Raw genomic sequence first — 57671 nt, 5'->3', positions numbered from 1 at the left:
TTCTTAACTGCTGAAAACTCATGATCATTTATAAATTTTTGATAAGCTAATTGATATAAATATTGTTTTGTAATTGATTCTATTCCTGGCTGTCCACTTGGTGTAATTCCGTATTCCAAATGTGCGTTATAATACTTTGCATCAAATATAATAAATTCATAATTACCATCATTTTGAAAGATGGATACTAAATCTGGTATTAAAGTATTTTTCGCCTCTTTACCTGTAATAGTCCATAAAGGCTTTTCAATTAAATCTATTAATTTTTTCTTTTTATCATAACCATCTTTTAAAAGCACTGGAAGATTCAAAGCGCCCAAACTATTTTCCAATTGATTGTTCATAATGTGTGCACAAATCTTTTCCCAAACCAAATTAAAACTATTAGTCCCAAGCAAAGATAAGCAATCAAGATCATAAAAGCTGCCTTTTTTGTCTATATAAGAATATATGGTCATTAAAAGCAATTGTTTTCTCGTGTTATACTGTAGACCTAGTTCTTTTTCAATTCTATATAAAATATAATCATCATCGCCAAAATCATCTAATTTCTCATCAGATAAATCTACTTCTGTGATTTCAAATAAATCAAGAAGATTGGCTTCCTTTAACTCTTGGGAAATCTTTGTTAGTATGCATTGATGAAGCCGAGTAAAATAATCAAACTCATTGGTAAGTCTTTTACGAGTGTGTAATTCCATATAATATGGTTTTTCATTTGATAAAATTGCAAATGATTCATTTATAGTTTTATCCCATAGAATTTCTCCTGTCCCATTGAATTCAACAATTTCTTCTGTAGTGTTGTAAATTCCATTTTCATAATAATCATTTAATAAAAACAAGATTACTGCCAAAAGATTAAATGAACTACTTTCATTGCTATCATTAAACATTTTTATAATCTGTTCGGAAGAATTGTATTTTTCAAGAACTTTTATTATTTGTTTTAACTCGTTAGTAGGATTCTTATTGCTTAATAGATACTTTGGATAACACTTAAGCACTCTACCTGCTATAACAATAACTCCAACAAAAGTAAATATATAAAAATATTCATTCTTGCCTACTTCAACACCAGATATCTCTATATCTTCATCTAGTAGTTCATTCATGTTCTTTTGTTTATCAGAAGCTTTTACCGCTTTTAAGACACCATATTCTTTTAATTTTCTAATCAATATAACGACTTCATTTTCATTACATTTCAAAATGCTACAAAGTTCCTTTTGAGTATAACGTATTTGTTCCCTTACAAATCCGGAGATCATGGAGATCATAGAAAAAGCCCCCTAATTATCTAAGTTGTCATTTTTAGGTTCAACATCTTCAATATCGCAATCTGATACAATAGCATGGTTGAATATTCCAACACCTTTTTGTTCAAATTCTTTGCAAATTTGAGAATATCTTGTGCTATCATTAGAGCACCCTTTAAATAGTTCTGATCGTTTTTGTTTGGCTGCATCCTCAAATAAGTACATAATCACTTTATTTTTAAATGCACTAATAAATTTTTCTCTATTAATTTCATCTCCTTGTTCAGGAATTATAATATCTTTAGAAAGAAAATATGGTCCTAATTGTTTATCTTCGTTTATTTTACAATGAGCAAGGAATTTATTAATAGCTTTTCTCAATTTGTTCCATTCAACTTTTTGTGTCTTATTATCAGAAAGCATAACATATTTTCCATGTAGAGCATGATCATTGTCATCAATTCCTAGATATGCGAAATCCCATCTTCTTTTAAATGCAGTATCCATTGGAAATACACCTTGATCAGCAATGTTCATAGTAGCCCATATAAACATATTATTTGGTATCTTTATAGACTCAAGCTTTGATTCTTCGACTCCTAGTTGTTCTGATAAATATCTTCTCATGTCATTAGTGGTTGCAATTTTATATTCACTTACACCATCGCTATCTCTATCCAATAGTTGAAAAATATCACCAAATACTGCAGCAACATTTGCTCGATTAATTTCTTCTATTAACAATACAAAAGGTCTAGGATTATCGGTCATCGCATTTTTTAAGGCTTTAACAAGAACTCTCATAAATGGACCAGGAACGTATTCGTATGAAATATCTTTTTTTCTAGATTCTGGTTTATATAAGTTTACATATTGTCTAATATCTTTTCCAATATTTCGTCCTACATTATTATCATTGGCAGCAGCATTTTTTAATCTTCTGGTAGTAAAGTCCTCATCTGTGTATAAGCCTAACAATACCGGTAATCTATTGAGTCCGCCAACCTTAAATTTATCAAACAATAAGTCATACTTTTCTTGAGCTGACTTAGTTCTGTCTCATAATACAGAAAGAATATATTTATCAGTAATCTCAAGATTTTCGAAAGAATCATCAACCATTACAGGCTTATATGTGCCAACAAAGTTTGCGTATGAATAGTCTGGATGAAAAGTTACTCTCTCATATTGATCTTCATTATTTTCTCCTAAAAGCTGTTGCAAGTCATTATTTAGAGTATAACTTTTACCAGTACCAGGTGCTCCAAAGATAATACGATTTCTAGGAATTAAACTATTATATGAAGTCAAAAATACATTTTCCATATCTTTTTTGTTTTTTTTATCTTGGCTCTGTTTATCCATTTCTAAAGATATGTCTTCGTTTGAAAGGCCTACCATCATATTATTCATTATATATTCTACAAATTCGTCTTTTGTGAATTTTCTATTTCCTAATATGTATTCTTTCTTCTTTTTATCATATAAAATATTCATATAATATCTCCAATTACAATTTTTGCATTGCATTTTCGACAATATTCTTTCAACAAACAGAATACAGTCCAATGTTAGCCATAAAATTACCTAATGAATCTATTTTTATTCTTAATTGATCATTTTTGGCGTGGTTTTCGGGAGTGTTCATAATTTTGTGTTTTAAATTTTATGGATTTTCTCAGATAGAAATCTAATCTAATTTTACATTATTTAAGCGATTAGGGAAAATAATTTCTAACTGTTTTTTAATTTTGTCTCAATTTTTTCTGTTAAATTAAAATTTTTAGAAAATATTTTGGCTTTTTTGGTATAATATATTTTTAATAAGAATAAATTTTGAATCAAAGGTGTAATTATGACAATTAAAGATCGAATAAAAAATAGTAAATGAGCAAACTTCATTCCTTTTAAATTGAAAAGGACACTAGTATTTGATAGTCTTGGTCAAAGAATCAATTCAACACCGGTAATTATTTTTCATGATAGAGAAGACAATTATTACTATTATATTAAAGCGCGTGATGCTCGTTTAACTGATTGAATGCTAAAAAAACGTATAGATGGTGAAGTTTTGATTTCAAAATCAAACAAACCTAATGCGTTATTTACAAATGATTTTTATTTAGACTGTTCGCAAATTTTTTACATCCACGGTAGTCAACTTGAGGAACTAACCAAAAAATACCCAGAGACAGAAATACTTGATTCAAAAGAACTACAATTTGATCAAGTAAAAAAAATATTTGACTACATTTATCAATGCCTGAAATTATACAAGCAACCTTTTATTGTAATTTCCAAAGTCTCTTATGATTCAAAAACCAGAAAAACTAAGTCTGAAGTTGAATATGCTAGTGATTGGCATTTAGAACATGACTATGACCGAGCAAGAAAGCAAACTAAAAAACCCCAAAAAATTAAAGAATTCGAAGAACTAAAAGATAAATTAAAAAAAGATAAAGATATTGTTGAATTAAAAAATCTTGAAATCGCCTTAAGCAAAGCTCGAAAAAAATATAACCAAGAAAAAATATATAATCCTTTGTTTGATTGAATTAATAAAAATAAATTTATACAACAAGGATTAAATTCATTAGAAATTATTCGGGAATATAGAAAACTTCCAAATCCAATAGTTCCTACTAATGTAGATGCTATAATTATTTATAATTCGCTGTTAGAAAACCGTGATTTAGCTTATCAATTAATAGATACTGATTATAAATTTATGCTTGATTGATTTAAAAAAAATGATTTGGATATAAGTATGGAATCATTTAGGCAATTTCGTGAATCAATGCAACAAGCATATGGTCTAACTGAAGTTTTTTATTATCATAAATTAGAGGATAAACTTGATAAAGAAATATCCAAACTAGTACAAAAACAAACCCAAAATCAAAAGCCATATAGAGATGAATTAACTTATCGAAAAAGATCACTAGTTGAAAGATTAAAAAAAGAAAAAGAAAGATTAAAAAAAGAACAACAAGAAGAATCTAAAAAAGATGTTCCAACATTCAAAATGAAAATGTAAAAAACAGAAAAATAAGGAACTTAGACACTTAATTGGTGGGATTTTTCACTAGTTTTTTGATCTAGCTTTGGAATTTATATTAAAAAAGCTAAGCAAACAAACAATATAAAAGCATTTATTCACTAATCCTGAGTTCTCCAACTCGATGGCAAAAATTCACTTTTTAGTCAATGTAAATATGCAAAAATACCCGGATTTACGGATATTTTTGAGACTAAAATCTTAATTTTATTATTTTAAATTAACCTTTTGTAAAAAAAAAAAAAAAAAATGTTTGGTCTAGAAAAAATTATGTTATAATAACCCTCACTAAGAATGAATTAATAAATTTTGTATTGAATTAAGGGGGGGATTACTTATGTTCTTTGGCTAAAAAATCAAAAAATGCGAATTTTCCGTCATATTTTTAAATATGATGCAATGCCTTAAATTTAACCGTTTAGAAATCTTCAAATTTAGGGCTTTTGTTTATTGTTCTTTCAAAACTTCATATATTTTTTTAAACTCAACCTAAATAAAAACGAGTTTTCTATTTAGGTTGAGTTTAAATAGCAGTTGTATTTTTTTATGTTTTTGTCGTTGTTTTGAACTAAAAAAGTAGTTTAAAAATTTCATAATTTTGCTTTTAAGTTAAAATTTTAGCTTTTTTAGTTTGTTTTATTTGATTAATAAGTAGATTTTGCATTCATGAGTGTTAAAAAAGTCCCCAAAAATAAACCAGGACAAAAAAATTAACAGTTTAATATTATTTTAACATCATAGCATATTGCTGTGGTGTTTTTCAATTTAAAATCGATTGAATTCTATAGTTGTTGTATTAAAATATATAATTTGCAATTATTTTTTTCAAATCTTCTAAAGTTATTTTACTGTAGTCTAACTCGTTTAAGCATTCACTTTTTATAATTGAAAATCATAAACTCGGACAAAAAGCCAACACCTTAGTGTTAATTTTTTTTGTCCTGGTTTAAAACCTGACAATTTTTTAGATTATCTCATCAAGCTGGGAAACTCAGAACTAATTTATTAAAAATATTTTAATTTGCATTGAAAATTTAGAATAAATCAGTCTTACTTTAATATTTCTAATTATTCATCAAATATTGAGTTGCGGTACTCATTAGTTTGCTTATTCATTTGAACATGAATTTCAACTCTTATTATATTTATTCGATCAAAATTATCAATAAAAACTGTTTTTAAGTCGTCAAAAGATTTTATTTCGTACTTTTTATTATTAAAATTAAAACTAAATGGCTTTAGTTTATTGAGTTTATCTTTTCTTTGTTTATACATATCTTTTTTAAAATCACTAAAAGATTTGTATTTATCACCGAAAATCATTTTTAAAACATGAGTATCACTACCTTTAAAAACACCTTCTGGCACATTAGTTTCTTTATTTGATTTGGCAGAAATATAAGGAATCATTCCGCCATAATAACCTTTTTCGGCAAGAAGTTCAAATGCAACCCTTCTAAAATTGAGTCCACCTGAGACTCCTTCTGTATTTTCAAGTATCCCAAAATATGGTCTAAAGAAATTTACTGTATAGTAATCATTATGTCCAAATGATCTGACTGAGTCTCCTGAAACATTCGCGCCAACAATATTTTTGTCAACTAAGTCATCAATTGAATTTATTGAATTAAATTCAGAACTTTCAACTCTAGATAAAATATCTTTTTTTGTAAAACCGCCACTTCCGAGTTGGATTTTTCTATAATCACTAGTGTCTGATGGCTTTTTTGCAATTATTGCCTCAGCTTCTGCTAAATCTAAAAGATAAATTATGTCAAAAAGATTTTTATAGTATTTTTCCAAATCAGCTAAATTACTAAATCTTTCTGGACTTGAATTACGGACTAGTTGCTGACCACCTCTGTATTTTTCAATAAAATTAAAGGCTAAATCTCCACCTTCGTCACTGTAAGGTGCCTGAAACATTCCTCGTGCAAAAGATTCAGCCCGATGACCAAATCGTTTTCCATATCCGTCAAGCAAAATATCATTATCAAAAGCATGAGTACTTTCATGTGAAAATATCGATTTTGCGTATTTTGTTAATATTTTTGTGCCATCAAAATACATAAGTTTTTTATTTCCACTCGGAACAAAAGCAGCATAATTCTTATTTCCTAATGATAATCAATGACCAACAGGCAAAGAATAAGCTTTAACGCCAGGTTCATTTTTTGGACCAAAAGTATCATAAACATCAACTATATGATTTTGCATAGTTTTTTTTGATTTTTCATTTAAAATTCGGTATAAAACATCATAGTAACCTTGAGCCGCCTCAGCAAATTCTCTGATTTGTGGTTTTAATGATTCGCTTGAAGAAAAATATTTGGAAAATAATCCCGAAATATTGCTATTTGTTGTAAAAATAAATCAAAGAGTATTTGGGTCTTTTACAGTCAAAAGTGGCAAAAGTTTATTAGCTTGTTCTTCTTGTTTGAATCTTTCGATCATTGTCTTATTTACTAATGTATCGGATTTACTTTCGACTTTTATAATATAAGCTTTTGTCAGTGAATCAAAATATTTGTCGATAGTTTGGTCTTCTTGCTTAAATAAATTATAATTATATTCAATAAAATCACCAACTGAATTTGGTTTTAAATATTTTGTAAAAACATCGCGATAACCATTTGCAGTTTTGTCAGCTTTTAGATTAATAAAGTCCAATTTTCCAATGTCTTTTAACAATGATAGGCTATCATTTGATTTTCCATAAATTCCTAGAGAGTACAATAATTTATCTTTAAAATCCCAAATTGAGTATCAACGGTACAAATAATTTAAACCAATATAGATAGAATTTTTTTCTTTTTCTAATTCTTTTTTATAAAATTCAGTAAATTTAGAGTCATTTAAATCAAAAATATCAATATTATTTGAAACTGAATTAATTATATTTTCCAAGTCATTTTTAACTTCAGTCTCATGTTGGTCAATAAAAAGTTGTTCTTTTATTGGACTATTGTCAACAAAATTATTTTGTGTATCAAAAATTGAATTATCAGATAAATTAATATTTTTTAAAAGACTTATTAAACCAGAAACTAATTCAGTTTTTTTATCAGATATTAAAGTATTTGGATGAACAATAAATTCAGAACCATTATTTCCAAAAGAAAAGTCAACGATTCCGCTATTATTTTCGTTGAAACTGTTTATATTGAATTCATCTTTTTGGCCATCGCCAAAGTAAATCTTTAGTTTGTTGACTTTTGATTTTTCGCTAGCAAGATTTTTTATTAAATTTTGATTTTCATAAAATTCAAATCCAAGTAAATTTTTTCTGTAAAGGTTAGAATTTTTACCCACTTTATGCGCATAATTCATAATTGTATAACGATCATAAAACGGCAAAAGTTTTGCAAAATTTGAATAAGCAATGCTAAAATCAGACTGATATCCTTTTAAATAGGAAAAATTTAAAGTTTTTAGCTTAATATTTTCATTATTTAAATTTTTCCATTTTTTTGCAGCCTCATTAAAAGTATTTTCATCAATTATATTGAGTCAAGGAAAACTTTCATTAACAGAATTATTAACAAAGTTTATATTTTTAAACAATTTTTCATAGTCAAAAAAATTTGATTCATAAAAGTTACCAAAAATTGGCTTTGCGTTGAAAAAATTTATCTTTGCATAAATATTTTCAACACTTCCAGTATCAGGGTGATCCTTGGTTCCATTTGTGGAAACCAAACCGATTAGTCCGCCAGAATTAGCAAATTCATCAGGACCATTATTTAAAACATTTCCTTCAATAACAATGTTTTTTAAGGATGAATTTTGGCCTAATTCGCCAACAATCCCGCCAAGTTTATCGGAATTTATTAATTTAGAGGTGATGTTTATATTTGCATAAGAATTCTCAATTGAACTTCCTCTTATTACTATTCCACTAAGTCCACCGGCAGATTGGGAAGAATAAACATTTCCATGAAAACTTGAGTTTTTGATAACTGAATTATTGTCCATTGCACCGATAATTCCGCCTACCATTTTTGGACCTATAACATCGCCAAAAAGATGGACGTTATTAACTGTTGAACCCGATGAAAAGTTTGCAATGGCGCCAATTTCGTTTTGAGAATTATTTAATGACTTAATTTTGAGATTTTTAAAATTAATATTTTGTATTATGGCATTATTTAAATTGTCAAAAAGCGGCTTTTTTAAATCGTAAATAGTAAAATTTTTGCCTTCTAGACTTTCTAAACTTCCAGAAAAATAAACATTTTCTAAATATGACTTGGAATTGAAGCCTATTTCTGTATTTTCTGCAGAAATATCATTTGCTAATTTAAAATTTCCAGATGGATTTGCGCGAATTTCACTAATTAATTGTTCAAATGAGGTGATTAAACCTGTTGCACTTTTAGTTTTAGGTACATAAATGTCAAAAGTAGAACTAACTGTTCCATTATTTAAAATATTTATGAAATTTTGGCTAAATTCACCAGCAAATTTATAATAATTGCCTTCATCTTCAACAGCTTTTACATTCAATCACACATTTTTTAGCAAATCTTCTAAATCTAATTTGATTTTATAGTTTTTTAAATCAGAATCTAAATTATCGACCGAAAGTAGCTTTATATATTTGCCTCGATTGTTAAAATGATATAAATTTGCAGAATTTATATTTTTAAATTCAATTTTTGATCCATTTATTTTTGAAGAAACATTATCAATTTCGGCTTGCTTGTTTACTAAAAAGGTTTTGTCTTCGAAAATAGAAGAAACATTAATAATTTGTTCTGTGCTTTCTTGATTTGGATTATTTTCTTGCTTTGGGATAACTTGTTCTTGGTTATCAGTTTCATTTTTAGCTTCATTTTTAGAATTTTGGGTCTTAGAAGCATCATTCTCAGCTTCATTTTTAGAATCTTTACTCTTAGAAGTATCAATCTTAGCTTCACTTTTAGAAGCATCATTTTTAGATTCTTCGTTCTTAGAAGTAGTAGGTTTTTTATCCACTTCACTTTTACAAGCTGTGATAATAAATATTGGTGATAATGATAGGAAAACTAAACTAGAACTAACTTTCTTTAGTAAAAGAAATTTTTTCATAATTTCCCCCACAAAAATTTAAATAATTATACATAATTGTAGCATAGATATTTGAGAATTAGAAATCTAATAAAATTTGTGACTATGTTGATTTTTATTGTTTTAACTCTAAAGAAAAAATAAAAAACTAGTTGTTTTAATTTTTTCTACTAATTTACTGTGAAACTCGGGACTAATTTATTAAAAATATTTTAATTTGCATTGCAAATTTAAAATAAATCAGTCTTACTTTAATATTTCTAATTAGTCGTTAAATATTGATTGTCGATACTCGTCGGTTTGTTTATTCATGGCAACATGAATTCTAACTCTTATTGTGTTTAAATCAGAATTATTTATAAAAACTTTTTTTAAATCATCAAAAGAATTTATTTCGTATTTTTGACTATTAAAATCAAAAGTAAATGGTTTTAATTTATTGAGTTTATCGTTTCTTTGTTTATACATATCTTTTTTAAAATCACTAAAAGATTTGTATTTATCACCAAAAATCATTTTTAAAACGTGAGTATCACTACCTTTAACAACACCTTCTAGCACATTAGTTTCCTTATTTGATTTGGCAGAAATATAAGGAATCATTCCGCCATAATAACCTTTTTCGGCAAGAAGTTCAAATGCAACCCTTCTAAAATTGAGTCCACCAGAGACTCCTTGTGTATTTTCAAGTATTCCAAAATAAGGATTAAAGAAATTTACAGTATAATAATTATTATGTCCAAATGATGTAGTTGAGTCTCCTGAAACATTTGAACCAACAATATTTTTATCAACTAAATCATTAATTGAATTTACAGAATCAAAATCGGAATTTTGAGCTCTAGATAAAATATCTCTTTTTGTAAAATCGCCATTTTCAAGTCTAAGCTTTTTGTAATTATTAATATTGGATTTTTTTGAAATTATTGCTTCAGCTTCTGCTAAATCTAAAACATAAATTAGGTCAAAAAAATTTTTATAGTATTTTTCAAGATCAGCTAAATTAGCGAATCTTTCTGGACTAGAGTTGCGGACAACTTGATCACCAGTGTATTTGTAAATAAAATTAAATGCTAAATCTCCATTAGAACCAACCTTAGGCGCTTGAAACATCCCTCTTGCAAAAGATTCAGCCCTATGTCCAAATCTTTTTCCATATCCATCTAGCAAAATATCATTATCAAAAGTATGAGTACTTTCATGCGAAAATACAGACTTAGCTTCATTTGTTAATAATTTTGTATTATCAAAATAAATAATTTTTTTATTTCCTTCAGGAACATAAGCAGAATAGCGTTTTCCTAGGCGTCCTACTCAATGATTAATTGGTAGAGAATAAGCCTTAACGCCGTTATCATTTTTCGAACCAAAACCATCATAAACATCAACTATGTGATTTTGCATAGTTTTTTTTGATTTTTCATTTAAAATTCGGTATAAAACATCGTAGTAGCCTTGGGCTGCTTCGGCAAATTCTTTAATTTGTGTTTTTAGTGATTCGCTTGAAGAACTATACTGTGAAAATAATCCTGAAATATTACTATTTGTTGTAAAAATAAATCAAAGAGTATTTTCGTCTTTTACAGTCAAAAGTGGTAAAAGCTTATTAGCTTGTTCTTCTTGTTTAAATCTTTCGACCATTGGTTTATTTGCTGATTTATCGGATTTACTTTCAACTTTTGTAATATATGCTTTTGTCAGTGATTCAAAATATTTATCGATAGTTTGGCCTTGTTCTTTAAATAAATTATAATTATATTCAATAAAATCGCCAACTGAATTTGGTTTTAAATATTTTGCAAAAACATCACGATAACCATTTGCAGTTTTATCTGCTTTTAGATTAATAAAGTCCAATTTTCCAATGTCTTTTAACAATGATAGACTATCGCTTGATTTTCCGTAAATTCCTAATGAATACAATAATTTATCTTTAAAATCCGACATTGAGTATCAACGGTACAAATAATTTAGGCCAATATAGATAGAATTTTTTTCTTTTTCTAAATCTTTTTTATAAAATTCAGTAAATTTAGTGTCATTTAGATCAAAAATATCAATATTATTTGAAACTGAATTAATTATATTTTCCAAATCATTTTTAACTTCAGTCTCATGTGTGTCAATAAAAAGTTGTTCTTTTATCGGACTGCTATCAACAAAATTATTTTGTGTATCAAAAATTGAATTATCAGATAAATTAATATTTTTTAAAAGACTTATCAATCCAGAAACTAATTCAGTTTTTTTATCAGATATTAAAATATTTGGATGAACAATAAATTTAGAACCATTACTCTCAAAAGAAAAGTCAATGATTCCGTCAGTGTTTTGCTTAAAACTGTCTATTTTGAATTCTTCTTTTTGGTCATCGCCAAAGTAAATTATTAGTTTGTTTACCTTTGATTTTTCGCGAGCAAGATTTTTTATTAAATTTTGATTGTCATAAAATTCAAATCCAAGTAATTTTTTTCTGTAAAGGTTAGAATTTTTATCCACTTTATGTGCATAATTCATAATTGTATAACGATCATAAAACGGCAAAAGTTTTGCAAAATTGGAATAAGCAATGCTAAAATCAGACTGATATCCTTTTAAATAGGAGAAATTTAAAGTTTTTAGCTTAATATTTTGGTTACTTAAATCTTCCCATTTTTTTGCAGTTTCATTAAAAGTATTTTCATTAATTATATTGAGTCAAGGAAAATTTTCAACACCAGAATTATTAACAAAATTTATATTTTTAAACAATTTTTCATAGTCAAAAAAACTTGATTTATAAAAGTTACCAAAAATTGGTTTTGCATTGAAAAAATTTATATTTGCATAAATATTTTCAACACTTCCAGTATCAGGATTATCCTGAGTTCCGTTTGTGGAAACTGAACCGATTAATCCACCAGACTCAGGAAATTCATCACGGCCATTATTTAAAACATTTCCTTTAATTACAATGTTTTTTAAGGATGAATTTTGTCCTAGATCACCAACAATCCCGCCAAGTTTATCAGAATTTATTAATTTAGATGTGACATTTATATTTGCATAAGAATTCTCAATCGAACTTCCTCTTGTTACTACTCCGCTAAGTCCGCCGGCAGATTGGGAAGAATAAACATTTCCATGAAAACTTGAGTTTTTAATAACAGAATTATTATCCATTGCACCGATAATTCCGCCTACCATTTTTAGGCCTATAACATCGCCAAAAAGATGAACATTATTAACCGTTGAACCCGATGAAACGTTTGCAATGGCACCAATTTCGCTTTGTGAATTATTTAATGACTTAATTTTGAGATTTTTAAAATTAATATTTTGTATTATGGCGTTATTTAAATTGTCAAAAAGTGGCTTTTTTAAATCGTAAATAGTAAAATTTTTGCCTTCAAGACTTTCTAAACTTCCAGAAAAATAAACATTTTCTAAATAGGATTTAGAATGACTACCTATTTCTGTATTTTCTGCAGAAATATCATTTGCTAATTTAAATTTTCCAGAGGGATTTGCACGAATTTCACTAATTAATTGTTCAAAAGTCGTGATTAAACCTGCTACATTTTTAGTTTTAGGTAAATAAATGTCAAAAGTAGAACTAACTGTTCCATTATTTAAAATATTTATGAAATTTTCATTAAATTCACCAGCAAATTTATAATAATTGCCTTCATCTTCAACAGATTTTACATTCAATCACACATTTTTTAGCAAATCTTCTGAATCTAATTTGATTTTATAGTTTTTTAAATCAGAATCTAAATTACTAACTGAAAGTAGCTTTACATACTTGCCTTGATTATTAAAATGATATAAATTTGCAGAATTTATATTTTTAAATTCGATTTTTGACCCATTTATTTTTGAAGAAACATTATCAACTTCAGCTTGTTTGTTTACTAAAAAGGTTTTATCCTCAAAAACAGAAGAGACATTAATAATTTGTCCTGTGCCTTCTTGATTTGAATTATTTTCTTGGTTTGGAAAAACTTGTTCTTGATTATCTACATCATTTTTAGTATCATGATTCTTAGGAGCTTCATTTTTAGGATCTTTTTTAGCTTCATCATTCTTAGAAGCATCATTTTTAAAACCTTCATTTTTAGAATCTTCATTATTAGAAGTAGTAGGTTTTTTATCAACTTCGCTTTTACAAGCTGTGATAATAAATATTGGTGATAATGACAGGAAAACTAAACCAACAGTAGCTTTCTTTAGTAAAAGAAATTTTTTCATAATTTTCCCCCCAAAAAAATTTAAATAATTATAATAATTGTACCATAGATACATAAGAATTACACAAATTGAAAAGTTAAAAAATCCTTTTTTTACTAGCTATTTTAGTATTATAAGCCCTTTATTTTTGGCTGCAATTTGTATTATTTTAATTTGTCACACCTTTTTTGAAAGTGCCAAAAATTAATATACTAATTTCAATATTATTTCCTGTTTTTTGTAGAAAACAAATGATTTTTTAATTTTTTTTGGTTAGAATGAAAAAAATTTTAAAAATGCTAACAAAAAAAAAAAAAAGTAAAATTTAATTAACTACAAAAATCGTGAATGGGGTTTAATGTTGGAATACTCACAAAGCATTAGCGCACTTAACATTTTTAAAGTGATTAAAATTTTAACAAAACTGCAAAATAACGGCTTAAAATATGGCCATATTGATTTTGTTGATCAAATTTATGCTCCAAATTTTGGACTAAACTACCAAATTGCAAGTTATTTAATAAAATTATTCCCTAATATTGAATTTGATGCACATTTAATGTGCAAAAATTCACTTGAAAAAGTTGAAAAATTAGTTCAAATAGGTTTTAAAACAATTTTTTTACCCGCTGAACAAGTTTCAAAAACTGATTTTGAAAGACTAAATCAGTTTTACTCGAATATAAATTTTGGTTTAATGATTCAAGCTGACCAAAAAATTGAAGACTTTAGCCAAATAATTTCATGTTCAAACGTCATTTTATTAATGACAATAAATAAAATTGGCGGAGTTGGCGAGCCTTTAAATCAACGACTTCTTTCAAAAATAGCCGAAATTCGCTCAATAAATAAAAAAATTAAAATTTACACTGATGGTGGATTGCGCAAGGAAAATTGAATTGAGTTTGAAAAATGGAAAGTTGATGTTGCAATAGGTGGCAGCATAATTTTTTCATATCCAAATTTTTCTGAATTCTCTAGACTTTGAGGAAACCAAAAAAATGCCCTTAATTAATATTGTTTTGTATTCGACCGTTGGGTTGCTGTTTCTCATTTTGACTTTTTTCATTTTCAAAAGATTATTTGAAAAAACCCCAGAAAAAATATCTCAACAAAAACTAATTTCGGTAGAAAAATTCACAATTGATGCTCTTGAAATTATAAATGCCTCTGCAGATGTAAAAGTTATGACAAATTTACTCTTAAAAAATCGTTTTTCAAAACTAAATTATTCAGTTTTGCCTGGTCTTATTGTCAATGAATCAAACCTCTTTTTCGTTTCTAATATTATCAATTATCAAGTAGGTATTGATAAAATAATAATTGATGAAAACATTAGTTTTTTGAAAAAAGGTAAGATTTTAAAGCAAAATTACTTTTCCAAAAGCCAATTTGAGTCACTTTTTAAATTATTAGATAAGAAATTTTCTAATTCAAAAATTGTCATTTTAGTTGATGATCGGATTGATTTTAGTCAAATTGACAACAAAACTAGATTTGAAATTTGAAGCCAAGGCGAGATTATAAAAAAACTAAGACAAAATAGTCAAAAAATTTATGTTCCCAAAAAAATAATTGATTATTTTAGCTCAATTAACCACTTTAACAAGGAGAAAAATGCTTAAAAATCTGTTTTGATACATTTTAGCTGTTTGAATTATCTTTTTCCTTGTTCAACTTTTTATCTTTTTTATCTATAGAGTCAATCTAAAAATTAAATATTCTAAGCTAAAAATTCCAATTAAACTCGATCTTGAAACGATAAAACAAGACTTTATTAATAAATATCAGCAAAAATTCATAATTTTACTAATTAAAGATTTTTTCTTAAAACCTATTTGAATCAGCCAAAAAATAATCAAAATTCCTAATTTTTATTTAGAAAATAACATTTATGGCGTAGTTAATTTGCTTTATTTTTATAATTTTTATCTCCTAAAGACCAAAAAATCATTGCAAATTGATATGTTTCTTTTTTCCAGTTTTCTTATAAGTTTTCATTTGAGTTTTTTATTTGCATTTTTAAGCTATTTAATTGTTAGTTTGTGTTTTTTGATTTTAACTGTTTTTGTGGTATTTTTGGATTTTTTTCTAAATCAAAAAATTTACTCACAATCATATAAAGAATCAAAGCAAATTTTACTGACAAAATTAGAAAAGGACGAATTTAAACTGGCTAATTCATATTTTAAATATAAAAAACTGGCATTTTTGAAGAAGTATTTTTTGTTTTATCCGTTTTTATTACAGAATTTTATCAGCAAATTTAACGCATTGGGGAAATAAATGAGAAAAAAAGAACTAAAAAAACAACTTGTTGAATTATATGACTTTGAAATGTCTGAGCTTGAAAATAAAAGCGAAATTGAACTAGAAAAATTACTTCAAAAGTCCAAAAATGAAGCAATTATTTTAAAAAACAATCCAAATAAATTTTTTTACATCAAATCAATGCCAAAACCAAAAGAAATTCAAACAAAAACAACAACAAAAGCAGGGTGAATCGTCTTTTTTGCCTTTATTGGCGTTCTTTTACTTGCATTTATATTGTTTATGACACTCGCTTTTATTAATACCGGAGGAAATAATGGAACTTTTTAATGAAAAAATGACTAAATTTTGCAAAATTCAAAACTGAAAGCAGTCAGTTCATGAGGGCGTAAGGATCTTAGTTGAAAATAAAAAAGCAACTTTTGATCTTGAAAAAGCAATCATGGAACAAACAGCAAAATACGGTGCCTATTATGTACTTGAAGAAGGTGTGGCACTTTTGCATGCGCCTGTTGGCGATTATTGTCTAGAAGTTGGAACTTCAATTTTAGTCTTAAATGAAATGATCACTTTTAATAACCAAAAAGATAAAAAAGCAAAAATTATTATCACTTTGTCTGCGCCAAATTCTGATGATCATATTGAATTAATTCAAGAATTTGGGCTCTTTTTTGGTAATTCAGATTTCAAAAAAGAAATTTATGCTTCTAGAACAATTAAAGAATTTTATCAAATTATTAATAAATACCGAGGTATAAAAAATGAACATTAAATGCGTTTGTGGTTCAGGACTAGGTTCATCTTTATTATTAGAGATGAATGTAAAATTTGTGCTTGATAAATTAAATGTCAATTATGATTCAGTTGAACACACTAATATTTCCAGTTTTAATTCGCGTGGCGTTGATTTAGTAGTTATTGGCGCTGATGTTGCCCCAAGTCTTGATTTTGATAAAGAAAAAATGGTAATTTTAACGAACATTTTATCAAAAGAAGAACTTGAATCCAAACTAAAAATAGCTTTAAAACTAAACTAATACGAAAGGATAACTGATGAATTTCGGTCTTTGACTTTTAGGTTTTCTAAAGGATTTTGTCGGCACACCAGCTCTGCTAGTTGGACTTTTTACGCTAATTGGCGCTGTTGCAATGCGCAAAAAAGTCTCACAAATTATTGTTAGTTCTTTTAAAGTAAGTGTTGGTTTTATTATTTTAGGTGGCGGTGCTGGTGTTTTAGTTAGCTCGCTAAATTCATTCCAACCACTTTTCCAAAGAGTTTATAATCTAAGCGGTGTTATTCCAAATAATGACGCTTTTGCAGGCGCGCTAGCCCAGAGTTTGCCAAGTATTGCAACTTTAGGATCGCTAATTATGGTTATTGCGATGATTTTAAATATTATTCTGGCAACTTTTTCAAGACTAAAATATGTCTATCTTTCCGGCCATGTTCTTTATTATTCTTCTTTAATGCTGGCCGCTGTTATGTACACTTCTGGCTTTGATTTTCAAAATAGTTCAGCAGATTTTGCAATGGCCCTAATTGCCGGAGCAAGTATTTTAGCCCTTTATATGGTAATCTCACCTGCAGCTCAACAAAGATATATGCGCCAAATTACCGGAACAAACGAAATTGCCCTAGGCCACACCGGCGGATTTGGTTATGCCCTTTCAGGTCTAATTGGCGAGTCAATTGCAAAAATTTCCAAAAAAACACTGCTTTCAACAGAAGAAATTAAATTTCCCCAATCACTTTATTTTTTTCGAAACACATTAGTTTCAATTTCTCTAACTGTCTTTCTTTTTTACATTTTTGCCTTTTTACCAGCAGGAATTCTTTATGAATTAGGACGGTTTGACACAGTTGCTGATGCTAATGTAATTAGTATTTTATCATCAAGAAACTGAGTTGTAACGATGATAATTTCGGCCTTTACTTTTACTGCCGGAGTTGAAATTATTCTTGCCGGAGTTAGGCTATTTGTTGGCGAATTAGTACCGATGTTTAAAGGTTTTTCGGACAAATTAATTAAAAATGCCAAAGTCGCTGTTGACTGTCCGGTAGTTTTTCCCTATGCGCCAAATGCAATTATTATTGGCTTTATTTCCTCTTTTTTAGCAGGAATAATTGGACTTTTTATTACACTAGGACTTGGCTATGCAGCTCTAATTCCGGCAATAATTCTTCCAGGACTAGTTCCACATTTCTTTTTAGGGGCAACTTCAGGAGTTTTTGGCAACGTAAAAGGCGGAATTTGGGGCGCTATTATCGGACCTTTTGTTGGTGGACTGATTATTACATTTATTCCGGTATTTTTTGCGCTTGGAAATTGAACACCGCTTGAGACAAACTCACTTGGTGATTTAATTACAGCTGGCGGAGCCACAAAACAATCGCTAATTAGTCTAAACTGAGGCGATACAGACTATTTTATTGGCTATATTCCCGGAATTCTTGGGCTAATTCCCAAAGTTGGAAAATATGTAATTCTAGCTTTTAGCATTTTAGTTTATTTGATTTTTATTATCGACGGAGTTATCAAAAAATACCATGGAAAACGAGCAAAAACTGCCTAATTTAAAGCTTTTTTTAGCAACAATGCGCGCAATTGCCCTTGACGGAATTAATAATGCTGGTGGCGGTCATATTGGTATGGCTCTTGGGGCAAGTGAAATTTTTTATAGCCTAATTGGTCAAAATTTAAATTTTAGCCCGCTAAATCCAAAGTGAATTAATCGCGATCGCTTTGTTTTATCAGCCGGCCATGGTTCAATGGGTCTCTATTCTCTGTATCATTTAATGGGTCTAATCTCCCTTGAAGATATTAAAAATCATAAACAACTTGAGTCAAAAACACCGTCTCACCCCGAGATTGACAAATTAGAATATATCGATGCCTCAACTGGACCGCTAGGCCAAGGAGTCGCAATGGCTGTCGGAATGGCACTAGCCGAAAAAACACTAGGCCAAAAATTTAATCAAGATGATTTAAAAATTATTGACCATTTTACTTATGTCTTATGTGGCGATGGCGATTTTCAAGAAGGTGTTAGCTTAGAAGCCCTAGCTTTTGCCGGCACAAATAAACTGTCAAAATTAATACTTATCCACGATTTTAATAACATTCAAATCGATACAAGCGCTAGTTTTGTTAATAATCTTGATTTTGCTAATTTTTTTAAATCAATCGGCTTTGATGCAATTATTTTAAAAGATAATCAAGTTGAAAATATCAATTTAGCCCTTGAAAAAGCAAGAAAATCTGACAGACCTGTTTATATTCAAGTTCCAACTATTATTGCCTTTGGAACAGAATTTGCCAATTCAAGCAAAGGGCATCATGGATCAGTCAGTGCTCAAAAAACCTATGAATTTAAGGCTAATTTGGGACTGGAAAAATTAGAACCTTTTGACTACGAGCAAAAAGCCTATGAAATAGGGGCTAATTTATTAGTGCCAAAAAATCAAAAATACTTAGAGTGAGAAAAAAATTTTACTATTTACAAACAAAAATATCCACTTCTTGGACAAAGATTTGAAAACTTCCTTAAAAACAAAGAACTTTTTAATTTAGAAGGACTGACTTTTGTTAAAATAAACCAGGCAATCCGGGATTATGTTGAACAAATTATCCAAAAAATTGGCAAAAGTGACTTGCTTGTTTTAGGCGGATCTGCTGATCTTGGGGTTGCAACTAAAACTAAATTTAGTGGCCAAAAACTAATTGACTACGGAATTCGTGAGTTTGCAATGGTGGCAATTAACAACGGAATTTCCCTTTATGCTAATTTTTATACAATTTGTTCGACTTTTTTAGTTTTTAGCGACTATGCAAAAGCAGCACTGCGGCTTGCGGGCTTAATGAATCTTTGCCCAATTTACATTTTTTCGCATGACTCATATCAAGTCGGCGGCGATGGGCCGACCCACCAGCCTGTTGAGCAACTAGCAATGCTAAGATCAATTCCAAATTTTTTAGTAATTCGGCCTTGTGATGAATTTGAAACAATTTTTGCCTTTAATTATGCGCTAAATTCAAAAAAACAACCAACTGCAATTATCTCAACAAGACAACCCTTAGAATCTTGCAACAAAAATCTTGAAAAAATTGACTCAGCCTACTATATTAAAAAAACTGAATCAGCTAAAATAAATATACTCGCTTCTGGCTCTGAGGTTCAGCTTGCCAAAAAACTAATTGATAAATTAGGGCAAAATCAAATTTTTGCTAATTTAATTTCAGTTCCAATTTTACAAAATTTAGTTGAAAATCCGCTATTAATTAAAAAATTAGAATTAGAAAAGTTGCCTATTTTTGCCCTTGAGGCTTCAAATGATCCTTTATGATTTAAATTAGCAACTGTCCAAAAATTTTCCGGACATTTTGCTAGTGGCTTTGGTGAGTCAGCGCCAGGAGACATTGTTTATGAATTAAAAGGTTTTAATGTTGATTATTTATTTGAAAAAGTTTTAAAATTTTTAGAAAATAAGTAAATTTAAAATCAACATAAAAAACTTGTTTCTTAAAACTCTGAAGTTAAATTAATATTAGAAATTCAGACAGGCCTTAGTTAGCCTGTCTGAATTTTATTCAACGAATTAAAACAAAAAAATACTAAAATTTAAACTAAAATAGTCTTGTTTTGTCTATATTTTATTAGGTTACAAATTGAAACTGTAGCACAAAAATGTCTCCTGGGTTTGCCGGCTTGATGGAGAAATTCACTTTTTAGTGAGTATAAATACGCAAAAATAACTGTAAATCCGTGTTTTTTGACGGTCAAACCTTAATCTTTATTATTTTGAAATTAACCTTTTGTAAAAAAAAAAAAAAAAATGTTTGGTCTAAAAAAAATTTTCTGTTATAATAACTTTCACTAAGAATAAATTAATAAATTTTGATATTGAATTAAGGGGGAATTAATTATGTTTTTTGCATGATAAAATCAGAAAATGCAAATTATCCATTATATTATTAAATATGATGGAATGCCTTAAATTTACCCGTTTAGAAATCTATATAAATTTAGGGCTTTTGGTTATTGTTCTTTCAAAACTTCATATGTTTTTTTAGGCTCAATGCAAATTAAAACGAGTTTTCTTTTTGCGTTGAGTTTAAATAGCAGTTGTATTTTTTTTATGATTTTTCCCAGTTGGTTTTTAAGACTAAACAAGTCTTTTAAGTTTTGTAAAGTTGAACTTAAGTTAATTTCCTTAGTGTAAATTTCAAATTTTTTGACTAATTGGTCAATATTAGTTTTTCGCCACTCATATCACGAATAGGCATAATAAGACCTAAATGCGAATTAGGGAAAGCTTTTTTCCTAAAAATGAAACAAGTGCAGAGTCAACTCCACCAGAAATACCAAAAATCACTCCTTTTTTATTTGCTTTTTTTACTTCTTGGCGAATTCATTCTATAATATAATTTATATAATTATTTATTTGTTCTTTATTTTTCATAATTAGAATAATTTCTTGTATGATTATAGTGCAAAAATAATTTTTTTAGTATAAATTTCATATATAATATACAATTTTTCTAGGAGGATATAGATGGCTTATCAAAACAATACCGCTCAATTATTAAAATCAACTAAATCATGAGCAAATATATTATTAATTATTCGTATAGTTAAATTTGCTTTAGGTGTTATAACAATTATTGTATTTTTTGCTGCAGGTGCTGTTGGTGCAGGTCAGGGCAGCACCGGCCCAGAAGATGCTAAAAAAGCTTTCTCAGCAATTTTAGAAGCAGCTACGTTTGTACTTGTAATGCTTGGTTTTTGGTGTGTATTATCATTTGTTTACTGAATTTTATTAATTATTTCCCCTTTTAAATTAAATGATCTACCAATGCGAATGAACCTAAAAAATGCTCACTTTATTTCAAAGTTTAAGCTAATTTTCGGACTTTCTATTGTTGCAATTTTTATTCCTTTAATTAGTATAATTTATCTTATTATGCTTAGATCATTTATTTCAAAGTCAGGAAAAGAAATTATTGAAGATTCTCTTGATTAATTTTTTGTAACACATAAGACAAAAAATTTTTTTTAAAATTAAAATAAAAAGGGTGAATAAACTAAACCAGCACACTTTTTTAAGATTACATCATCAAACTAGGAAACTCGAAATATTAGAAATTCAGACAGGCTCACCAATGCCTGTCTGAATTTTATTCTAATTAATTAAAACAAAAAAGTACTAAAATTTAAACTAAAATAGTCTTGTTTTGTTTAAATTTTATTAGGTTATAAATTGAAACTATAGGCACAAAAACGTCTAAAATATATAAAATTAGTCGAGTTCGTTTGGAATGTATATTAACAGAATCTGCTAAATAACGGGGTCCAATGTATAAAAGGTAAGTCATAGTCGAAATATTAAAGAAATTAAACAAAATTATACTAACAGCAGTGTTATGAAGAATTTCATTTTTAGTTATAACTAGCCACATTGTTACTGTAAAAACTATAAGAAAAATTAAATGGAATATATTTTTTACAATTGTAAATTGATAAAATTGTCGAATAATTTTATTATTAATTACTTGTGTTTTTGCTTCATTTTGACTTGCTAGTGTATTTTCTCTAATTTTTAATTTTTTAGAAAGTCTTAAAACATTTTTTCAAGCTTTGAAGTAAAAAAATGGCATGAAAAAAACGTAACTAGCTGATTTCCAATAGGTTCTTTCTCTTTTCTTGATTAATCTATATATTTTAAGAGAATAGGAAGCCAAAAGATAAAACGGAATTAAAAGATAAAAAAACCCAATAAAGATTATAATCAAAGCGTCCCTTAATTGTTCAAACATTGTATTATCTGAACCAAAGCGAAGATAATGAATTAACGAAACAATAGCAAATACAATTGAGAAAACCCAAAAAAGAACAATCAAATCCTTAACAAAGTTAATGATTTTTCATTTAAGTATTAATTGCCTTGTGGTTAAATCATTACTAATTGGAGTTTTGTCTTTATATGACTTAGTAATTAATATAATTGAAGTAATTAAAGGAATAAACTTAAAACCAATCAAATATTGCTTAACATCTAGCCCAGATTGCTTAAAGACTTCATCATTACTTAAATTTCGAACAAAAAAGATACGAAAAACCAATGACAAAACAAATAAACCTATAAATATAAGAAGCATTGGATTATTTGGTCTTCCTGGTGTTGCCGAATCCACTCCAGTTGTTAGTTTGCCATCAACACCGCTAATACCATATAAAATAATATTTACAATAAAAATTATTGTTTTAAAAATCGACAATAAAAAAAGTAATATAAATTTTATGGAATTATCATAATTAAATTTTGCGTTCATTTTTAAATTAATTAAATAACGGATATTTACGCCTTTTTTTAATATACACTTATGAATGTTAATTAATTTACCCTATTTACCCCCGTTATAGAAAACTGTATAATTTATTATACCATAAATATATAAGAATTATGCAAACATCAAATGCTTAAAAAATCCTTATTTTACTGATATTTTAGTATTATAAGCCTTCGTTTTTTACCTGTTTCTTGCGCCATCATTATAACCAGCAAATTTGAATTATCAAAAAGGGATTCTGACAGGATTTAGTTAGCCTGTCTGAATTTTATTTTAATTGATTTAAACAAAAAAAAAAAAAAATCTACTAATTTAAACTAAAATAGTCTTGTTTTGCTTATATTTTATTAGGTTATAAATTGAAACTATAGGCACAAAAATGTCTAAAATATATAAAATTAGTGAAGTTCGTTTGGAATTTATGTTAACAGAATCTGCTAAATAACGTGGTCCAATGTATATAAGGTAAGTCATAGTCGAAACATTAAATAAATGAAAGAAAATTAGAGCAACGCCAGGGTTGCGAAAAATTTCACTTTTAGTTATAGCTAGTGATATTGTTACTGTAAAAACTATAACAAAATTTAAATAGAATATATTTTTTACAATTGTAAATTGATAAAATTGTCGACTAATTTGGTTATTAATTACTTGTGTTTTTACTTCATTTTGACTTGCTAGTGTATTTTCTCTAATTTTTAATTTTTTAGAAAGTCTCAAAATATTTTTTCAAGCATTGAAGTAAAAAAATGGCATGAAAAAAACGTAACTAGCTGATTCCCAATAAGTTTTTTCTCTTTTATTGATTAATCTGTATATTTTAAGAGAATAGGAAGCTAAAAAATAAAATGGAATTAAAAAATAGAAAATCCCAACAAAGATTATTATAAGCACAACCTCATTAAATTCTTCAAGCATTGTATTACCTAGGACAAAGCGAAGAATTAACGAAACAATAGCAAGTACAATCGAGGAAAGTCAAAGAAGAACAACCAAATCCTTAATAAAGTTAATGATTTTTCATTTAAGTATTAATTGCCTTGTAGTTCAATCATTACCAATTGAAATTTTGTCTCTAAGTGACTTAGTAATTAATAAAATTGAAGTAATTAAAGGAATAAACTTAAAACCAATCGAATATTGCTTAACATCTAGCCCAGTTTGTCTAAAGACTTCATCATTCATTAAATTTCGGGCAAAAAAGATACGCAAACCCAATGAGGAAAAAAGTAAAACTACAAATACAGCAAGCATTGTAGCGTTTAATCTTTCAATTGGCGTTTGTGGATCCGATAAAGTTATTGGTTTGTTGCCAACACCACTAATACTATTTAAAATAAGATATATAACAAAAATTATTGTTTTAAAAATTGACAATAAAAAAAGTATTATAAATTTTGTGGAATTATCATAATTCAATTTTGTGTTCATTTTAAATTAATTAAATAACGGATATTTAGCCTTTTTTAATATACAGTTATGAATATTAATTAATATGCCCTAATTTCCACCCGTTATAGAAAATTGTATAATTTATTATACCATAAAAATATAAGAATTATACAAACATCAAATGCTTAAAAAAATCCTTATTTTACTCATATTTTAGTATTATAAGCCTAGGTTTCTCACGCACTTAAACGAAGATTTTAAGCCTAAAACATTAAAAACATTATTTTATGTAAATGACAAAACTGTTGAATTGGCTAAAGAAAATGTTTTTATTCAAGATATCAGCTACACGCAAGGTTCGTCAGGTTCCCCTCTATTTTATAAAAACAAAATTGTTGGCTTGTATAGGGGCGAAAAATTAAAAAACGGCAAATTAACCCCGTTTTTTAGACTTATTGATTTAGATACTTATCAAGAAATTAAATCTGTAGTTTCAAAATTATAAACACTCCACGCTTTAGTTCATAATAAAAAAATATTTGATATTAGGCTATTTTTCCAAAAAAGTTCAATATACTGTGTATAATTTACTAATATGATAAAAATTGTTAATTTTGGAACTATATATATATATATATATATATATAGTTAACATTAATAAAACCCAAACAAAAAGGATTTCTAATGTCTAGGATTAAGGTATTAGAAACCTTTTCTGGAATTGGGGCGCAAGCAAAAGCTATTGCTAATTTTGAAAAAGGCAAGAAAAAATTTTTTGAAATTGTTGCCACAATTGATTGAGATGCTCGATCAATTATTACATATGCTCAAATCCATCATAATGTTTTGTCTGATGTTGATAAAATTTTAAAAGAAAATCAACTTAGTTCACCAGAAAAAATAAATTTTTTTTTAAAAAATTTTGAATTGTCTCTAGATTCAAAAAGACCTTCACAAATAACAAGAAAAGGTTTAACTTTTAAAAAAATTCTTGTGGCTTCAATTATCAAAAGTAATAATTTAGGGTCAATTAAAAATTTAGATCTTGGTTATATTAACCTTTTAAGCCCTGATTTGATTACTTATTCTTTTCCATGCCAAGGTCTTTCGATTGCTAATATGGGCCGTGCTAACGGTATTTTTGATAAAAATTCAACAAGTTCGCTTATTTGAAATGTTTATTCACTAATTAAGGGAATGAAAGTTAAGCCAAAGTATCTTTTAATGGAAAATGTGCCTAATTTAATATCAAAAAAATTTATTAATCAATATAAAAGGTGAAAAGAGACTTTGGAAAACGAAGGTTATAAAACCTTTACTGCAACATTAAATGGACTCAATTTTGGCTCAATTCAAAAAAGAAATCGAGTTTTTGCTGTTAGTTTTCTAAAAGAAATAAAAACACCTTTTGCCAGCGACTTAGAATTTAAAAAATATATCTTAAATTTAGGTCAAGATATTTCGGCCAATTTGCATAAAAGGAAGCAAATTTTTCAATCAATTTTTAACTTTGATTCAAAAAATAGTGAAAATACTAGGTTTTTAATTAATGCGACTCCGTCCCGGATTAAGATGGTTGAAAAAGCTGAAAAAATTAATGAGTCAAAAAATTTTATTATTAGAACCTTGACAACCAAGCAAGACAGAAATCCAAATACCGGAATTATTAAGCTCGAAAATATTTTAGAAAAAAAACTTAATTATCGTTTTATCTCAAATCGTGAAGCCTTTAAATTAATGGGTTTTGAAAATAGTGACTTTGAAAAGCTAGAGCCTTTAATTTCAAAAAATATATTAACAAAAGAATCATTATATCGCCAAGCCAGGAAATTCTATTATAGTAACAATTTTAGAAGCCCTAATAAATTTAATTTATAAGATCGACAAGGAGAATTATGGCGAAGAAAAAAGCTAATCAAAATGGAAATTTTGCAAAAAATAATAACTTAAGGCCATGAAGCATTGGTACTGCTATATTCGCATATATCAAACCTTTTATAGAAGATTTAGGTCCAATAATCAACAAAAGGTATTTAGATTATAAAGTAGAAGATAATAATAAAATAGTTGCTTGTTCAAAATTTGCACACGAAAAAATTACTACTAAAGATATCCAAGTAAAAAAACACATATCCTGGACAACACTTCGTCAACGTGTTGTCATACTTGAAAGTCTTAAAATTGTATCTATGAATGAAAAAGATAATTCTCTTATTAGGCTTAAGATTACCAAGGATTTAGCCAATTTTTATAAACAGAATCGTGATGAATGAGATGGAAATTCAACTTTTAGGCATGATCATATTAAAAATATCGCTTTAGATTTATTTGAAAAATTTATATCTTCATTCAAAAAAGCAAACAAAGCGATTGATAAAAAATTAAATTCAATTTGTTTTAATTTACTTTTATCTTTTGATGGTTTGTATCTTAATAGCAAATATAAAGAAATTTTAGTAAAAAATAGTGGTAAAAATGATGCTGTTATAAAAGGTGCTATTGAAAGTTTCGGTAGCCTTTGAATACCAATAATGAAAGATATAAAAGGTGATAAAGAAAGAAACAACCTCATAAGCAAAATAGAAAATTATCTACAAAAAACAATAGAAATTTTAGAAAAGGGTGAAATTCAAAATTCCCAAAATTTAGTAGTTAACAATAAAATAAAAAATAATGAGTCTAAATTCATTAACACAGAAGATTTAGTAATAAAAGATGAAAAACTAAATAAAAATAATAGCGAAGTTCTTGATATGAAAGATGAATTTGAAGCTATCGATGTGAAAGATGAAGACGAACATGAAGACGAAGATGAAGATGTAGGCGAAGATGATGAACCAACAAAAAGTAAAACTTCTATAAATAAAAGCTGGATTAATGAAATAATGAAGGCTGAAATAAAAGAAGATTACAAAAAAAATGATAATAATATTAATTTAGTCAGAGAAAAAAGCAAAAATGTGTCTTCAGAAACAATAACAGTACAAGAATATTTACAAAAATTTCATGAATACAAAATCTATTTACCTTTTTTCAAAGAAATTATACTTGAGATCCTGGTCTAATAGCAAATTTTTTTGACTTAATTTTCAAAGAGTTTGATACTAAAGAAGATTTTTTGTTTTTAAACACAATTATTTTTGCAGAAAAAAAAGCAAGCGAAGGGTTTTGAATTGTTGATGGGCAGCAAAGAACAGTTTCTATTCTCTTAATTTTGATCAGTATACTAAAGATGGCAAGCCATCCTGACGAAAATATATTTTTAGAACAGTCTAGCATTTATCAAACAATAAGCAAAATATTAGTAAACTTTTCTAAAAACAATAGCCAATATACCACTTTGCTAAATTTTTTTAAAAATAATGAAAAAATGGACAACACTATTTTTTCCAGAAATATACAAAAAATTTTAAAAAAATTATTAGAAATTAAAACTAATAAAAACTCAGTAGACTGAATAAATGATTTTACAAATTTTATTCTGAAAAAGATTTTATTAACATTAATTAGAATTTCGGAAATTAAAGATAAGCAATTTGCAAAACTTTTTATTAGTATAAATGTTCAATCAAAACCAATTGATGTGGTTGATTTAATTACCTCTAGGGTAAATGAAGAATCCCAACAAGAACAAATTCCATACATCAAACTGATACAACAATATTTTGGTGGAGAAAAAGAAAATAAAAAGAAACTAGGGGCATTTTTACAAAATCAACAATATTTTATTGAGGATGAATTCAATACCCAAAATACAGAGAATAATTTATTTTCCTTATACCAACAACTTGATAATTTATTAAATAAATGAACAAATAACAAGGCATTAACTAAAGAAACGCTAGAAGAATTTGTTAAAAAGATATTAGTTTTTGAATATGCATATGTCGGACACATAAATTTTTTATCAAGTAAAAAAGATATAACTGACAACGACAGCATAAAAGTTTTAATCCAAAAATTTAAAGAAATAATTCATAGAAATGAGCTAGCGTTTATAAATTCACAAATCAATACGATTTCAAAAAAAGGTGCCAACAACCCGTATTCATTAATAATACAAAGTGCAATAAAGGAATTTGAGATTTTTGACGGTAACCTAGACTTGACCGAGAAAAAAGAAAATTTAGAGTTATTTAGTTCTGTTTTATTTCAAATTGAAAAGTCTAAAATTATTTATTACAGCAATTTTCGTAGCAAATCATTAAGAAAACCAATCTATACGATGTTGTCGCAGCAAAAAAATAATCCAAGTTTTTTAAAAAATGACAATGAACTTTATCACAAATTAGTAGAATCACCGACAAATGCAAGTGATGATGTTAATTTTGAAAATTTTATACCCTTCATAGATAAAGAAGGCAAAAATGATAAAAATTTAAAAAAAAATGTTATTTTGAGAGTTCGAATTAGCCTTAGAAATAATGGAGAAATTCATCCAAAATATAAAAAACATTTTGAGACTGAATTTACAAGTCAATTAACGAATTTATACAATAACACAGACGATCCTATTTCAGTTGATCACTTTTTTCCACAAAAACCTAGCAAAGATTATAATATAGGATTTTTGATAAATAACGACAAAAGTTACCAAGAAAAGTATAATAAAATAGTACAAAAAATCGGAAACTTAATACTCCTTCATAAAGATACTAATTCAAGAAAGCAAAATAAAAATTCTGAACCAATCTGCCAAAATATACAAGATGTTTTGATTCAAGGCGCGGTTGATAAAAACGGAAATTCTAAATTAGAAAGTCTTTGTCCAAAAGACGGGTCTAAAGGTCTTTATTATGAAATTGATCCCGCTGATAAGAATCATAAAAATCTTGAAAAATATAAAGAGGATTTTGAAAAAATTGAAAAACTAATTAATAAAAGAACTGAGCAAATATTCGAGATTTATTTTGAAATTTTCTTTGGCAAAAAGAAAAAAACTAAATAAATTAAAGCGTTTTTTTATGTTTTGAAATTCTATTTTTGGACTGTGGTTGCTAGCTTATAGGCAAGAATAATTTAATTAGTACTATTTTAAACAAGTTAAAACTAACTAAAAACAGTTAAAAAATAATAAAAAAAATAGCAATCGCTATTTTTTTTTAATGAGACTAATTTAGACTTTTTATTTTGTTAAAATGTATTCAACAAGAGTTTTAACCATTACGCCAGTTGGAAGGTTGTGAACAAAGGCGGTTGCGGCAATATCTAAATGAAGAAATGGTTTGTCTTCGACAAATTCAGCAATAAACATTGCAGCAGATGATGAACCAGCTTTACCTGAAAAATCAGTGTTTTTTAGATCAGCCACTTTTGAGTCACGAATATTTTGGGCAAAATCTAAATGTAGTGGCATTCTTCAAATTAATTCACCAGCTTCTTTTGATGCTTCGTTAAAACTTTTTCAAAGTTTGTCATCATTAGCAAAGGCGCCAGTAAAAGTTTCGCCAAGAGCAACGCGAATTGCTCCTGTTAGAGTTGCTACTGAAATAATTTCGGTTGCATTTTCTTCACGAATTGCATATGTAATTGCATCTGCTAAAATCAAACGACCTTCGGCATCAGTATTGTTAATTTCAACAGTTTTACCGTTTTTTGATTTTCAAACTGAATCAGGTGTATTTGCATCACCATTTAGGCGGTTGTCTGTTAGTGGTAAAACGGCAACAACATTAGCTAGCGGATTAAATTTTGAAAGCGCATCAATAGCAGCAGCACAAATTATTGCCCCAGACATGTCGTATTTCATGTCATTCATATACATACCAGTTTTTATATTATATCCACCAGAGTCAAAAGTTATCCCCTTTCCAACAAAGGCAGTTTTATATTGACTTCCTGGCAGTCCTTCATAAGAAATAACAACAAGTTTTGCATCATAAGTTGAGCCACGATTTACAGCCAAAAGTAAATTCATCCCTAATTTACGAATTTCTGACTCACCAAGAACCTTAACAGTTAATTTAGGGTTTTGTGAAATTTTTTTCTGTATTTCAGCTGCTAAAAACTCAGAAGAGGCAATGTTTGGCGGGATATTTTGGTAATATCGAGCATAATTTACGGCATTATTTATTATTTGGTATTTATTAATTATTGGTTTTAATTCTTCTAAATAACTTGAGACAACTAAAATATCACGATATTTTGCTCGCTGTTTATCATATTCTGCTCTTAGCGAAAAAATATCAGAACGAACAAAAGCAACAACTTCAATTAAATAACGAAGGAAGCTATTTGGAAATTTATCAAAATCAATTTGGATATCTCGTGGGTAATTAGCTAGTTTTTGTGCGATTTTTCGAAATCTTGAAGGTGTAAATTCTTTTGTGCGCGAACCTAAATTAATATATGCTTTATTTTGGCCAAGATATTCAGTGATTGCAAGATCTTCTTTTAATAGCATTGGGATTTGTGAGTCAAAAAAGACAGGTTCAATTGTTATCCTATTTGATTCGAATTTATTGGAATATTTGACAAAAATTTCTGAAAATTTTTTCATTATAAATATGTGAACCTTACTAAATTAATTATATATAGCTTAAAAGATTTATTATAGGAAATTATAGCCTAAAAACTATATTTTTTTGAAAAAAATAAATATAAAAAAAGTTATTTTAAAATAATGCACTAATTTAATAAAAAGTAATCTAAAAAATATTACTAAAAATATTGATTTAATTAAAAGTGGCTTCTAAATATTGTATTTTATAACCTAATCTAACTCATTTTTCTTCATAAGAAGTCAAAACATTTTCGCTATGGCGGGAAGAATTTAACAAATCATTAGTTTGGTAAATTATTTTTCAACCATTTTGTTCTAAAGATTCTAAAGAGTATTGGAAAAATTTTTGATTATCTGTTTTTAACTTTAAAAGACCGTTTTTTGTTAGTATTTCCTTATAAATATCAAGAAAAAGTTTGTAAGTAAGTCTACGCTTATAGTGTTTTTTCTTTGGTCAAGGATCAGGAAAGGTAAGCCATAGCTGGCTTACCTTTCCGTTTAACATTGACAATAAATTTTTTGCATCACATATAATGATAAAAAAATTTTTTAAATTATAAGTATCAACATATTTTAAAGATTTAACAGCAGCTGAGGGAAATTTTTCAACACCTAAAAACTTTTTAGAAGGATTGTCAAAGGCAAGCTTTGTGATCATTTGTCCCTTGCCCATTCCGACTTCTATTATTCAAGAATCATCAACAAATATTGGATTTTCAACTAGTAAATTATGTTTTTGAATTCTTTCAAGTGCATCTGGAATATTTCTTAGTCGCATATTAAAATAGAAAACTATTTTTAATTATTTTTCTATGAATGGCAATTGATATCATGTTGTCCACGAATTTCAAAATGCTCATCAACAATTCCACTCTCAATTTCTTCAATTGTAAATGTAGTATGGTGAATGTGTTTTAAATTGTGTAAATCAACAGGAATTTCCATTTCGTGAACAATGTTTAATTGACTTGCATGAACTTGTTCAGCATTAATCATTTCAATTTGTCTTGCAACATCAAGGTTTTGCTCTAAATTAACAACAGGTTCTGGTTCTATTTGTGGCTCAACATAAACTGGTTCAGCAGGTGCTTCGTAGTAAGTTGGCTCAAAAGCAGGTTCTTCAAAAACAGGCTCTGGCTCAACATAAATTTCAGGCTCTTCAAAAACAGGTTCTGGTTCTACATATTCCTCAGTTGTTTGAACTTGTAAGTCTAATGGTTCTTCAAAAACAGGCTCTGCTTCAATTGGTGCAACGGCCACTGGTTGGGGTTGTTCAACAGGAGGGTTGTCAAATTCGCTTTCTAATTCAGGGTTATCTTCAACTTCTGTTCCTCAATGGAAAATTTTAACACCTTTTCCATCTCTAAGATCAGCGGTGAAAATCATAATTAAAGTAATTATGTTTCAAAGTGCAGAAACACCAAGAATTACACCACCTGTGATTGTCAAAATTTGGACATCTCTTGCGATTTCGTCTTGGGCTGTTGATCCTAAAAACATCATTTGGGAAATGAAAATCATTAAAAGACCAACAAGGGTAAATGTAAATCTAATAATTGCTAGACTTATTCTACCCAAATACCAAAAACCAAATCCAAACAAACCAAGAAAGAGCTCATTGTAAAATGCGTCGCTTTGCAATAAGCCATCTTTCCTTTTTTTGTCTAAATATGCCATTTTTACTCCTTTTTTTAAAAAATTAGGTATTTTTATATTTCTTGAAAGAATCTAAAAATTAATTTTATCTATCGATTTAAAATTATACACAAAAATAAAAAAAAGCAATAAAAAAATAAATTTTTTTTAATAAACTATCTTATTTTTTTTGAAAATCCACCAAAGTATAATATAAAACATTTCCACCAAGATTTTCTTCAAAAATTAGTTTTTCAACAAGTTGCACGCTAACACCTTCAACGCCGCTTCGGTAGTTTGAAATAATTCTAGCATATTCTTGTAGTGGGAATTTTTCAGTTTTTTGGCCTATAAATTTAGGATAAATTTGAATTCACGGACTTAAAGTGGTTTCTAAATTAAGTATTTTTTGGTCTTTAAACTCTTTTTTAATAGTTAAATTAAAAATAAAATTATCCTGATTTAGAAGAAAAACTTGATAATTTTTAGTTTCAATATTTGTCTCTGGATCAATTTCAGTAGGCGATTTTACAATTGCAATGTCAATAAATTTATTTGAACTAGGTTGATAAAAACTATTTTTTAAAGCTTCATTTCTTAGGCCGATATTTAACTCATCATTTTGTTGCTGAAATTGGTCAATGTTTGCCAGACCGCGAACAAAAACAGCAGAATCCAAATTTTTTAAGAGTCAAAGTCAATTGTTTTCAAACAATTCATTAACACTAAATTTAGCTTTTTCAAATAAAACAGGGTTGGAAGAACCCCTTCCAAAACCACTAATTATTGTATCACTTGGTGAGTTGTTTATTGAATTATAAAAGCTTAAATTAAAGATTAAATCGTTCAAATAGTTTTCAGAATTAATTGTTAAAATTCGGTTTATTAGTTGCTCTTTTGAATCACTATCTTCATAAATTTTATCTAAAAGCTGATTGATGATACTGTTTTCTAGAAAAGGTTGGGCTTTTTCCGGGCTAGGTATATCATTTGTTGCAAATTTTTCATATTTAGTTTGATAATTAGTTGCCTGTTGAGATGCTTGAGTGCAGCTAGCTAAAAAACCAGCTGATAAAAATGCTAATAAATTAACAGAAAATACTAATTTTTTATTTTTTTTCATCTTTTTCCTTAAAAAACATTTGCGCAGGCAAATTATAACGGAATTTTTTTACAAAATCATTTTCAAAATCACGATAAGCTTCTTCGGAGGCATGATAAAGTGCTTGGTGGAAAATTTCGGTAAGAACTTTGACCGAAATTTTATTTTTTGTTTTAGGAAAATGATATACAAAAGGATTTAGACTTACTTTTGGTTCTGAAGTTGAATAATCAACTCTTAAATTTATTAATGTGTTTTGTTTTAATATATAAAGATCTTTATAATTACTTACAAATCTTGATGTGTCTCCTTCAGAAATTGACTCAAGAAATTTATTTGCATAATAAAAAGGTTCTGTAAGATCTTCTTGGTCTTTAACAAGCTGTTTAAATTCGTCACTATGAGCAACTTTTATATTACCATTTTCATCAAATTGATCAGGAAATGAGTATCATTTATAAAAATCAAGCCTAAGTTTGTCAAGTCTTTCGAGAATAAAAAGTCAGTTTGTTTCAACAAAACTGTTATATTCTTGAATTGCAAGTTCAAAATCTGGATTAGTATTAGTTAATTTTTCTTGAATATTTTTTCATTGAGATTCTAATTTTTCAATGTTTTCTTTTGCATAGTAAGAATTGAAAAATTGAACTTTTTTGCTTTCGTTGTTTTGCCAAATAGTTTGAAAAATATATTCAAAAACACGGCGATTATTGAATTCCTCAGGCGTTTCATTTTTTATCTTAATATCAAGTTTTTCGTCAATGAATTTGGAATAATCACCTAAAAAAGGTGAATCTTTTTCAGGTAATTTTTCAGGGTTAGCACTAATATCACTACCTTTTTCTAAATCTATTGAATATAAACTATATTTATGAAATTTATAAGGAGAGTTAAAAGTAGAAATATCAGTGGTGATGTTTGAGAAAAAATTAACCGCAGTTAGATCATTTTTTTCATTAAATATTTGATTTTTTACAGTGTTTTCGAGATTTGAAAGATCTTGGTTATATTTTTTTTCAAGCTCAGCAAGTTCTAAACTAGGATCTTGATTTTGATCGCCAGGGTCTTGAAAATTTGTGACACTAATGTCTTGAAAATTTGTGGCACTAACGTTTTGGGTTCTTCCAAATGCTCGACGATTGGTTTTTTCTAGGAAATCTTTTTGCTCAGGCGTACAAAATTGCAAATTTTCAGGGCTGCAAAAATTTTCTTCGTCTTCTTCATCTTCAGAACCAAGATTTGATTCTTGGTTTAAGCTTTTAAATCTAGCAATTTGTTCTTCTAATTCAGCCTTTTTTTCTTCAAAAGCATCGGTTAGATTTTCTCGGGCAGTTTCGAGTTTATCCTTAAAATACTTTTGTTCTTCAATTTTTACTCAATTTTCGATTGCATTAGCAAAAGAAAAATTGTCAGCAATTTGATCTTCAAGCACAAACATATTAAAGTCAAGTTTTGTTTTTAATTCATTATTAGTTTCAAAAGCAGTAAATCTGATAAATTTATTTTTGTCAAAAATCAAATAATAAACACTATTTTTATCAAACTGATCAGCTTCTCTATCAATTTTAACAAAATCAAAATTTTTATTTGAAATTCTGATTTTGTTATCTTTTAACAAATTTATTTTTTCTTCATCGGCATTTTTAACAAACCGACCTGTATAAGGATTGAAAATAAAAGATAATTTGTCGATATTTTCTAGTAAAAATAGTCAATTTTTTGATAAATATGAATGAATTGTAAATCGGGAATTTTGACGTGTTTCTCTGTATTCATCTCTTGACATAATAAAATAAGGTCTTGAAAAAATAAGAGAATATTTTAATTCGCTAGTTAATGTTGGCAAATTTAGATTAACTTGGTTTGAAATATAGTCTTGTTTTTGAAGTTCGTTAGTAGAAAAAACTGAATTGACAAATTCTTGAAATTTGGCATTTGTAAGCAAGGATTTGTTCTCGGGTTTTGGCTGAGATTCATAAAAATTATAAATTCCACTGCAAGAAATAAATAAAAAAGACGTTGGTAATGTAGTTAAAATGAGTAATTTTTTCTTTAACATTATGTAGTAGTCCCCGTTTTTAATATATATTTTTGATACATTTTTTGCAAATTTTCCGTTTTTTGACCACAATAGTAAATTTGTCCCTTATTTATTAGTGTTAAACTATCAATCAAAGAATCAATTTCTTGCAAATTATGACTTGAAAGGAAAATTGTTTTTCCTTGTTTGTGTAAAATTTTAATAATTGCTAAAAATTCAGCCCGTGCTGAAGGGTCTAAGTTTGAAAAAGGTTCGTCAAATATTATTAGTTCTGGATCATGAATCAAAGACTGAACAAGCATAATTTTTCGCTTTTGACCTGAAGAAAAGTTAAAAGGTTTTAATTTTGCTAAATCTTCAATTTTTAACAGTTTTAAATAATAATCGATTTTTTCCTTTACTAACTTAGAGTTCATTTTTGACATTAGTCCAAATTCATACAAAAATTCGTATGAATTTAATTCGGGAGGAAAAATTGAATTTTCCGGAACATAACCAATAAATTTTTTTGCTTCTGGCAATTTATTTGAAAAATTATTAATAAGAATTGTTCCTGAAAAATTCTGGTATGCATCGACAATACACTTAATAACAGTTGTTTTTCCCGCTCCGTTTTCACCAATAAAGGCATGAATTGTGTTTTTTTTGACCTTAAAAGTGACATTTTTTGCACCTTTTTCGGATTTAGGATAGATTTTTGTTAAATTTCTAACATCCAAAGCTCAATTTGACATTATTTATAATCCTTTCTAGTATAAATTCGAAAGATAAAATAAACTAAAATTATTGAAATAAATGCTCAAATTAGCGGGTAAAAATTTTTGATTACAACGTGATGATTAGATTTTATTTCCATAATTTGTAAAACTGGTTGGAATAAAAAGTTGTTGCTTTTTGCTAAATTAAATCTTTTTATCACTTTGTTATCAACTAGTCTTTGTTCGGCGCTAAATGAAGAAAATCCACCGATTTGATAATTTTGTTGGTCAATTTTGACAAAAAATGGAGCTGGATCAAAATTATTTTTGTCATTTTTTAATAAATTATCAAGAACAAAGCTATTTTGTTTATTAAAATAAAGTCAATAAATCAATGAGGTAGCCAAATATATTTTTCTTTGAACTTGGTTTTCAATTTGTGTTATGTCAGGATTTTTTGCAAGAACAACAGTTTGTTCATCAACTAAATCTAAAAGTTCTTTATCAGTTGAAATTGCCGCAGAAATTTTTTCAAGAATATCTTTTTGGGTATTTTCTTCTATAAAGCTTTCAAAAAATGCGCGCGCGTATTTGTCAAAAACCTTAGATGAAACGACTTCTTTTATTAAATTTCACTTTAATTTACCAACAAGATCAGATGTAAGCCCAAAAGTTTGTGAGTCTTGTGGAAGTATTTTTTCAAAATTAGAAGCATCTTCATTAGCATAAATTATTTCTCGATTTTCAAGATCCTCAAAATGCGAATCATTTTTAAGAGCCCCAGGAACTAAAATTACCTCTTGGTTATTTGAAAGTTTATATCTTTGAAGACTTGGGACTGTTGAGAGAAGATAATTTTTTTCTTTTGATTCTAAATTGTTTGAATAAATGTAATTTTTAAGAAAACTATCCTGATTTCCGGCAGCATTTTCAATTGCATCACGGTCTTTTGGTTCAAAGATATTAATTAATTGATAAGGAATTAATAAATAAGAAGCTACTTGCCAGATTTGGGCTGCAGCTGAAGAATCATTTCATGCTTGTTGAATATAATTTATTTGTCGATCGGTAAAATTAGGGTTGTCAACTTGTTTTGGAATTATAAAAAAACGATCTTGTTTATCATTTAGGTAAAATTTTTCGACATCAGCAATTGTATTTGAATCATAACCTTTATGTTCTAAATTAAGAATTTCAGCAAATCTGTTAATGCTTGAAGTTGAATTAAAAGCTGTTGTTGAACCAATTAAAATAAAAGGTGAAAACGAAAAAATAGCGATAGCAAGCGATGATTTTGAACTAAATTTGTGACTAACAATTACTGTAATTCCACCAAAAATAATAAATGAAAAAAATGGCGATAAAAAACCAAATAATAAAGGAGAGTTAACTTGGTCAAAAAATGAGTAATTAATTAAATAAAATCCTATTAATAAAAAATCAATAAAAACTGACCAAATAAGTCCAAAAAATATTAAAAACAAGATTTTTGTCGCAATAAAATATTGACGAGAATATGGTTTTGTGAAAGTTATTATATCAAGACTTTGAGTTGCTAAATCTTTAAAAATAGATAAAAACATATAGGATGATATAATTATTGTTAAAGAAAGATTTATAAAAAGGGTTATAAATGAAAAAAGACTAAAATTTGTCTCAGTTGCGTAAAATTTTGTAATTAAGGACAACATTACTGTTGTTAAAAATGAAAGAATTATAAAAACATATACTGCTTTCTTTTTAAAACTTAATTTAAATAAAAATTTAAAATATTGATTTGATCTAAAAATGTTTGTTCTGACTTGTAGCAAAGCCAACCTCTTCTACTTTTCTACTAATTTATAGTATAATAAAATAGTGAAAATTTAAAATTAAAGTCTAAGCTCGACTGTGTTAAATATTAAAATATTATACCACAAACTAATAAAAAATATTTTTTACAAAAGGATAAAATATGATTATAGCACTTATCGGAGTGACAAACGCTAGCATAAATTTAATTTATAACTTGATTTTGGCAAAAACAAATGTTGATTTTTTACTCATTGACGAAAATTTTATAAAGACAAACCAAATTATTAAGGAATTAAATCTAATAATAAAACAAGGCGGATACAAAAATAAAATATTTTTGGAAGATTATGCGTCCTTGGAAAAAGCCAATATTTTGATAATTGATCCAAATCAAAATTTAGTTCCTGGAATGAGTCTGGTTGATCTTGCACTTGAAAATTCAGAAAAAATTTATAAAATTGGTTATTTAGTTCGACACTCTAATTTTAACGGAATTGCTTTTGTCTTAGGTTATAACAATTCAATTTTATGTAAAATTTTTAGTTTTGCTAGCGGACTTATTGGCAAAAAAGTATTTGGAATTGGTCCTAATTTAGAAAATATGCATGCAAATTTATTTCTTAATGATTTAAATTTAAACATTGCAAAAGATAACGATTTTTTAGTATTAGGTGATCATGGCCATTCATTTTTGATTGACGCAAATATTAAAAAAAACGACACTAACATTGATAAAATCAGCAAAATTGATGATTATGTTAGGCAAACAAACGCTGAAATAATCGAAAATTTAATAAGAAAGACGCCACACAGCCGACTTCTCGGACTAATTATGTCCAAAATTTTGCTTGATATTTTAAATCAGAGTCAAAATTTTCACCTTTTAAATTGCTGAGTTGAATCTTTTTATAATATTAGAGATGATTTTTTTTCTCTGCCTGTAAAAATCGATATTTTTGGACAAGTTAAAACAAAAGATATCAAATTAACTCAAGCAGACCGTGAAAAATTAGTTAAATTTATTTGGGAAAAAAATAAACTTTTAGACTTAACTAATAAGTTTTTGAGTCAATAACATTTATTTATTTGCATTTTAGGCAAAATATTTTATAATTTAATTAATTTTTTTAAAACTGGAGGTCTATAATGTCAAAATTTCACTCATATAAATTTAAAGGAATTGGCGCTTCTAGCGGAATATCAATAGCAAAAGTTTTTAAACTTACTGAACAAAAAATTGAAATTAGTGATGCAAAAATAACAGATATTGATGCTGAAATCAAAATTTTTCAAGACGGAGTGCAAAAATCTGTCGAACAAATTGAAAAAATTAAAAAATTAGCAACTAAACTTGCTGAAGAAGAACTTGAAATTCTTGATGCTCATATTTTAATTGCAACTGATCCGGTTTTGGAAGATGATACAATAAATATGATAAAAAGCGGATATTCAGCCGCATATTCCCTAAAAGAAACAGCAAAAAATCATACTAATTTTTTACTCGAAACTGGTGATGAATATTTAATGGGTAGAGCCATTGATATTAAAGATGCTTCGCAAAGAATAATAAAAAACATCCTAAATTTGGAAATAATTGATCTTAGTGCAATTGATGAAGATGTAATTATTGTTGCTGATGATTTAAAACCTTCTGACACCGCGCAATTAAATGAATATGTTAAAGGTTTTGCGACAAATATTGGTTCAAAAACATCTCACTCTGCAATAATGGCACGAAGCTTGGAAATTCCGGCAATTTTAGGAATTGGTGATATTCTTGAAAAAGTTGAGCATGGTGATATTTTAGCAATTAATGGTGATCTTGGCCAAGGAATTCTTAACCCAAGCGAAACTGAAATTAAAGAATTTGAAATTTTAAAACAAGAATACGAAAATGAAAAAGCAAAACTCCAAGACTATTTAAATAAAGAATCAAAAAGTTCTGACGGGAAAAAAGTTGTAATTGCTGCAAATATTGGTTCAGTTGATGACTCACATGCTGCAAAAAAAGTAAATGCTGATGAAATTGGTCTTTTTCGCTCTGAATTTTTATATATGGACAACCAAAATTGACCAACTGAAGATGAGCAGTTTTTCAGCTATAAAAGTGTACTTGAAACTCAAAATCCTAAAAAAGTTGTTGTCAGAACACTTGATATTGGTGGTGATAAAACCTTAAAATACTTTGATTTTGCAAAAGAAATGAACCCTTTTTTAGGATATCGGGCAATTCGTTTGTCACTTGATAAGACTGATATTTTTAAAACTCAACTTCGGGCATTAGTTCGGGCATCTGAATTTGGAAATTTAGCAATTATGTTTCCAATGGTCGCAACTCTTGATGAATTTTTTGCCGCAAAAGCTATTTTTGAGCAAGTTTATCAAGAAGTTAGTCAAGAAAACCCAAAAGTTGCAAAACGTGAAGATATAAAAATTGGTATTATGATTGAAATTCCAATTTCAGCAATTCATGCTGATCAATTTGCAAAATATGTTGACTTTTTCTCAATTGGAACTAACGATTTAATCCAATATTCCTTTGCCGCTGATCGAATGAATGAAAAAGTTGCCTATTTATACCAAACTTTAAATCCTGGACTTTTAAAATTAATCAAAATGACAATTGATGCAGCTCATAAACACGAAAAATGAGTTGGAATGTGTGGCGAAATGGCCGGTGATATCAATGCTGTTCCACTTTTATTAGGTCTTGGTCTTGATGAATTTTCGGTTTCAACAAGTAGTGTTTTAAAAGTAAAGAAACTAATTTCTGAACTAAATTACGAACAAATGGTTAAAATTGCAAATGAAGCATTGCAATTTGATACCGAAAGTGAAGTAGTAAAATATCTTGAATCTCTGAATTTAATAAGACATAAATAACTTCCAATATTATTGAATTAAAATAAAAAGGTGAAATTTCACCTTTTTATTTTAATTTTAAAAAAAATTTTTGTCTTATGTATTATAAAAATTAATCAAGAGAATCTTCAATAATTTCTTTTTCTGACTTTGAAATAAATGATCTAAGCATAATAAGATAAATTATATCAATTCAAACAACAAAAATTGCGACAATAGAAAGAACGAAAATTCCCTGAAACTTTGAAACAAAGTGAACATTTTTTATGTTCATTCGTCTTGGTAGATCATGTAATTTAAAAGGGGAAATAATTAATAAAATTCAGTAAGCAAGTGATAATAAAAGCCAAAAAACAAACATTACAATTGCAATCGTGGTTGGTGCAAAAAGTACTGAGACAGCTCTTCTAGTATCTTCTGGGGTGGGACCGATCTGACCTATAGAAGTAGTAATTCCAGCAACAAATACAATTAGTGTTATAGTGCCTAAAACAAATTTAACTAAACGAACAATTAATAATTTATTTGCTCATGATTTAGTTGATTTTAATAATTGAGCGGTATCGTATTGATACGTCATTTATATCCTCCTAGAAAATGTATATTTTATATGAAATTCTATATTAAAAAATTATTTTTGTGCTATAATTATACAAGAAATTATTCTAATTATGAAAAATAAAGAGCAAATAAATAATTATATAAATTATATTATAGAATGAATTCGCCAAGAAGTAAAAAAAGCAAATAAAAAAGGCGTAATTTTTGGCATTTCTGGTGGAGTTGACTCTGCACTTGTTGCGTTTTTAGGAAAAAAAGCTTTCCCTAATTCGCACTTAGGAATTATTATGCCGATTCGTGATATGAGCAGCGATAAAACTGATATTGGCCAATTAGTCAAAAAATTTGAAATTTCCACTAAGGAAATTAACTTAAGTTCAACTTTTGAGAACTTAAAAGACTTATTTAGTCTTAAAAACCAACTAGCAAATTACAATATTCAACCTCGCCTTCGGATGATTAGTTTATATGCTTTTGCTCAAGAATTGGACTATTTAGTTCTTGGAACTGATAATTTTTCCGAAATGTATCTTGGCTATTTTACAAAATACGGCGATGGTGGCGTGGATTTATTGCCAATTGTTAATTTAACAAAAATGCAAGTTTATCAAATCAGTGTGCAAATTGGAATTCCAGAATCAATAATTCAAAAATCCCCAAGCGCAAATCTTTGAGATAACCAAAAAGATGAAGATGAATTAGGATTTACTTATAAAGATTTAGATCTATTTTTTATAGATCCAAATTTAGTTAGTGTTCAAGTAAGAGAAAAAATTGAAAAATTACACAATTTAAGCGCCCACAAACGTAATCCAGTGCCAAGACCTGCAAAAAAATTAGGAGATTTTTAAATGGCTGGTCATTCAAAATGAGCTAATATAAAGCACCGAAAAGGTGCCCAAGACGCCCTAAAAGCAAAAATTTTTAACAAATTTTCGAAAGAAATTATGGTCTCAGTAGCAAAAGGTGGACCTGATCCTAACTCTAATCCAGCTTTAAGACTTATTATTTCTAAAGCACGTGCAAAATCAATGCCAAAAGCAAACATTGAAAAAGCAATCGCCAAAGGCCAAGGGGCAACAAGCGAAGGTCAAACTTTTAAAGAAATAATTTATTCTGGAACTTTATCAAACGGAATTAGTGTAATTGTCACAATTTTGACTGATAATGTTAATCGATCAGTTTCTTCACTTCAAGCACTTTTCCGCCGTGCAAATGGACAAATTGGAAAACAAAATTCAATTCCTTATTTATTTGAACAAAAAGGTTATCTTGAAATTGACAAAACTGATCAATTAAATGGCGATGACCTTATGATGTTTGTTCTTGAAAATGGTGGCGATGATTTTCAAGAAGATGAAGAAAGTTACTTGATTTATTGCGAACCGCGCGCTATTCAGGACTTAAAATCAGCAATTGAAAACAATTTTAGTGTAAATTTTAGCGCTGTTGAAATTAGTTATTTCCCTAATTCTTGAGTTGAACTTAATCAAGAAAGTACTGAAAAAATACTAAATCAAATTGATAATTTTCTTGAAGACGATGATATTCAAAATGTTTATCACAATTTAAAAGTTTAGAAAAAATTTTTAAAGATAAAAATAGGAAGAACATATATGCTTCCTATTTTTTTAAATTTTTATTTTTATTATAATAAAATTTTTTAATTTCTGATACTAAATCGATTTTATCATTACGAAATAAAATTCCTGTAGTCATATGTGATGTTAAATTGTTTTGATCATAGTAAAGACTTTTTTGATTTTTTGTTACGGTAATCAATTGATTCATGAAAATTAATTCGCCGTTTGTGTTATAAACACCAGAACCAGAAGCCCCAGGTCCGTTTGTTACAAAAAAATTAGGGGCACCGTTTTTAATATAAACGCCTTTAAACATATTTTTTGAAAATGCAAACTGAGGTCAAAAGCCGCCAATTTTAGTTGTATAGTCAATTTCGCCGTCTTTTCATGATTTTTCACTAATTTTTAGCGGTGGAAACTGTTGAACATGATCTCAGAAATCAGAAAATATTTTAAATTGACTATCAAATCTAGTGATATCGTTTTCAATAGTTTCGCCATTTGAATAACGAAATGATGATAAAAGTCATTCTTTATGTTTTTGGTAAAAATTGAATAGATCTTGAATATCTTTTCTAAATTTAGCATGGTTAAAGTAAAATATTGCTACATCTTTGCCAAAATTGTTAAAATTTTTTTCTTCTCTAAAATATCTTTTGTGCAAATCAATGTTAAATTTGGTTAATTTTTCTTGCGTAATTGGGTCAATATAAATTATCCGACTTGTTGGAATTCGATCATGTCTTGCCCTTAACTCTTGAACTTGTCTATCATATTCAGCTTTTATTCAAAATAAACTTAATATTCCAGAACTAGCTAAAGAACCAAGACTGTTAACCTTATCATTATAATAAAAACGCATCAAAGGAAAGGCCATTGTTTCTCAAAATGGCTTTTGTCTAATATATAGAACATGATGATTTGTTAAAAAAGCACTTTCACCTTCGTGAGAATCAAGCAATACAGCTGTTCCGGTTGAAAATCTTACATTTCTCTGAAAAATATCTTTGTATCTTTGATCTGAATAGTCAAGCGATCTAAAACCAAAATAATCTGGTTTGAAATAATTTCTTCGGAAACGAGGATTTAAATAACCGAAATTAGTTTGCTTTACATTTTCGTTTTCAGAAACACTACCTGTATTTATTTTATCAAGCAAATAAATATTCAAGTTTTCATTTTTTTCGCCAAGAAAATGATTGTCATTTTCTTGTTTTATCACATTTGATTTTATGACAAAAGGTTGATATGAAAAAGTATTAGCTGGAACTCTATAATTTAAATCAAATCCGATTTGTTGTGCGGACTTGTTGTCATAATCACTTAGTTTCGAAATATCTAACTTATCATTTATTATTGGTATTTTTTTAATAGGTAAATCTTCAACAACTTGGTTTATTTCTGATCTTACCACCCGATTTTGTTCAAGTATAGACTCGAGTTTAGGTTCAATTTTGGGCTCAGGTTTTGGTTTAGGCTTTGGCTTTGGTTGATTTGATTTGACTAAAGATTTTAAAGAAAAAAGATTCAAATTTTCAATTTGAGCTTTATCTAAAAACGGGTTTTGAATTGTTGATATTGATGAATTTGCTAAATTATGATTATTTTTAGGAGCAGAATTTTCAACGACATCATTATTATTTTCATTGGTCGATGACAAATCATTATTTAAATCATTTATAGTTTTGATATTTCCAATTAGGCTCAAATTTTCTTCAATTTGCACCAAATCATTGTTTGGAGTTCCTAATTTTGGTAAAATTTGATTTTTTGAGTCATTTTTTTCAGTAATAACTTGATTTTTAGGACTTTCATCCTTATTTTTATGCTGCAAAGGTATAACATTGGCGCATGAAACTATAAAAAAATTAACAAAAAGCAAAGGAGCTAATGATTTGAAAAATTTAGATTTCATAACTAAACCACCTTTCTCCTTATTCTGATAATTAATTTTATAATATATAAATTATACCAAAAAAACATTCAAAAAATAAATATTACTATATTTGATGCTAAATGCAAGATTATTCAATATTTAGTTAAAAAATGATTAGAAATATTTTAAATTTTTAAGAGTTAATAATTAGAAACGGTAAAGCGATAATTAAAAGTACAAAACCAACAAGAAATCCCAGAAAAATCGGTAGAATGGATAGTTCTTTTTGTTTTTGCTTGACAAAATTATAATCAATTTTTGGGCTAACAGGTTTAAATCCTCGTTTTTCTAACATTCTATTTTGGGATTGAATTCGCCATTTATGGTAGGAAACTGAAAAACTACTAAATAAACCAAGTCTTAACACCGTTGCAAGAACTGAAATTGAAATTGACAAAAGTCCCAAAATTGAAACTATGTCATATCAAACTTTTTTTTGAACAAAGGCCATGACAAAACCAATGGCAGCTAAAAATAACGCTCAAAGAATCAAAGCCAAAATTGAACGTTTCTGGATTTGTCGTCTAAAAATAGCACTAAAAAAAAACGAGAAAATAAACTTCATAATAAACCGTCGAATTCAAGTAAAATAATTTTAAATATATTATATACTAAAAATTGATTTTTTTATTTTTAAACGGTTAATAGATAAATTATTTTTTTGCCATCGTTTATTAGAACGACTCAATCATTTTGGTTTTAGCAGTCAGTCTTTTAGAAAATGCTAGATAAAATTTTATATTTTATACATTTTTAATTTAAACAATAACAAATTTTATAATTTCATAATATACTAAAAAATTATAAAAACTTTTAACTATTTTTTATTAATTATAATATAATTTTATATATTATTCACCCATGATAGAAAATAACGATACTTACTTAGCGTCAAAATTCGACCATTTTTCCAATTGAAAAAAAGAACGAAAGATTTCGTTGATTTTTTCTTTACTTATTCTTTCAATTACAATTTCGCTAATTGCATATTCAATGATTGAAAACCGTAGAGAATTTGTTCTTGACAAATATTATTTTATAAGTTTTACTAATTATTTTCAAAATTTTAGCGCCTTTTTTTACTTAACTTACCAGTCAAACTTAATTTATGGAATTACCTTATTTACTTTTGTCCTTAATGCAACTCAACGCAAATTTCAAATTTTATTTGTTTTTACAGTAATTTTAACGATTGTTTTAATCGTTTTTTGGACTGTATTGGCTTGAAATTTAAATATGACTTGATCAGTTTTGGCAACAACATCAACTGTCCATTTTTTTCATCCAGTGTTTGCAATATTTGTACTTTTTTGGTATCGAAAACAATTTTCGGTTAGCAAATTAGGTTTAGGTATTGGGGTTATTTATTCAGTTTGTTATTATATTTTTTGTGTGCTTTTGTATTTTTTCACACTTAGACAATGAGTTGCGCCCGAAATTAAAAAAGTTGGAGCTCAAGAGATAAAAAATATGGTATTTTTTTACACAGGTTTAACTATTTATCCATTTATAAATTTTTTACACCCATTTTTTTATTCAGGAAATAACCAATCAATCGTAATTTTGTTAAACTTGTTAATGGCTTCTTCGGTTGTTTTTCTTCCATATATGATTTCGCTTTTTTATATTAATATTTTTGGAATTAAAGCAACAAATTGGCGTTTAACTCGAGAAATAAAATCGATTTCTAATCGTTTAAAAGCATTTTTCTGAGTATCCAAACCAAAAAATTAGGAGTAATTTGTTAAAAAGTGGCTAAAATTGTTGTTGGTCTTTCAGGTGGTGTTGATTCTGCAGTTAGTGCATATCTTCTAAAAAAACAAGGACATGAAGTTATTTGTGTCTTTATGAGAAATTGAGATTCTGACCTTAACAATGATTTTTTAGGTCAGAAAAATTTAGTTGACAATCATATTTGCCCTCAAGAACAAGATTGGCAAGATGCAAAAAAAGTGGCAGAGCAACTAAATTTACCAATTTTCCGTGTCGATTTTGTAAAACAATATTGAGACGAAGTTTTTAGCGATCTAATTCAAAAATACAAATCTGGTTTAACTCCAAATCCTGACATTTTGTGCAACAAAAACATAAAATTCAAACATTTTCTTGATTATGCAATTAATGTTCATCAAGCCGATTTTATTGCAATGGGTCACTATGCAAAAACAAAAAACGGAAAATTATTTACTCCTAAAGACAAAAATAAGGATCAAACCTATTTTCTAGGACAACTTTCAAAAGATCAGCTAAAAAAAACAATTTTCCCGCTTGGTGATTATTTAAAAACTGAAGTTAGAGAAATTGCCAAAAATTTAGAGCTAATGAATGCAACAAAAAAAGACTCAACCGGAATTTGCTTCATTGGTGAGCGAAAATTTACTGATTTTCTCCAAAATTATATTCCTGCTCAACCTGGTCCAATTGTCGATATTAACACAAATGAAATTATCGGAAAACATATTGGAATTATGTATTTTACAATTGGTCAGCGAAAAGGTTTTGGCCTAAGCGGAATGAATGAACCTTATTTTGTTGTTGGTCACAATCTTCAAGAAAAAATTTTGTATGTGGCTCCTTCAAGTCAAAAAATTTGACTTGAATCAAACCAGCTTTTAGCAATTAATGCTAATTTTTTGACAGAAAATTTTCCACTCGAAAATTTAAAAGCCAAATTTCGCTACCGTCAAGAATTTGTCGAGGTTAATATTAAAATAATTGATCAAAATTCTTTTTATGTTTATTATCAAAATTATATTGCAGTAACGCCTGGCCAACAAGTTGTGATTTATTCTCAAGATCAAGTTGTTTTAGCTGGTGAAATATCACTTATTTTCCGTGATGACAAAAAACTTGATTATTTAAGTTAAGAAATCCCGAGTTTTCCAGTTTGATGAGATAATCTTAAAAAAGTGTCTGGTTTTTCACACTCTTTTAACTAAAAAAGCAAAATTATAAAATATTTAAACTACTTTTTTAGTTTAAAACACTGACAAAATCATAAAAAATACAACTACTATTTAAACTCAATGCAAATAGAAAACTCGTTTTTACTTACATTGAGCCTAAAAAAATATATGAAGTTTTGAAAGAGCAATAATTAAAAGCCATAAATTTGTAGATTTCTAAACGGTTAAATTTAAGGCATTCCATTATATTTAAAGCCATAATAGAAAAATGGCATTATTTAAGTTTATTGTGCCAAAAACATAACTAATTCCCCCTTAATTCAATATCAAAATTTATTAATTTATTCTTAGTGATGGTCATTATAACATAATTTTTTCTTAGAACAAGCATTTTTTTTTTTTTTTGCAAAAGGTTAATTTCAAAAAAAAAAAAAAAATAAGATTTTAGCGTAAAAAAACCCGGATTTACGGGTATTTTTTAATATTTATATTCGCTAAAAAGTGAATTTTTGCATCAAACTGGGAAACTCAGGAAATAAATTAAATTAATTTAAAAAAAGTACGATTATAACCAATAACTTTTCCTTTTATTGCGCTAAGAACCTCAAATGATGTCAAAGGTTTAGTTAAATTTCGCGCAATTTGACTTCAGTCAATTACTTGATCAAGACCAAAAATTTCAAGTTGATATTTTCCTTGGCCATTTGTAAGACCAGGAAGATAAATAACGCCGTATTTTGCCTTAATAAATTCAAATTTTTCTGAAGAATCTAAATTAATTTTTTTAGCAATTGAATCAGCACAAAAGGAACCAAAACTATTATAAACAGGAATTTCACTATCAAAAAGATCAAAATTATTTTTTCCAGCATTTAAAATAGTTTTATATTCATTAGTTTGTTTGATAATTCCAACCCGATTTCAGACATTTAGTCCAACGCCAAGCGAGAAATTTTCGGCAAAACTAGTTACCATTATTACATATTCCTTAATTTTATCAGAATCAGAATAAATTTCAATGTCAAAATTGCGGGCACTAAAAAATGGACTAGCTCCTTGTTTGCCTAAAAATTCAATATCTAAAAGATGATAATCATTTTCTCTGGCAATTAGTGCTGATGAGCTAAAATTTATCGGTAAAAAATCAATAAAAAAATTTTCTTGTTCTTTGGGCAACGGTGCATTTAGTTCACTTTTGGAAATCTGTTTTTTTACAAGTAAATTATTTTCAACTTTTCCATGTGAACGGTATAAAAACGAAGTAATTCCAAAGTCAATAATATGATTTTTAATTAAATCAAGAAAATCATCGTAAAATAAAGGTTTATTTGCTAAATCTTCTGGAATTATATTTTCAATATCAAGGGCAAAAACCTCAAGTCGATAGTTATGATCTTGAGCTGGCGGCAGTGGTCCAAAATAAACTCCATCAGGATGAGGTCGATAAAATGAATCAAGCAAATAATTATTTGCATGGCGCGTCATTGAATTTTCAAATTGATACATTTTATCTTGGCGCGAAAAAGAATCATCTCATTTTAGCTTGTTTTTTTTAATATTGGCCGCAACTCAATGAATAAAAACAAAACCTAATTCAGCAGTTGCTTCATAGTCAATTAAAGTAAGGGCATATGATTTTGCGCCTTTAACTTTGTCTCATTTTATAGGAAAACTTACCGAATTAGGGTATTTTTTACCTAAATTACCATTACCAAATTGGGTGTCTAAAACGCCGTTTTTAACATCAGGAATATAAATTTTTATCATATTTTTTTAGTCTTTATCAATATTTTTTGGATTAACTATTATAAAATTTTTATTTCTTTGATTATAATATTGGGCATATTTGTCTGGTAGGGACAGTTTTTTTAAATTTTGCTCAAGATCAATAGGTTGGAAAGGCAAAAGGTTACCACTTTTAAGAAAACCACTAATATTTATTCGTCTCTCAACGTAAAATATTTTTGGATTTTTAGGGTCTTGTTTTTTAATTTCATCTTCAAGCTGAGGTAAACTTGCGCTATAAAGTCCACCTCGATGGAAATTATTAGAATTTGTAAAAGGATATTTTTGGATTTTGTCAGTTAATTTATATTTATCAAAATCATGAATCATACCAATTTGTTGTGCTTCTGCTTCTTCTCTAGTTTGAGGACCTTGAACTGGCAAAGGCGAATTTTGTTGGAAAGTTGCGACTTTTTGGGATGAATTTTGTGAAAAAAGGCTTGGTTTTTGATTTATCAGGTTTTTTTGGCTTGTAGATTTAGGTTCATTTTGATTTTGACTTTGATTTTCAGATTGACTTTCAGCCTCAGGAGCATCAGGATTTTGGTCAATTATTCAATAAATACGATAAATTGCATCTTTTATTGTATTAGTTGACTCATCTGCATGAGTTTTTTGGTCATTAAGAAAAAAAGCACGCGGTTGAACTTTATATTTTCGGCCATCTTTTGCTGTTATTGAATATTTTTTTAATTTCTCAGTTAGTTCTGCTTTTTTTTGGTAATCTTTATCATTAAGAATCGGAAGATCCAAATTAGTTTTTAAATTATTTTCGATAATTTTACTAAGTGTATCCAAGATTTTATAATTATAATTTCATCAAAACAAATTTGAAAGAGGTTGTCTGGTTGCTGCTTCTATCCCGTTAAGGATGAATTCAATCGTTGCAGTACCGATTTCAATTTGCTCATCTTCTTGTGTTTTGTTTTGATCTTTTTGGCCTGAATTTTCTTGAGCTTGCTGGTTTTGGGATTTAGCTTTTTCCTCTTTGTTCATTTTGACAATTAGTTTAGCAAGCTCTTTGACTATTTTATAGTATAAATATTCTTCTCTTAATTCCAAATTATTTACAGCAATACCTGATCCAAAATTTTCGGGTAAAAATTCAGGATATACCTTAAAATCTGTGGATTTTAAGTATTTTTCTTGCGATTGTTTTCATCGTTGTAAAAATTCAGAAGCTGTTAAATAAGAGGTACCTTGATAATATTTTTTAACAATTTCAGGAAAATTAGGAGTTTTAGCAAGTTTTTCCAGTTTCTTTTTAATTACATCATCAGGTTCATTTGGAATAAAATTTTGAAAATCTAACCTTGAGCTAAATGCGTGAATTACATCCGCAATGGCAGTATTTCCAATTTCTTGAGTTTCAATTGACAGGGGTACATTCAAAATTTCGGTTAATAAATTATATTTTTCTGGGCTAACGCTATTTGAAAAATTTTTTACATCTGAGCCTTGATTTTCGATGCATGAGACAACAATAAGCGGGAAAGACAAAGGAATTAAAGCCAAAGATTTTTTAAATTTTCATTTCATTTTTACACCTACTTCTAAGCCTTAAATAAAAAACTAAAAGAACCAAAGATTATTCTTTTAGTTTTTTTACATTTGTAAAATGATACCATATTTTTCAATTTATGAGTCACTTTTTACATAAATTTCTTCAAAACCATTGCGCCTTCAAAAAAATCCCCTAAACACATCATTATTTTGTAGTTTTGCGGAATTTTCGCGCTGATAAAAAGCTAAATTTGAATAGTATTCTTTTGAAAAAAATGGGATAATTCCGTCGTAAATTAGCTTCAGTGATTGTTTGTCTAAAACTATTTTGCAATTTTGGACAGGAAAAAAGATAAAAATAGCATCATCTGATTTTTTTAAAACAGCTTTTATATCAAGACGAAAATCAATTTGGCGTAATTTCATTAGGATGTTAAAATTATAAAAATTATGATCACCGTTAAAATTAAAAATTATTTCTTTTTTTTGAAAATCATTAAAATTAACAAGTTCTTCAAGAGTTTTTGCTTTTTTTATAACATATCCAGTTAATTTTGGCGAAAAAATCTTGAAAAAACTAGGAACAAGTCAATATCCATCTGATAGATGGTTGACTTTAACTTTATTAAAATTAGAAATTTTTTGACGCAAATTATTCATAATATTTTTCAAAAAAGTTTGCTATTCCATCATTGTCATTTGAGTCGGTAACCAAATTAGCTTTATCTTGGACTTCTTGACTAGCTTGACCCATGGAAATTGCTAGTCTAACCTGTTCAAACATAGAAATATCGTTTCGAGCATCACCAAAAGCTAAACTTCTTTTGAGATCTAAATGATAATTTTGATTTAGAAATTTAAGTCCTTGACCTTTATTTGACCCAGAAATCATAATATCAATTACCGATGATTGAGATTGAACTAGATAAATTTGTTCGACATTCTCAAGTTGACTAATAGCTTTTTCAAAAAGCACAGGATCACTATCACGTTTTATAAGTAAAAATTTAACTACATCAAGATTGAAAATTTCATCATCATTCAAACTTTGGTAGTCATAAAATTTTAGCGGTAACTGTTCGGCTTCTGAAAAAATTTCATTTTGATTTTTAAGATAATCAAATCAAGGGCAAGTTGTATTTTTTTGGCTAAAAGCAAGCATATTTTTAGTTGTGTAAATTAAGAAAAATACTTGGTTTTGGGCTAAAATTTGAAAAATTTGTGAGACTTGATCTCCAGAGAAAACCTTGCTAAAAACAACAGTTTCTTTTTTGTAGTCATAAATTAATGAACCATTGCAACTTATTATTGGAAAATCAGGCTTTAGTGCAAAATAATATTTTTTTATAAAATATCAAGGGCGACCTGAACAAAAAATTATTTTTTTATTTTTTTCACGTAACTTTTTTATTGCTTCAACAGTTTTAGGGCTAATTTCGTGATTAGATTTTAGCAAAGTTCCGTCAAGATCAAAAATAAAATTATCAATATCTTTTAAAATAACTTTAATTTCATTAGTCTTTTTGTCCATAATATGCGTTTTTACCATGCTTTCGGTTATAGTGTTTTTTTTGCAGTGTTAAATTAGCTTGACTTTGATTAGGATTTATTATTTTTGTATAAAGAGCCATTTTGGCAACTTCTTCAAAAGTCATTGCTAATTTAACAGCATCATCAGCAGACTTATTAGATCAGCAAAAAGGCCCGTGTTCTTTGACTAAAACAGCAGGAGTTGCTATAAAATCAAGATTATTTTTTTTGAAATGATCAACTATAACAACGCCAGTGTTATGCTCATATTGACCATTAATTTGCTCATCACTTAAGGAATTAGTGCAGGGAATTGAACCATAAAAATTATCAGCATGCGTTGTTCCAAGTGCAGGGATTTCTTTACCTGCTTGTGCCCAGGCAACTGCAAAAGGAGAATGTGTATGTACAATAGCCTTAATTCTTGGGTCGGCTTTATAAAGAAGTGAATGAGTTGGCGTGTCGCTTGATGGATTTAAATTTGTCTCAAGAACATTATTTTCAAGATCAACGGGAACCATATCTGAATATTTCATTTTTTCATAAGAAATTCCACTAGGTTTAATAACATAATAAGATCGATCTGAACTTATGGCTGAGACATTTCCTCAAGTATGAAGCGCTAATTTTGAATTATATAGTAAAAGATTTGCTTCTAAAACTTGCTTTTGTAGTAAAATTAGTTCGTCTCTATCTTTGATTTTCATATGCAATCCTTAATTTTTCGATAAAGAAATCACGTGCTTTTGCGATAATTTGGCTTTGTTTTGCCAAATTATCAGAAAGTTGCAAATTTTGGTCAAAATTTTCTTCTTTGTGCCACATTTCAATTACAAAAGGCACACTAATTTGCGCTTTTAAAATGTAGCTAAAAGCAGAAACAAAATCTACATCGCCTTGCCCGAATTCAAGATTTTTAAAAATTCCAGGGAGAGTATCTTTAAAATGAAAGGCAACAATTTCTGATTTTCCTAGTTTGATTTCTGCTTCTAAATCATTAGAAAAACGCGATAAATTACCTAAATCCGGGTATAAAAGTACACCTGAGCCAATTTGTTTTTGGAGATAAAGTAGTCTTGAAATTGTTCCGGCAAATTTTGTATCCATTGATTCAAAAGCGATTGTGATACTATATTTTTTTGCTAATTGAACAATTTTTTTCATTGTTTGGATGAAAAAAATCTCAGAATTAGGATGGGGTTGCTCATAATAAATATCATATGCAGCAAGTTGAATAATTCTAATTCCGAGATTTTTAGCTAAAATTAGCGCTTTTTCCATAATTTTGAGCGCTTTTTGGCGAACATTTTCATCTTTTGCGCCAAAGGGAAATTTTCGGTGCAAAGACAAACACATTGAATTTATATAAAAATCATTTTCATATAAAGTATCACGAATTTCTTTAATTTGATTTTTAGAAAAATCAAGACGAGCAGCAAATTCATCACTTTCATCAACGGACATTTCAATAAAATCAAATCCAGCTTTTTTTGCCACTTTAATTTTATCGACAAAAGTCAAACGTTTATCAATTGCTTTTTCGTAAATTCCTAAAGGAAAATTAATGTCAGTATTTTTTAAATTCATCCTTAAATTCCTTTGCTTTTTCTTCAGGATTTTCAGCATCACGAATTGAACGACCGGCAATAAAAATGTAAATTGGGATATCTTTAAATAATTTAATATCCTCAACTTCAACTCCGCCAGTAATTGTAACTTTAAAGCCTAAATCAGCAAGTTTTTTTACAATATCAATATCTTTTTGTGCTCATTTAACCCCTGCTGCTTGTGAATCCCTAGCTCGATGCCAAACTACTTGTGGCACTCCAACTTTTTTTCAGTCCTGAACTTGATCTCAAGTAAAATTATTTGTCATTTCAACTTGAATTTCAATACTTTTTCCATTTTTTTCAGAATAAACGTGTGAAAGATCAACTAAATCTTTAATTGTTGGAGTTTCAGCTGCGCAAATTGCAGTTGTAAAATCAGCGCCTGATTCAAAGAACATTTTTCCAAAAACTTTCCCGGCATCAGCTATTTTACCGTCAGCTACAATTATCTTATCGGGAAAACTTTTCCGAAGTTCAGAAATAGCTTTTTTACCTTCAGCAGCTAGTAAAATTGTTCCAACTTCGATAACATCAATATATTTTTCTGCTTTTTTAGCAGCCAATATTGCTTCTTCGATAGTTTGATTATCGAGTGCAATTTGTAAAAGTGGGAGTGCCATGTTTGTTCCTTTCCTTATAAATTTATATATAAATTATACAATTTTTTAGGATTTTTAGATCATTTTTGGCAAAATTATCGGTCATGATTTAAATTTTTGAATATTAGATCATTTTTTATTAATCATTAAAAATACTAATTAGTTTTTTGGCTAAAGTATTTTTTTAAACTAATTTCCCGAGTTCCCCAATTTGATAAGATACCTTAAAAAAGTGTCCTAGTTTATTTAGTTTTGGGTACTTTTTTAACTTTTTTGGCAAACTCAGAAAAAATAATTATCAACTCAAAAACACTGAATTTTAAATCTAACCATCACGAATAAAAATCTGCTTATTAATCAAATAAGGTAGGATAAAAAAGCTAAAATTTTGACTCAAAAAGCAAAATTATAAAATATTTAAACTACTTTTTTAGCTCAAAAACACTGGCAAAAATCAATTGATGAATAAACAACAAAAATCATAAAAAAATACAACTACTATTTAAACTCAATGTAAATAGAAAACTCGTTTTTATTTACATTGAGCCTAAAAAAATATATGAAGTTTTGAAAGAGCAATAACTAAAAGCCATAAATTTGTAGATTTCTAAACGATCAAATTTATGGCATTCCATTATATTTAAAGCCATAATGGAAAAAGTGGCATTATCTGAGTTTATTGTGCAAAAAACATAATCAAGTCCTCCCTAATTCAATATCAAAATTTATTAATTTATTCTTAATTGAATCTTATTATAACATAATTTTATTTTACACCAAGCATTTTTTTTTTTTTTTGCAGAAGGTTAATTTCAAAATTATAAAAATTAGGATTTTAGCGTCAAAAAACACGGATTTAGTGGTATTTTTGCCTATTTATATTCGCTAAAAAGTGAATTTTTGCCATCAAACTGGCAAACTCAGGAAAATAATCGATCATGATTGAAATTTTTGAAATATTAGATCATTTTTTATCAGTCATTAAAAATGCTAATTAGTTTTTTGGCTAAAGTGTTTTTTTTAAACTAATTTTTTACAGGAATATTTACTAAACAATAAAGTAAAAATATCATATATATAATTTATATTTATTATATAAGTACCTAAATTTTATGCTTGACAAAAATAAATTTTTTTTGTTTCTTTATTTTTAAAAAAAGTGTATAATTTCATACAGGTAAAAAATGATGCAATCAAAAAACTCTATTAAAAAAGCAAAACAAATTAACATTATTAGCTCTAATGTTAATTTTAAGTTTTCCATTTTTTAAAATAGTAGTTTTTGACTCAATTTGTTCATAACATTAAGTTATATAGGATAAAAAAACAAAAGCTACTATCAAAAAAAGATAGTAGCTTTTGTTTTAAAAAAGGAGGGAAATGAAAAAACTTTTTATCGGTTCAGTACTTAGCGTTTTTTCAGCAGGGGTTTTTGTTTCGTGTTCAATTCAGCCTGCTTGAGAAAGACAGGAATGAATTACGACTGTTAATTCTGCCACTTCGTCTCCTGGCGCGTTTAAAACTTGAACTAACACTTTTACCTCGCCTTCAATCGCTAGTTCGTATTATACGGCTTCTTATTTAGTCCAAACTGTTTATGAAAATAGCGTTGAAATCAAACAAGATGGAATTAGCGAAGAATCAAAAGAGAAACTTGATAAAAGTTTTAATTATTCGATTGCAAAGCCAACATATAGTTATGAGTCTTTTGTTAATGCCGCTGCGATTGTAGTACGAAAAAAAGACGGTACTGAGCTAGTTTTTGACAGTGATGCTCATGAAAAAGGTTATCTTGAACCTGGTCAGACAACCAATTCGCTTGTTATTAAATTAACATCAGACCAAAAAAATTCAATTAATTCTGACTTTTTTGTTCAGGCACTTGATGAGGCTGAATCAATTCATTTTTTCTTAAAAAATGACGTAAAATGGGTAGATTATCAAGGAAATCCAAGCCAATATACTCTAAAACCTGAAGATTATTACTACGGATTTAAAGCCCAAAGACTTTCTGATCCACAATATCGGGCAAATGTTGGCGGTAGCAAGCAAATTGACGAAGAAGCACAGAAAAAAATCCCTAATTTTGATCCAAAGTCAACATATTTTACAAATACTATTATTAACTGATATTTATTAGATCTTTTTGGACTAGATTTGGCTGATTTGGATGATGAGAATAAATATATTGAACAATACAAAGGTACAAACGCTAATTTTCAAGGGCAAAAATCGGTAAGTTTTTATAAAGGTGCTTCAAAAGACAAAGTATTTTTTAACGGATTTTACCAAAAGTCAATACTTGGCGGGATGCTTTTTCCGGCGCCTTCTGGATTTATCGACAAACGAAATAGCCAAACTCAAACTATAAAAGATGGAAAACCAACAGGCCGTTTTGGCGAAACTGGCGAGGCCTTGAAATACGGAGCCTATT

Annotated in this window: 45 protein-coding genes and 1 pseudogene (2 of these 46 cut by a window edge); 21 read left to right on the top strand and 25 right to left on the bottom strand. The window is 27.8% G+C overall.

The genetic code is table 4. From position 1 onward, the window contains the following. From MOSC01_RS0102355 to MOSC01_RS05000, 3 genes and pseudogenes are all read right to left on the bottom strand, one after another. Positions 1–1280, bottom strand: partial view of an LlaJI family restriction endonuclease gene (locus tag MOSC01_RS0102355; RefSeq protein WP_010321211.1) — the 5' portion only. Its footprint begins 175 nt before the window's first position; only the first 1280 of its 1455 coding nucleotides appear in the window; its start codon is at positions 1278–1280; the stop codon falls past the left edge of the window. Between the two features lie 12 nt (positions 1281–1292). Continuing rightward, a complete protein-coding gene (locus MOSC01_RS04445; RefSeq protein WP_010321210.1) occupies positions 1293–2756 on the bottom strand; it encodes a hypothetical protein in 1464 nt (487 codons plus the stop codon). 193 nt (positions 2757–2949) lie between these two features. Beyond that, positions 2950–3024: pseudogene (locus MOSC01_RS05000) on the bottom strand (transposase); the annotation flags it as partial. 90 nt (positions 3025–3114) lie between these two features. Here MOSC01_RS05000 and MOSC01_RS0102345 point away from each other — a divergent pair. Next, positions 3115–4296 carry an Mbov_0400 family ICE element protein gene (locus tag MOSC01_RS0102345; protein ID WP_010321209.1) on the top strand — a complete coding sequence of 394 codons (1182 nt, stop codon included), beginning with the start codon at positions 3115–3117 and terminating at the stop codon, positions 4294–4296. Positions 4297–5385: 1089 nt separating this feature from the next. On the opposite strand, the gene MOSC01_RS0102340 is transcribed toward MOSC01_RS0102345, so the two are convergent. Together MOSC01_RS0102340 and MOSC01_RS0102335 are read right to left on the bottom strand one after the other, a co-directional pair. After that, on the bottom strand, positions 5386–9387 hold the full coding sequence (locus MOSC01_RS0102340; RefSeq protein WP_010321208.1) for a ZmpA/ZmpB/ZmpC family metallo-endopeptidase: 4002 nt from the start codon (positions 9385–9387) through the stop codon (positions 5386–5388). Positions 9388–9630: 243 nt separating this feature from the next. Beyond that, positions 9631–13599 (bottom strand): ZmpA/ZmpB/ZmpC family metallo-endopeptidase, encoded by a 3969-nt coding sequence (locus MOSC01_RS0102335; RefSeq protein ID WP_010321207.1) that lies wholly within the window; start codon positions 13597–13599, stop codon positions 9631–9633. A 337-nt stretch (positions 13600–13936) separates the two neighbouring features. On the opposite strand from MOSC01_RS0102335, the gene MOSC01_RS0102330 reads away from it, so the two are divergent. From MOSC01_RS0102330 to MOSC01_RS0102295, 8 genes are read left to right on the top strand one after another with little or no spacing between them, the layout of a single operon-like run. Next, complete coding sequence (locus tag MOSC01_RS0102330; protein WP_010321206.1) at positions 13937–14593, top strand: ribulose-phosphate 3-epimerase; 657 nt, start codon at positions 13937–13939, stop codon at positions 14591–14593. Next, the gene (locus tag MOSC01_RS0102325) at positions 14580–15203 is read left to right on the top strand and encodes a hypothetical protein (RefSeq protein WP_010321205.1); all 624 of its coding nucleotides are present in this window, start codon (positions 14580–14582) and stop codon (positions 15201–15203) included. The genes MOSC01_RS0102330 and MOSC01_RS0102325 overlap by 14 nt, the downstream gene beginning before the upstream one ends. Continuing rightward, entirely contained in the window at positions 15196–15864 is a 669-nt protein-coding gene (locus tag MOSC01_RS0102320) for a hypothetical protein (RefSeq protein WP_010321204.1), read from the top strand. The genes MOSC01_RS0102325 and MOSC01_RS0102320 overlap by 8 nt, the downstream gene beginning before the upstream one ends. Next, the gene (locus tag MOSC01_RS0102315; RefSeq protein WP_010321203.1) at positions 15865–16179 is read left to right on the top strand and encodes a hypothetical protein; all 315 of its coding nucleotides are present in this window, start codon (positions 15865–15867) and stop codon (positions 16177–16179) included. After that, entirely contained in the window at positions 16166–16621 is a 456-nt protein-coding gene (locus tag MOSC01_RS0102310; protein ID WP_010321202.1) for a PTS sugar transporter subunit IIA, read from the top strand. The genes MOSC01_RS0102315 and MOSC01_RS0102310 overlap by 14 nt, the downstream gene beginning before the upstream one ends. Beyond that, positions 16611–16886: a PTS sugar transporter subunit IIB gene (locus tag MOSC01_RS0102305; RefSeq protein WP_010321201.1), complete on the top strand. Its 276-nt coding sequence runs from the start codon at positions 16611–16613 to the stop codon at positions 16884–16886. The genes MOSC01_RS0102310 and MOSC01_RS0102305 overlap by 11 nt, the downstream gene beginning before the upstream one ends. Positions 16887–16902: 16 nt before the next feature. Then, complete coding sequence (locus MOSC01_RS0102300; protein WP_010321200.1) at positions 16903–18423, top strand: PTS ascorbate transporter subunit IIC; 1521 nt, start codon at positions 16903–16905, stop codon at positions 18421–18423. Further along, a complete protein-coding gene (locus MOSC01_RS0102295; RefSeq protein ID WP_010321199.1) occupies positions 18398–20341 on the top strand; it encodes a transketolase family protein in 1944 nt (647 codons plus the stop codon). Before MOSC01_RS0102300 ends, MOSC01_RS0102295 begins: the two co-directional genes overlap by 26 nt. A gap of 801 nt (positions 20342–21142) precedes the next feature. Here the strand turns inward: MOSC01_RS0102295 and MOSC01_RS04870 are convergent. Continuing rightward, positions 21143–21310 (bottom strand): NH(3)-dependent NAD+ synthetase, encoded by a 168-nt coding sequence (locus tag MOSC01_RS04870; protein ID WP_010321198.1) that lies wholly within the window; start codon positions 21308–21310, stop codon positions 21143–21145. 93 nt (positions 21311–21403) lie between these two features. Between MOSC01_RS04870 and MOSC01_RS0102285 the strand changes: the two genes are divergently transcribed. Continuing rightward, the gene (locus MOSC01_RS0102285; RefSeq protein ID WP_010321197.1) at positions 21404–21871 is read left to right on the top strand and encodes a hypothetical protein; all 468 of its coding nucleotides are present in this window, start codon (positions 21404–21406) and stop codon (positions 21869–21871) included. Between the two features lie 190 nt (positions 21872–22061). On the opposite strand, the gene MOSC01_RS0102280 is transcribed toward MOSC01_RS0102285, so the two are convergent. Together MOSC01_RS0102280 and MOSC01_RS0102275 are read right to left on the bottom strand one after the other, a co-directional pair. Then, on the bottom strand, positions 22062–23180 hold the full coding sequence (locus MOSC01_RS0102280; protein WP_010321196.1) for a hypothetical protein: 1119 nt from the start codon (positions 23178–23180) through the stop codon (positions 22062–22064). 330 nt (positions 23181–23510) lie between these two features. Then, positions 23511–24629: a hypothetical protein gene (locus MOSC01_RS0102275; RefSeq protein WP_010321195.1), complete on the bottom strand. Its 1119-nt coding sequence runs from the start codon at positions 24627–24629 to the stop codon at positions 23511–23513. 271 nt (positions 24630–24900) lie between these two features. On the opposite strand from MOSC01_RS0102275, the gene MOSC01_RS04540 reads away from it, so the two are divergent. The 4 genes from MOSC01_RS04540 to MOSC01_RS0102255 all read left to right on the top strand — a co-directional run bounded on the left by MOSC01_RS04540 (position 24901) and on the right by MOSC01_RS0102255 (position 29538). Continuing rightward, a complete protein-coding gene (locus MOSC01_RS04540; RefSeq protein WP_010321194.1) occupies positions 24901–25095 on the top strand; it encodes a hypothetical protein in 195 nt (64 codons plus the stop codon). Between the two features lie 179 nt (positions 25096–25274). Beyond that, positions 25275–26468: a DNA cytosine methyltransferase gene (locus MOSC01_RS04185; RefSeq protein WP_010321193.1), complete on the top strand. Its 1194-nt coding sequence runs from the start codon at positions 25275–25277 to the stop codon at positions 26466–26468. Positions 26469–26485: 17 nt separating this feature from the next. Then, complete coding sequence (locus tag MOSC01_RS0102260; protein WP_010321192.1) at positions 26486–27655, top strand: hypothetical protein; 1170 nt, start codon at positions 26486–26488, stop codon at positions 27653–27655. Between the two features lie 53 nt (positions 27656–27708). Next, positions 27709–29538, top strand: a complete 1830-nt coding sequence (locus tag MOSC01_RS0102255; protein WP_010321191.1) for a GmrSD restriction endonuclease domain-containing protein — start codon at positions 27709–27711, stop codon at positions 29536–29538. A 177-nt stretch (positions 29539–29715) separates the two neighbouring features. Here MOSC01_RS0102255 and MOSC01_RS0102250 read toward each other — a convergent pair whose 3' ends face one another. From MOSC01_RS0102250 to MOSC01_RS0102220, 7 genes are all read right to left on the bottom strand, one after another. Beyond that, on the bottom strand, positions 29716–31089 hold the full coding sequence (locus tag MOSC01_RS0102250) for a M17 family metallopeptidase (RefSeq protein ID WP_010321190.1): 1374 nt from the start codon (positions 31087–31089) through the stop codon (positions 29716–29718). Between the two features lie 175 nt (positions 31090–31264). Beyond that, a complete protein-coding gene (gene trmB / locus MOSC01_RS0102245) occupies positions 31265–31870 on the bottom strand; it encodes a tRNA (guanosine(46)-N7)-methyltransferase TrmB (protein WP_010321189.1) in 606 nt (201 codons plus the stop codon). A gap of 32 nt (positions 31871–31902) precedes the next feature. Continuing rightward, positions 31903–32769: a hypothetical protein gene (locus MOSC01_RS0102240; RefSeq protein ID WP_010321188.1), complete on the bottom strand. Its 867-nt coding sequence runs from the start codon at positions 32767–32769 to the stop codon at positions 31903–31905. A 139-nt stretch (positions 32770–32908) separates the two neighbouring features. Next, a complete protein-coding gene (locus MOSC01_RS0102235) occupies positions 32909–33850 on the bottom strand; it encodes an aromatic motif membrane protein (RefSeq protein WP_010321187.1) in 942 nt (313 codons plus the stop codon). Further along, positions 33837–35888 carry an aromatic motif membrane protein gene (locus MOSC01_RS0102230; RefSeq protein WP_010321186.1) on the bottom strand — a complete coding sequence of 684 codons (2052 nt, stop codon included), beginning with the start codon at positions 35886–35888 and terminating at the stop codon, positions 33837–33839. Before MOSC01_RS0102230 ends, MOSC01_RS0102235 begins: the two co-directional genes overlap by 14 nt. Then, the gene (locus tag MOSC01_RS0102225; protein ID WP_010321185.1) at positions 35888–36604 is read right to left on the bottom strand and encodes an ABC transporter ATP-binding protein; all 717 of its coding nucleotides are present in this window, start codon (positions 36602–36604) and stop codon (positions 35888–35890) included. Before MOSC01_RS0102225 ends, MOSC01_RS0102230 begins: the two co-directional genes overlap by 1 nt. Next, complete coding sequence (locus tag MOSC01_RS0102220) at positions 36604–38259, bottom strand: ABC transporter permease (RefSeq protein WP_237700257.1); 1656 nt, start codon at positions 38257–38259, stop codon at positions 36604–36606. The genes MOSC01_RS0102225 and MOSC01_RS0102220 overlap by 1 nt, the downstream gene beginning before the upstream one ends. A gap of 263 nt (positions 38260–38522) precedes the next feature. Here MOSC01_RS0102220 and MOSC01_RS0102215 point away from each other — a divergent pair, with 263 nt between their 5' ends. After that, positions 38523–39437, top strand: coding sequence for a lactate dehydrogenase (locus MOSC01_RS0102215; protein WP_010321183.1), 915 nt, complete (start codon positions 38523–38525; stop codon positions 39435–39437). Between the two features lie 71 nt (positions 39438–39508). Then, the gene (ptsP, locus tag MOSC01_RS0102210; protein WP_010321182.1) at positions 39509–41245 is read left to right on the top strand and encodes a phosphoenolpyruvate--protein phosphotransferase; all 1737 of its coding nucleotides are present in this window, start codon (positions 39509–39511) and stop codon (positions 41243–41245) included. A gap of 91 nt (positions 41246–41336) precedes the next feature. Here ptsP and MOSC01_RS0102205 read toward each other — a convergent pair whose 3' ends face one another. Beyond that, positions 41337–41804 (bottom strand): hypothetical protein, encoded by a 468-nt coding sequence (locus MOSC01_RS0102205; protein ID WP_010321181.1) that lies wholly within the window; start codon positions 41802–41804, stop codon positions 41337–41339. Between the two features lie 91 nt (positions 41805–41895). On the opposite strand from MOSC01_RS0102205, the gene nadE reads away from it, so the two are divergent. Both nadE and MOSC01_RS0102195 read left to right on the top strand, forming a co-directional pair. After that, positions 41896–42636 carry an NAD(+) synthase gene (nadE, locus tag MOSC01_RS0102200; protein ID WP_010321180.1) on the top strand — a complete coding sequence of 247 codons (741 nt, stop codon included), beginning with the start codon at positions 41896–41898 and terminating at the stop codon, positions 42634–42636. Then, the gene (locus tag MOSC01_RS0102195; RefSeq protein ID WP_010321179.1) at positions 42637–43365 is read left to right on the top strand and encodes a YebC/PmpR family DNA-binding transcriptional regulator; all 729 of its coding nucleotides are present in this window, start codon (positions 42637–42639) and stop codon (positions 43363–43365) included. Positions 43366–43408: 43 nt separating this feature from the next. On the opposite strand, the gene MOSC01_RS0102190 is transcribed toward MOSC01_RS0102195, so the two are convergent. Next, positions 43409–45283: an Mhp366/Mhp367 family surface (lipo)protein gene (locus MOSC01_RS0102190; RefSeq protein ID WP_010321178.1), complete on the bottom strand. Its 1875-nt coding sequence runs from the start codon at positions 45281–45283 to the stop codon at positions 43409–43411. 154 nt (positions 45284–45437) lie between these two features. Beyond that, positions 45438–45869 carry a DUF3899 domain-containing protein gene (locus MOSC01_RS0102185; protein ID WP_010321177.1) on the bottom strand — a complete coding sequence of 144 codons (432 nt, stop codon included), beginning with the start codon at positions 45867–45869 and terminating at the stop codon, positions 45438–45440. 296 nt (positions 45870–46165) lie between these two features. Between MOSC01_RS0102185 and MOSC01_RS0102180 the strand changes: the two genes are divergently transcribed. Together MOSC01_RS0102180 and mnmA are read left to right on the top strand one after the other, a co-directional pair. After that, entirely contained in the window at positions 46166–47038 is an 873-nt protein-coding gene (locus MOSC01_RS0102180) for an MAGa3780 family membrane protein (protein ID WP_044881136.1), read from the top strand. 17 nt (positions 47039–47055) lie between these two features. Continuing rightward, on the top strand, positions 47056–48171 hold the full coding sequence (gene mnmA, locus MOSC01_RS0102175) for a tRNA 2-thiouridine(34) synthase MnmA (RefSeq protein ID WP_010321175.1): 1116 nt from the start codon (positions 47056–47058) through the stop codon (positions 48169–48171). Between the two features lie 579 nt (positions 48172–48750). On the opposite strand, the gene MOSC01_RS0102170 is transcribed toward mnmA, so the two are convergent. From MOSC01_RS0102170 to MOSC01_RS0102140, 7 genes are all read right to left on the bottom strand, one after another. After that, on the bottom strand, positions 48751–49977 hold the full coding sequence (locus MOSC01_RS0102170; protein ID WP_010321174.1) for a YbhB/YbcL family Raf kinase inhibitor-like protein: 1227 nt from the start codon (positions 49975–49977) through the stop codon (positions 48751–48753). A 6-nt stretch (positions 49978–49983) separates the two neighbouring features. Then, complete coding sequence (locus MOSC01_RS0102165; RefSeq protein ID WP_010321173.1) at positions 49984–51534, bottom strand: hypothetical protein; 1551 nt, start codon at positions 51532–51534, stop codon at positions 49984–49986. Between the two features lie 99 nt (positions 51535–51633). Then, the gene (locus MOSC01_RS0102160; RefSeq protein ID WP_029513087.1) at positions 51634–52158 is read right to left on the bottom strand and encodes an MPN499 family protein; all 525 of its coding nucleotides are present in this window, start codon (positions 52156–52158) and stop codon (positions 51634–51636) included. Next, the gene (locus MOSC01_RS0102155) at positions 52151–53029 is read right to left on the bottom strand and encodes a Cof-type HAD-IIB family hydrolase (protein ID WP_010321171.1); all 879 of its coding nucleotides are present in this window, start codon (positions 53027–53029) and stop codon (positions 52151–52153) included. The genes MOSC01_RS0102160 and MOSC01_RS0102155 overlap by 8 nt, the downstream gene beginning before the upstream one ends. Then, positions 53013–53735 carry an L-ribulose-5-phosphate 4-epimerase gene (locus tag MOSC01_RS0102150; RefSeq protein WP_010321170.1) on the bottom strand — a complete coding sequence of 241 codons (723 nt, stop codon included), beginning with the start codon at positions 53733–53735 and terminating at the stop codon, positions 53013–53015. Before MOSC01_RS0102150 ends, MOSC01_RS0102155 begins: the two co-directional genes overlap by 17 nt. After that, entirely contained in the window at positions 53719–54615 is an 897-nt protein-coding gene (locus MOSC01_RS0102145) for an L-ribulose-5-phosphate 3-epimerase (protein WP_010321169.1), read from the bottom strand. Before MOSC01_RS0102145 ends, MOSC01_RS0102150 begins: the two co-directional genes overlap by 17 nt. Continuing rightward, entirely contained in the window at positions 54590–55258 is a 669-nt protein-coding gene (locus MOSC01_RS0102140) for a 3-keto-L-gulonate-6-phosphate decarboxylase UlaD (protein ID WP_010321168.1), read from the bottom strand. The genes MOSC01_RS0102145 and MOSC01_RS0102140 overlap by 26 nt, the downstream gene beginning before the upstream one ends. Positions 55259–56617: 1359 nt before the next feature. Between MOSC01_RS0102140 and MOSC01_RS0102130 the strand changes: the two genes are divergently transcribed. Then, positions 56618–57671: the 5' end (the start) of an OppA family ABC transporter substrate-binding lipoprotein gene (locus MOSC01_RS0102130; protein WP_010321167.1), read on the top strand. 1760 nt of this gene lie beyond the right edge of the window; only the first 1054 of its 2814 coding nucleotides appear in the window; it begins with the start codon at positions 56618–56620; its stop codon lies off the right edge, out of view.

The sequence above is a fragment of the Mesomycoplasma ovipneumoniae SC01 genome, assembly GCF_000218525.1.
GTDB lineage: Bacteria > Bacillota_I > Bacilli_A > Mycoplasmatales > Metamycoplasmataceae > Mesomycoplasma > Mesomycoplasma ovipneumoniae_A.
The sequence above is the reverse complement of the archived record's forward strand: the minus strand, read 5'-3'. Positions and strand labels throughout refer to the sequence as shown.